Source organism: Actinacidiphila rubida, from assembly GCF_900110255.1.
GTDB classification, from domain to species: domain Bacteria; phylum Actinomycetota; class Actinomycetes; order Streptomycetales; family Streptomycetaceae; genus Actinacidiphila; species Actinacidiphila rubida.
In genome coordinates this window covers 1-57,494 of sequence record NZ_FODD01000008.1, presented here as the reverse complement: position 1 = coordinate 57,494, position 57,494 = coordinate 1, and the positions used below count along the sequence as shown (strand labels likewise).

50 protein-coding genes and 1 pseudogene (1 of these 51 running past the window's edge) are annotated in these 57,494 nt (G+C 73.1%); 36 read left to right on the top strand and 15 right to left on the bottom strand.

Going from position 1 to position 57,494, the window contains the following annotated elements; translation table 11 throughout:
- From BMW99_RS10055 to BMW99_RS10045, 3 genes are all read left to right on the top strand, one after another.
- A protein-coding gene (locus BMW99_RS10055) for a TerD family protein (RefSeq protein WP_075016653.1) crosses the window boundary here: on the top strand, positions 1–152 show its end. Its footprint begins 1,897 nt before the window's first position; the window shows 152 of its 2,049 coding nt (coding positions 1,898–2,049); its start codon lies off the left edge, out of view; its stop codon occupies positions 150–152.
- 95 nt (positions 153–247) lie between these two features.
- Positions 248–1,234, top strand: coding sequence for a TerC family protein (locus BMW99_RS10050; protein ID WP_075016652.1), 987 nt, complete (start codon positions 248–250; stop codon positions 1,232–1,234).
- 203 nt (positions 1,235–1,437) lie between these two features.
- Positions 1,438–2,508, top strand: a complete 1,071-nt coding sequence (locus BMW99_RS10045) for a cytochrome c oxidase assembly protein (protein ID WP_075016651.1) — start codon at positions 1,438–1,440, stop codon at positions 2,506–2,508.
- Positions 2,509–2,511: 3 nt separating this feature from the next.
- Here the strand turns inward: BMW99_RS10045 and BMW99_RS10040 are convergent, their stop codons facing one another.
- The gene (locus BMW99_RS10040) at positions 2,512–3,468 is read right to left on the bottom strand and encodes a helix-turn-helix transcriptional regulator (protein ID WP_075016650.1); all 957 of its coding nucleotides are present in this window, start codon (positions 3,466–3,468) and stop codon (positions 2,512–2,514) included.
- A gap of 39 nt (positions 3,469–3,507) precedes the next feature.
- Here BMW99_RS10040 and BMW99_RS10035 point away from each other — a divergent pair, with 39 nt between their 5' ends.
- Together BMW99_RS10035 and BMW99_RS10030 are read left to right on the top strand one after the other, a co-directional pair.
- Complete coding sequence (locus BMW99_RS10035) at positions 3,508–3,987, top strand: hypothetical protein (protein WP_069462200.1); 480 nt, start codon at positions 3,508–3,510, stop codon at positions 3,985–3,987.
- Positions 3,984–4,433, top strand: coding sequence for a hypothetical protein (locus BMW99_RS10030; RefSeq protein WP_069462199.1), 450 nt, complete (start codon positions 3,984–3,986; stop codon positions 4,431–4,433). Before BMW99_RS10035 ends, BMW99_RS10030 begins: the two co-directional genes overlap by 4 nt.
- 190 nt (positions 4,434–4,623) lie before the next feature.
- Here BMW99_RS10030 and BMW99_RS10025 read toward each other — a convergent pair whose 3' ends face one another.
- Positions 4,624–5,280 carry an MBL fold metallo-hydrolase gene (locus tag BMW99_RS10025; RefSeq protein ID WP_069462198.1) on the bottom strand — a complete coding sequence of 219 codons (657 nt, stop codon included), beginning with the start codon at positions 5,278–5,280 and terminating at the stop codon, positions 4,624–4,626.
- 4 nt (positions 5,281–5,284) lie between these two features.
- Positions 5,285–6,016 carry a maleylpyruvate isomerase family mycothiol-dependent enzyme gene (locus tag BMW99_RS10020; RefSeq protein WP_069462197.1) on the bottom strand — a complete coding sequence of 244 codons (732 nt, stop codon included), beginning with the start codon at positions 6,014–6,016 and terminating at the stop codon, positions 5,285–5,287.
- Positions 6,017–6,346: 330 nt separating this feature from the next.
- On the opposite strand from BMW99_RS10020, the gene uvrA reads away from it, so the two are divergent.
- The 11 genes from uvrA to BMW99_RS09965 all read left to right on the top strand — a co-directional run bounded on the left by uvrA (position 6,347) and on the right by BMW99_RS09965 (position 19,895).
- Entirely contained in the window at positions 6,347–9,340 is a 2,994-nt protein-coding gene (gene uvrA / locus BMW99_RS10015; protein WP_069462196.1) for an excinuclease ABC subunit UvrA, read from the top strand.
- A gap of 141 nt (positions 9,341–9,481) precedes the next feature.
- A complete protein-coding gene (locus BMW99_RS10010) occupies positions 9,482–9,934 on the top strand; it encodes a Rieske (2Fe-2S) protein (protein ID WP_069462195.1) in 453 nt (150 codons plus the stop codon).
- A gap of 129 nt (positions 9,935–10,063) precedes the next feature.
- The gene (gene uvrC / locus BMW99_RS10005) at positions 10,064–12,214 is read left to right on the top strand and encodes an excinuclease ABC subunit UvrC (protein WP_069462194.1); all 2,151 of its coding nucleotides are present in this window, start codon (positions 10,064–10,066) and stop codon (positions 12,212–12,214) included.
- Positions 12,215–12,507: 293 nt separating this feature from the next.
- Positions 12,508–13,374 (top strand): RNase adapter RapZ, encoded by an 867-nt coding sequence (gene rapZ / locus BMW99_RS10000; protein WP_069462203.1) that lies wholly within the window; start codon positions 12,508–12,510, stop codon positions 13,372–13,374.
- Positions 13,375–13,376: 2 nt separating this feature from the next.
- The gene (locus BMW99_RS09995) at positions 13,377–14,396 is read left to right on the top strand and encodes a gluconeogenesis factor YvcK family protein (protein ID WP_075016699.1); all 1,020 of its coding nucleotides are present in this window, start codon (positions 13,377–13,379) and stop codon (positions 14,394–14,396) included.
- Positions 14,387–15,364: a DNA-binding protein WhiA gene (gene whiA / locus BMW99_RS09990; RefSeq protein WP_069463016.1), complete on the top strand. Its 978-nt coding sequence runs from the start codon at positions 14,387–14,389 to the stop codon at positions 15,362–15,364. Before BMW99_RS09995 ends, whiA begins: the two co-directional genes overlap by 10 nt.
- 426 nt (positions 15,365–15,790) lie before the next feature.
- Positions 15,791–16,795 (top strand): type I glyceraldehyde-3-phosphate dehydrogenase, encoded by a 1,005-nt coding sequence (gene gap / locus BMW99_RS09985; protein WP_069463017.1) that lies wholly within the window; start codon positions 15,791–15,793, stop codon positions 16,793–16,795.
- 117 nt (positions 16,796–16,912) lie between these two features.
- Positions 16,913–18,127: a phosphoglycerate kinase gene (locus tag BMW99_RS09980; RefSeq protein WP_069463018.1), complete on the top strand. Its 1,215-nt coding sequence runs from the start codon at positions 16,913–16,915 to the stop codon at positions 18,125–18,127.
- A 125-nt stretch (positions 18,128–18,252) separates the two neighbouring features.
- A complete protein-coding gene (gene tpiA / locus BMW99_RS09975) occupies positions 18,253–19,008 on the top strand; it encodes a triose-phosphate isomerase (RefSeq protein ID WP_069463020.1) in 756 nt (251 codons plus the stop codon).
- Between the two features lie 115 nt (positions 19,009–19,123).
- Positions 19,124–19,360, top strand: coding sequence for a preprotein translocase subunit SecG (gene secG / locus BMW99_RS09970; protein ID WP_069463019.1), 237 nt, complete (start codon positions 19,124–19,126; stop codon positions 19,358–19,360).
- A 199-nt stretch (positions 19,361–19,559) separates the two neighbouring features.
- Positions 19,560–19,895, top strand: coding sequence for an RNA polymerase-binding protein RbpA (locus tag BMW99_RS09965; protein WP_073497103.1), 336 nt, complete (start codon positions 19,560–19,562; stop codon positions 19,893–19,895).
- Positions 19,896–19,923: 28 nt separating this feature from the next.
- Here the strand turns inward: BMW99_RS09965 and BMW99_RS09960 are convergent, their stop codons facing one another.
- Positions 19,924–20,820, bottom strand: a complete 897-nt coding sequence (locus tag BMW99_RS09960) for a MurR/RpiR family transcriptional regulator (RefSeq protein ID WP_075016648.1) — start codon at positions 20,818–20,820, stop codon at positions 19,924–19,926.
- A gap of 59 nt (positions 20,821–20,879) precedes the next feature.
- Here BMW99_RS09960 and BMW99_RS09955 point away from each other — a divergent pair, with 59 nt between their 5' ends.
- The 3 genes from BMW99_RS09955 (at position 20,880) to pgi (ending at position 24,616) form a co-directional block, all read left to right on the top strand.
- Entirely contained in the window at positions 20,880–21,911 is a 1,032-nt protein-coding gene (locus BMW99_RS09955; protein ID WP_075016647.1) for a BadF/BadG/BcrA/BcrD ATPase family protein, read from the top strand.
- A gap of 214 nt (positions 21,912–22,125) precedes the next feature.
- Complete coding sequence (locus tag BMW99_RS09950) at positions 22,126–22,890, top strand: sugar isomerase domain-containing protein (RefSeq protein ID WP_069463630.1); 765 nt, start codon at positions 22,126–22,128, stop codon at positions 22,888–22,890.
- Positions 22,891–22,963: 73 nt separating this feature from the next.
- The gene (gene pgi / locus BMW99_RS09945) at positions 22,964–24,616 is read left to right on the top strand and encodes a glucose-6-phosphate isomerase (RefSeq protein WP_069463629.1); all 1,653 of its coding nucleotides are present in this window, start codon (positions 22,964–22,966) and stop codon (positions 24,614–24,616) included.
- A 92-nt stretch (positions 24,617–24,708) separates the two neighbouring features.
- Here pgi and pgl read toward each other — a convergent pair whose 3' ends face one another.
- Genes pgl through tkt form a run of 5 tightly spaced genes read right to left on the bottom strand, consistent with a single transcriptional unit; the run spans position 24,709 to position 31,373 of the window.
- A complete protein-coding gene (gene pgl, locus BMW99_RS09940) occupies positions 24,709–25,491 on the bottom strand; it encodes a 6-phosphogluconolactonase (protein ID WP_075016646.1) in 783 nt (260 codons plus the stop codon).
- Positions 25,492–25,517: 26 nt separating this feature from the next.
- A complete protein-coding gene (opcA, locus tag BMW99_RS09935; protein ID WP_069465560.1) occupies positions 25,518–26,579 on the bottom strand; it encodes a glucose-6-phosphate dehydrogenase assembly protein OpcA in 1,062 nt (353 codons plus the stop codon).
- On the bottom strand, positions 26,576–28,210 hold the full coding sequence (gene zwf, locus BMW99_RS09930) for a glucose-6-phosphate dehydrogenase (protein ID WP_245791334.1): 1,635 nt from the start codon (positions 28,208–28,210) through the stop codon (positions 26,576–26,578). The genes opcA and zwf overlap by 4 nt, the downstream gene beginning before the upstream one ends.
- Complete coding sequence (gene tal / locus BMW99_RS09925; protein WP_069465562.1) at positions 28,119–29,237, bottom strand: transaldolase; 1,119 nt, start codon at positions 29,235–29,237, stop codon at positions 28,119–28,121. Before tal ends, zwf begins: the two co-directional genes overlap by 92 nt.
- 33 nt (positions 29,238–29,270) lie before the next feature.
- The gene (gene tkt / locus BMW99_RS09920) at positions 29,271–31,373 is read right to left on the bottom strand and encodes a transketolase (RefSeq protein WP_069465563.1); all 2,103 of its coding nucleotides are present in this window, start codon (positions 31,371–31,373) and stop codon (positions 29,271–29,273) included.
- Positions 31,374–31,692: 319 nt separating this feature from the next.
- On the opposite strand from tkt, the gene BMW99_RS09915 reads away from it, so the two are divergent.
- The 3 genes from BMW99_RS09915 to BMW99_RS09905 all read left to right on the top strand — a co-directional run bounded on the left by BMW99_RS09915 (position 31,693) and on the right by BMW99_RS09905 (position 34,416).
- Positions 31,693–32,637 (top strand): heme o synthase, encoded by a 945-nt coding sequence (locus BMW99_RS09915; protein WP_069465567.1) that lies wholly within the window; start codon positions 31,693–31,695, stop codon positions 32,635–32,637.
- Positions 32,638–32,772: 135 nt separating this feature from the next.
- Positions 32,773–33,111: a hypothetical protein gene (locus BMW99_RS09910; RefSeq protein ID WP_069465564.1), complete on the top strand. Its 339-nt coding sequence runs from the start codon at positions 32,773–32,775 to the stop codon at positions 33,109–33,111.
- A 57-nt stretch (positions 33,112–33,168) separates the two neighbouring features.
- The gene (locus BMW99_RS09905; protein ID WP_075016645.1) at positions 33,169–34,416 is read left to right on the top strand and encodes a hypothetical protein; all 1,248 of its coding nucleotides are present in this window, start codon (positions 33,169–33,171) and stop codon (positions 34,414–34,416) included.
- Here the strand turns inward: BMW99_RS09905 and BMW99_RS42010 are convergent.
- From BMW99_RS42010 to BMW99_RS09885, 4 genes and pseudogenes are all read right to left on the bottom strand, one after another.
- Positions 34,405–35,385, bottom strand: a pseudogene (locus tag BMW99_RS42010) (COX15/CtaA family protein); the annotation flags it as partial. The gene BMW99_RS09905 and the pseudogene BMW99_RS42010 sit on opposite strands and share 12 nt — an antisense overlap.
- A gap of 34 nt (positions 35,386–35,419) precedes the next feature.
- Positions 35,420–37,060, bottom strand: a complete 1,641-nt coding sequence (locus tag BMW99_RS09895) for an MFS transporter (RefSeq protein WP_075016643.1) — start codon at positions 37,058–37,060, stop codon at positions 35,420–35,422.
- Between the two features lie 175 nt (positions 37,061–37,235).
- Positions 37,236–38,030, bottom strand: a complete 795-nt coding sequence (locus tag BMW99_RS09890) for an ABC transporter permease (RefSeq protein WP_075016642.1) — start codon at positions 38,028–38,030, stop codon at positions 37,236–37,238.
- On the bottom strand, positions 38,027–38,953 hold the full coding sequence (locus tag BMW99_RS09885) for an ABC transporter ATP-binding protein (protein WP_069461907.1): 927 nt from the start codon (positions 38,951–38,953) through the stop codon (positions 38,027–38,029). Before BMW99_RS09885 ends, BMW99_RS09890 begins: the two co-directional genes overlap by 4 nt.
- Positions 38,954–39,087: 134 nt before the next feature.
- Here BMW99_RS09885 and BMW99_RS09880 point away from each other — a divergent pair, with 134 nt between their 5' ends.
- The 9 genes from BMW99_RS09880 to BMW99_RS09840 all read left to right on the top strand — a co-directional run bounded on the left by BMW99_RS09880 (position 39,088) and on the right by BMW99_RS09840 (position 47,841).
- Positions 39,088–39,972, top strand: a complete 885-nt coding sequence (locus BMW99_RS09880; protein WP_075016641.1) for a helix-turn-helix transcriptional regulator — start codon at positions 39,088–39,090, stop codon at positions 39,970–39,972.
- Complete coding sequence (sufB, locus tag BMW99_RS09875; protein ID WP_069461906.1) at positions 39,969–41,390, top strand: Fe-S cluster assembly protein SufB; 1,422 nt, start codon at positions 39,969–39,971, stop codon at positions 41,388–41,390. Before BMW99_RS09880 ends, sufB begins: the two co-directional genes overlap by 4 nt.
- A gap of 58 nt (positions 41,391–41,448) precedes the next feature.
- Positions 41,449–42,642 carry a Fe-S cluster assembly protein SufD gene (sufD, locus tag BMW99_RS09870; RefSeq protein ID WP_069461905.1) on the top strand — a complete coding sequence of 398 codons (1,194 nt, stop codon included), beginning with the start codon at positions 41,449–41,451 and terminating at the stop codon, positions 42,640–42,642.
- Entirely contained in the window at positions 42,639–42,983 is a 345-nt protein-coding gene (locus tag BMW99_RS09865; RefSeq protein WP_069461904.1) for a non-heme iron oxygenase ferredoxin subunit, read from the top strand. Before sufD ends, BMW99_RS09865 begins: the two co-directional genes overlap by 4 nt.
- A gap of 7 nt (positions 42,984–42,990) precedes the next feature.
- Positions 42,991–43,755, top strand: coding sequence for a Fe-S cluster assembly ATPase SufC (gene sufC / locus BMW99_RS09860; protein ID WP_075016640.1), 765 nt, complete (start codon positions 42,991–42,993; stop codon positions 43,753–43,755).
- A 20-nt stretch (positions 43,756–43,775) separates the two neighbouring features.
- Entirely contained in the window at positions 43,776–45,029 is a 1,254-nt protein-coding gene (locus BMW99_RS09855) for a cysteine desulfurase (protein ID WP_069465317.1), read from the top strand.
- Between the two features lie 13 nt (positions 45,030–45,042).
- A complete protein-coding gene (gene sufU / locus BMW99_RS09850) occupies positions 45,043–45,498 on the top strand; it encodes a Fe-S cluster assembly sulfur transfer protein SufU (RefSeq protein WP_069465316.1) in 456 nt (151 codons plus the stop codon).
- Positions 45,499–45,508: 10 nt separating this feature from the next.
- Complete coding sequence (locus BMW99_RS09845) at positions 45,509–45,847, top strand: metal-sulfur cluster assembly factor (protein ID WP_069465315.1); 339 nt, start codon at positions 45,509–45,511, stop codon at positions 45,845–45,847.
- A gap of 215 nt (positions 45,848–46,062) precedes the next feature.
- Positions 46,063–47,841, top strand: coding sequence for a DUF2264 domain-containing protein (locus tag BMW99_RS09840; RefSeq protein WP_075016639.1), 1,779 nt, complete (start codon positions 46,063–46,065; stop codon positions 47,839–47,841).
- A gap of 84 nt (positions 47,842–47,925) precedes the next feature.
- Here the strand turns inward: BMW99_RS09840 and BMW99_RS09835 are convergent, their stop codons facing one another.
- Complete coding sequence (locus BMW99_RS09835; protein WP_075016638.1) at positions 47,926–48,804, bottom strand: winged helix-turn-helix transcriptional regulator; 879 nt, start codon at positions 48,802–48,804, stop codon at positions 47,926–47,928.
- A 195-nt stretch (positions 48,805–48,999) separates the two neighbouring features.
- Between BMW99_RS09835 and BMW99_RS09830 the strand changes: the two genes are divergently transcribed.
- Positions 49,000–50,292 carry an MFS transporter gene (locus BMW99_RS09830; RefSeq protein WP_075016637.1) on the top strand — a complete coding sequence of 431 codons (1,293 nt, stop codon included), beginning with the start codon at positions 49,000–49,002 and terminating at the stop codon, positions 50,290–50,292.
- A gap of 116 nt (positions 50,293–50,408) precedes the next feature.
- A complete protein-coding gene (gene dapD, locus BMW99_RS09825; protein WP_075016636.1) occupies positions 50,409–51,389 on the top strand; it encodes a 2,3,4,5-tetrahydropyridine-2,6-dicarboxylate N-succinyltransferase in 981 nt (326 codons plus the stop codon).
- A gap of 28 nt (positions 51,390–51,417) precedes the next feature.
- Here dapD and BMW99_RS09820 read toward each other — a convergent pair whose 3' ends face one another.
- Positions 51,418–52,032, bottom strand: coding sequence for a pyridoxamine 5'-phosphate oxidase family protein (locus BMW99_RS09820; RefSeq protein ID WP_069465565.1), 615 nt, complete (start codon positions 52,030–52,032; stop codon positions 51,418–51,420).
- Between the two features lie 217 nt (positions 52,033–52,249).
- Here BMW99_RS09820 and BMW99_RS09815 point away from each other — a divergent pair, with 217 nt between their 5' ends.
- The 3 genes from BMW99_RS09815 (at position 52,250) to BMW99_RS09805 (ending at position 57,090) form a co-directional block, all read left to right on the top strand.
- Positions 52,250–53,509, top strand: a complete 1,260-nt coding sequence (locus BMW99_RS09815; protein WP_075016697.1) for a MalY/PatB family protein — start codon at positions 52,250–52,252, stop codon at positions 53,507–53,509.
- A 168-nt stretch (positions 53,510–53,677) separates the two neighbouring features.
- Positions 53,678–55,177: a carboxylesterase/lipase family protein gene (locus tag BMW99_RS09810; RefSeq protein ID WP_245791330.1), complete on the top strand. Its 1,500-nt coding sequence runs from the start codon at positions 53,678–53,680 to the stop codon at positions 55,175–55,177.
- 389 nt (positions 55,178–55,566) lie between these two features.
- Positions 55,567–57,090 (top strand): hypothetical protein, encoded by a 1,524-nt coding sequence (locus BMW99_RS09805; RefSeq protein ID WP_075016634.1) that lies wholly within the window; start codon positions 55,567–55,569, stop codon positions 57,088–57,090.
- Positions 57,091–57,494 lie beyond the last annotated feature (404 nt).

Sequence of the window (57,494 nt, the reverse complement as noted above, 5' to 3'; positions counted from 1 at the left end):
TGCGGCTCACCCCGCTGCCCAGCGACCATCTGGCCGACCCCTGGGTGGGCCACGCCTGGACGTACGAGCCGTCGCCGGTCCCACCGGGCAGCCGGGTGCTCACCCAGGTGCTGCGGCGCCTCGCCGCTGCCCGTCCGGCCTATGGACCCTGAGGCGCGGCGCTGACCTGCGCACTTGGGTTTACCTTTACCTTTCCTTGGTGATTCGTGTACCGTTCTTCAGACGTACTGAATCTGCCGGAGGATCTGTGGACGTCTCCCTCACCCTCTGGGCGCTCACCATCGCAGGACTGTGTGCCCTGATCGCCGCCGACTTCGTCATCGGCCGCACTCCGCACGACGTGTCCCTTCGCGAGGCCGGGATCTGGACGGGAGTCTGGGTCGCCCTCGCCGCACTGTTCGGCCTCGGGCTGTACCTCTTCGGAGGCGGGCAGCCGGCCGGCGAGTTCTTCGCCGGCTACATCACCGAGAAGTCGCTCAGTGTCGACAACCTCTTCGTCTTCGTCCTGATCATGGGGAAGTTCGCGGTGCCGTCGCGGTACCAGCAGCGGGTGCTGCTGGTCGGCGTGCTCATCGCTCTCGTGCTGCGCGCGGTGTTCATCGCCGCCGGAGCTACCGTCATCGCCAGCTTCAGCTGGGTGTTCTTCCTCTTCGGCGCCTTCCTCATCTGGACCGCGTGGAAGCTGGTCAAGGAGGCCCGGGCCGACGAGGAGGAGGCCGAGTTCGAGGAGAACCGGCTGCTCAAGGCCGTCGAGCGGCGCGTGCCGTCGACCGACCGCTACCACGGCACCGCGTTGTTCGTCCGGGAGAACGGCCGCCGGCTGATGACCCCGATGCTCGTGGTGATGCTGGCCATCGGCACCACCGACGTGCTGTTCGCGCTGGACTCGATCCCCGCGATCTTCGGCCTCACCCAGGACCCGTACATCGTCTTCACCGCGAACGCCTTCGCGCTGATGGGCCTGCGGCAGCTGTACTTCCTGATCGGCGGGCTGCTGAAGAAGCTGGTCCACCTGTCCTACGGTCTCTCGGTGATCCTCGGCTTCATCGGCGTGAAGCTGGTGCTGCACGCCCTGCACGAGGCCGGGGTGCACGTCCCCGAGATCTCCATCCCGGTCTCGCTGGGCGTCATCGGCAGCGTCCTGACGGTCACCACGGTCACCAGCCTGATGGCCTCCCGCCGCCAGGAGGCGGCCGCGGAGGAGGAGCGCCAACGGCAGACCGTCGACGTCTGAACCGCGCCGGGCGGCCCCGCGCCGCCCTGAGCCCGGCCCGGTCCCGCGCGGGCCGCGTGTGTGCGCCGTCCCCCGGACGGCGCGCGACGCGGCCCGCGCGCCGTGACGCGCGCCAGTGACCACCCCGCCCTGCGCGCGGGCCGCCGCCGCACGGGGGCTACCGTGGCCCCCGTAGCGGACGGTTCACGTGGAAAGGCGCGGCTGTGGCCAGCACCCAGGCTCTGCCCGAGCTGACCGGATCCCGGTTCTTCGACGCCTGGCAGCTCGACCTGCCCGCGCTCGCGGTGATCGTGCTGCTCGGCGCGGGCTACGCCTACGGCGTCCGGCGCCGGCGGCGGAACGGCGAGCCGTGGCCGCTGTGGCGGACCGCCGCGTTCCTCGTCCTGGGCCTGGGCACCCTGGCCGTCGCCACCATGTCCTCGCTCGCGGTCTACGACAAGGTGCTGTTCTGGCCGGCCGCCGTGCAGAACATCCTGCTCGACCTGTTCGCCCCGCTCGGCCTGGCGCTCGGCGACCCGCTCGCCCTCGCCGACCCCGACGGGCGGATGCGCCGCGCGTTCGGCTCCCGGGCGGTCCGCGCGCTGACCTACCCGCTGGTCAGCTCGGTGCTGGTGCTCGCGTCCGAGCTGAGCATCTACTTCACGCCCTACTTCGCGACCGCGCTGGGCAACGGGCTGGTGCTGCAGCTGATGCACCTCCAACTGCTGCTCACCGGCTGCCTGTTCGTGCTGCCCATGCTCAGCCGCCAGGAGCTGCTGCCGGCCTGGTGCAGCCATCCGGTGCGCGCCGCCCTGGTCTTCTTCGACGGGCTCTTCGACTCCGTGCCCGGCATCGTCGTCATGACCAGCGGCACCCTGGTCGCCGGGCACTGGTACGCCGCGCATCCCCGGACGTGGGGGCCGTCGGTGCGGCACGACCAGATGCTCGGCGGCGGCCTGATGCTCACCCTCGCCGAACTCGTGGCCCTGCCCTTCCTGCTGCTGGTCTTCCTGGAGTGGGCCCGCGCCGAGCGGGGCAGGACCGCGGAGCTGGACGCCCGGCTCGATCGCGAGGCGCTCGCGGCGCAGACCGTCCCCGCCCCCGCCGGCCCGGCCACCGCCACGGCCACCCCGGCCACCGCCACCCCCGCCACCGCGCCCGGGACCGCGGGGCCCGCCGCCGGCACCGGCGCCGACGCCCCTGCCGACGGGCCCGCCGTCGCGCCCGGGATGACCCGCCCCTGGTGGGAGACCGACCAGGGCGAGGTCGGCACGCGGATGCGCCGCCGCCGCTGAGCCTCATCCACCGCCGTACACGGCGGTGAGCGCCCGGGCCGTCGCCGCCAGCCGCTCCCTCAGCTCCGGCGGTTCCAGCACCTCGACGTCCGCGCCCATGGCCAGGAAGTGGCCGTGGGCCTGTTCCAGCGACTCGATGGGCAGCACGGCGCGCGTCCAGCCGTCGGGTCCGGGCCGCCCGGTCGCCGCCAGCGCCCGCGCCGCCGCCCCCGCCAGGCGCCCGGCCGCGGCCGGGGACAGCCGGACCACCGCTTCGCCGCGGTGCAGCCGCGCCAGGAAGTCCGCCTCGTAGCGCTCCCAGTGCTCGGCCAGCACGAAGTCCGCGGGCGGCTCGAACCGCTCGCCGGTGGCGGCCAGTTCGAGGATCTGGTCGACGCGGTAGGTGCGCGGTCCCGGGCCCGCCACCGCGTACCAGCGGCCGGCCTTGAGGACCAGCCCGTACGGTTCCAGCCGGCGGTCGACGTCGGTCGGCTCCTTCCACCGGCGGTAGCGCACCCGCAGGACCTTGCCGTGCCACACCGCGTCCGCGACCTGTTCGAGGAACGGCACCGGGTCGTCCTCGGCGTACCAGCCCGGCGCCTGGAGGTGGAAGCGGGAGCGGATGCGTTCGGCCTGGGCGCGCAGCGGCGCCGGCAGGGCCGCGGTCAGCTTCAGCTGCGCGGCCGCCAGCGCGGGCCCCAGGCCCAGTTCCGCGGCCGGCCCCGGCACGCCCGACAGGAACAGTGCCTCCGCCTCACCGCTGGTCAGCCCGGTCAGCCGGGTGCGGTAGCCGTCCAGCACCCGGTAGCCGCCGCTGTGCCCGGCGTCGCCGTACAGCGGCACCCCGGCGGCGTGCAGCGCCTCGATGTCCCGGTAGACCGTGCGGACCGACACCTCCAGCTCGCCCGCCAGGTCCTCGGCCGTCATCCGGCCGCGGGTCTGGAGCAGCAGCAGGATCGACAGCAGCCGGCTCGACTTCACTGACACAGGCTGTCAGTGAAGTCGCCGTAGCGTCCAGCCATGCCCTTCACGGAGAAGTTCCTGACGGCGCCGCCCCCGGTGGAGGTGGCGGGCCGCCACATCAAGCGCTACCACGTGACCGCCGACCCGGCCGGCATCGAGCCGGACGTCGAGAAGGCGGCCTACGCGATCCTGCCCCGGCTGCTGCCCGAGCCCGACGGCACGCCGCCGGCCGCGTTCGTCGTCCTCCACCGGGGAGGGGACGACGGCGCCTATCTCAACGCCTACACCTGGGCCTGGGACAACGCCCTCCACTTCCGCGGCGCCGCGGCCGGCCAGCCCGTCCTGGGCTGCCCCGACCGCGACCCGGCGCACTTCGTCGTCCTCGAGCCGCGGCTCATCGGCTGCGTCTGGGAACTGCCGCCGCTGCTGCACGAACGCGACGCCTGGGTGCGGCACATGCTCGCGCCCGAACGGCCCGACCTGCCCGCCTACCTCACCGACTCGCTTCCCGACGGCACCACAGGAGACCGCTCATGAACGACTTCGACTTCCTCGCCGGCACCTGGGACGTCGCCAACCGCTGGCGCACCGACTTCCTCGACGCGGCGAGCGGCTGGGAGGAGTTCCCCGGCGTCAGCCACGCCTCCCGCCACTTCGACGGCGGCGCCGGCTTCGACGAGATCGAGTTCCCGACCAAGGGGTTCTCCGGCCTGACGCTGCGGCTGTTCGACACCGAGCGCGAGGAGTGGTCGCTGTACTGGGCGAGCAAGCGCACCGGGACGCTCTTCCCGCCGGTCACCGGCCGGTTCACCGACGGCCGCGGCGAGTTCCACGGCGAGGACACGCACGCCGGCAAGCCGGTCACCGCGCGCTTCGTGTGGTCCGGCATCACCGAGACCACCGCCCGCTGGGAGCAGGCGTTCTCCCAGGACGGCGGCACCACCTGGGTCACCAACTGGATCATGGAGTTCACCCGGAGGTGACGGGCCGTCAGCAGGGCGCGGTGCGGCCCTGGTGGTCCAGGTACTCCAGCCCGGCCCCGCCCGGCTCCGTGCGGACCCGCCCGGGCGCCATGAGGACGTATCCTCCGGTCCGCGCCGAGGGCCCGTCGGCAGGGATGGCACGGAAGAGGCCCCCGGCGGGTGCCGGGGGCCTTCGCGGGTGCGCGGGTGGTCACCAGCCGCGCTCGCGCCACTCCTTGAGGTGCGGGCGCTCGGTGCCGAGGGTGGTGTCCTTGCCGTGGCCGGGGTAGACCCAGGTCTCGTCGGGGAGGACGTCGAAGAGGCGGGTGGTGACGCCGTCCAGGAGGGCGGTGAAGGCCGCCGCGTCGTCGTGGGTGTTGCCGACGCCGCCCGGGAAGAGGCAGTCGCCGGTGAAGACGTGCGGGTGGCCGTGCGGGTCGTCGTAGACCAGGGCGATGCTGCCGGGGGTGTGGCCGACCAGGTGCCGGGCGGTCAGCCGGATGCGGCCGAAGGAGATGGTGTCGCCGTCCTCCACCAGGACGTCGGTGGGCACCGGGATGCCGTCGGCGTCACGCCGCCCCGCGTAGGTGCGGGCGCCGGTCGCGTCCACGATCTCGGCCAGCGCCTGCCAGTGGTCGCCGTGCTGGTGGGTGGTGACCACGGCCTCCAGGCCGTCGGGTCCCACCACCTCCCTCAGGGTCGCCGGCTCGTTCGCCGCGTCGATCAGCAACTGCGCGTCGGTGGCCCGGCAACGCAGCACATACGCGTTGTTGTCCATCGGGCCGACCGCGACCTTGGTGATGATGAGGTCGCCCAGCTCGTGGACGTCGGGTGTGCCGCCGACCGTGACCTCTCCCGTGTACGCCATGGCCTCAGCCTAGCGGCGGCAGCACCGGCAGCGGGCGCTGCGGGCTCGCCGACAGGCCGTCGCCCGTGCCGCGGCCCGCGACCCACGCCAGCAGCGCCGCCGTGTCGCCGCTCACCGTGAGATCGGGCTCGGTGGCGGCGCCGATCGTCCACTTCAGCCCGGCGGCCGTGTCGTGCAGCCGTACCGCGGCGATGCCCTCGTGCCCGGAGAGCCGGTCGATCAGCCACTCCAGCTCGCGGGCCGCGAAGTCCGCGGGCAGGTCCCCGCAGGTGGTGCCGATGCCCAGGTCCACGTGGTGCAGCCGCAGCTCGACCAGCCGCCGCCAGGGGATCTCGGCGGCCGCGAAGACCAGGCCGGTGCGTCCGGTGACCTGCACCGCCCATCCCGCGGGGGGCACCTCGGCGGCGGTCCGCGCGAAGCGGTCGGCGGACTCCCGCAGGTCGGCGAGGTGGTCGGCGAGCGGTCGGTCCGCGCCCTCGCCGATCGCGCGGTCCCGGGCGTCGCCCGCGCCGTACATGGGTGTCTCGACACCGGTGATGGCCCAGGTCAGCAGGTTGACCAGCGCGTCCGCGTTGCGCGCCACGTGGGCCAGCACATGGCCGCGGGTCCAGCCGGGCAGCAGCGACGGTTCGGCGAGCGCGTCCGGGGACAGCGCCGACACCGCCTCCAGCAGTTCCGTCGTGGCTTTCGTCACGGCGACGGTGTCGCGTTCGGGGTCGGGTCGTTGAACGGTCACGGGGCCTCCCTGGGTGCGTCCTTGCACGGCGGGCCTGCACGTCGACGCCGTCGCGCCGTCCCCCGACGCTAGCGCGCCGCACACGATCGGGTGAACCCGGCGGCGCGGGCGCGTAAATCGAATGCGCGTGCTATACGCTCGGACATGCCATCCCGGACGGCGTTGCAGGGCCCGGGAGGGCACGCAGGTACCGCAACAGGAAGAAATGCCGAGGGCACCCCGTTTACGCTGACTGGGGGGTGCCGGCTCCAGGCTTCCGGATCACCACGGAATCCCGAGGGTCCCTCACACAGACCACCCCCTGCTTCTCTATGAAAGGTGCGCACTGGCGTGGCCGATCGACTCACCGTCCGTGGCGCTCGCGAGCACAACCTGAAGAACGTGTCGCTCGACCTGCCCCGGGACTCGCTCATCGTGTTCACCGGGCTCTCCGGGTCCGGCAAGTCCTCGCTGGCGTTCGACACGATCTTCGCCGAGGGACAGCGCCGCTACGTGGAGTCGCTCTCCTCCTACGCCCGGCAGTTCCTCGGCCAGATGGACAAGCCGGACGTGGACTTCATCGAGGGCCTGTCGCCGGCCGTCTCGATCGACCAGAAGTCCACCTCGCGCAACCCGCGCTCCACCGTCGGCACCATCACCGAGGTCTACGACTACCTCCGGCTGCTCTTCGCCCGGATCGGCAAGCCGCACTGCCCCGTCTGCGGGCGCCCCATCTCCCGGCAGTCGCCGCAGGCGATCGTGGACCGGGTGCTGGAGCTGGAGGAGGGCAGCCGCTTCCAGGTGCTGTCGCCGCTGGTGCGCGAGCGCAAGGGCGAGTTCGTCGACCTCTTCGCGGACCTGCAGACCAAGGGGTACAGCCGGGCCCGGGTGGACGGCGCGACCGTCCAGCTCACCGACCCGCCGAAGCTGAAGAAGCAGGAGAAGCACACCATCGAGGTGGTCGTCGACCGCCTCACCGTCAAGGACTCCGCCAAGCGCCGCCTCACCGACTCGGTGGAGACCGCGCTCGGACTGTCCGGCGGCATGGTCATCCTGGACTTCGTCGACCTGCCCGAGGACGACCCGCAGCGTGAGCGGATGTTCTCCGAGCACCTGTACTGCCCGTACGACGACCTGTCCTTCGAGGAGCTGGAGCCGCGCTCCTTCTCCTTCAACTCGCCCTTCGGCGCCTGCCCGGACTGCACCGGCATCGGCTCGCGGATGGAGGTCGACCCCGAGCTGGTCGTGCCGGACGAGGAGAAGTCGCTGGAGGAGGGCGCCATCGCGCCGTGGACCGGCGGCATGTCCAAGGGCTACTTCGACCGCCTGGTCGACGGCCTGGCGCAGGAGCTCGGCTTCCGCACCGACATCCCGTTCGCCGGCCTGCCCGCGCGGGCGAAGAAGGCCCTGCTGTACGGCCACAAGTCCGAGGTCCGCGTCGCCTACAAGAACCGCTACGGACGCGAGCGGGTCTACAACGCGCAGTTCGAGGGCGCGATCCCGTTCGTGAAGCGGCGCCACCAGGACTCCGAGAGCGACTCCAGCCGGGAGCGCTTCGAGGGCTACATGCGCGAGGTGCCGTGCCCGACCTGCCACGGCGCGCGGCTCAAGCCCGTGGTGCTCGCGGTCACCGTCGAGGGCCGGTCCATCGCCGAGGTCTCGGCGATGTCCATCAGCGACTGCGCGGAGTTCCTCGGCGCGATGAAGCTGGACGCCCGCGACCGCAAGATCGCCGAGCGGGTGCTCAAGGAGGTCAACGAGCGGCTGCGCTTCCTGGTCGACGTCGGCCTGGACTACCTGTCGCTGAACCGCGCCGCGGGCACCCTGTCCGGCGGCGAGGCGCAGCGCATCCGGCTGGCCACGCAGATCGGCTCCGGCCTGGTCGGCGTGCTCTACGTGCTGGACGAGCCGTCCATCGGCCTGCACCAGCGCGACAACCACCGGCTGATCGAGACGCTGGTGCGGCTGCGGGACCTGGGCAACACCCTGATCGTCGTCGAGCACGACGAGGACACCATCAAGACCGCCGACTGGGTCGTCGACATCGGCCCGGGCGCCGGCGAGCACGGCGGCAAGGTCGTGCACTCCGGCTCCCTGAAGGAGCTGCTGCGCAACGACGAGTCGCTGACCGGCCAGTACCTGTCCGGCAAGCGGGCGATCCCCACGCCGGAGATCCGGCGGCCGATCGACCGCAAGCGGCGGCTGACCGTGCACGGCGCCCGCGAGCACAACCTCCAGGACATCGACGTGTCCTTCCCGCTCGGCGTGCTCACCGCCGTGACCGGCGTCTCCGGCTCCGGCAAGTCGACCCTGGTCAACGACATCCTCTACACGCACCTGGCCCGCGAGCTGAACGGCGCCAGGAGCGTCCCCGGACGCCACACCCGGGTGGACGGCGACGACCTGGTCGACAAGGTCGTGCACGTCGACCAGTCGCCGATCGGCCGCACCCCGCGGTCCAACCCGGCGACGTACACCGGTGTCTTCGACAACGTCCGCAAACTGTTCGCGGAGACGATGGAGGCGAAGGTCCGCGGGTACCTGCCGGGGCGCTTCTCGTTCAACGTCAAGGGCGGCCGCTGCGAGAACTGCTCCGGCGACGGCACGATCAAGATCGAGATGAACTTCCTGCCGGACGTCTACGTCCCGTGCGAGGTCTGCCACGGCGCCCGGTACAACCGGGAGACGCTGGAAGTGCACTACAAGGGCAAGTCCATCGCCGAGGTGCTGGACATGCCGATCGAGGAGGCGCTGGACTTCTTCGAGGCGGTGCCGACGATCGCCCGCCACCTGCGCACCCTCAACGAGGTCGGGCTGGGCTACGTGCGGCTCGGCCAGTCCGCGCCGACGCTGTCCGGTGGTGAGGCGCAGCGCGTCAAGCTCGCCTCCGAGCTGCAGAAGCGCTCGACCGGCCGCACGGTCTACGTGCTGGACGAGCCGACCACCGGGCTGCACTTCGAGGACATCAGCAAGCTGATCAAGGTGCTGTCCGGCCTGGTCGACAAGGGCAACTCGGTGATCGTCATCGAGCACAACCTGGACGTCGTCAAGACCGCCGACTGGGTCATCGACATGGGCCCCGAGGGCGGCAGCGGCGGCGGCCTGGTGGTCGCCGAGGGCACCCCGGAGCAGATCGCCGGCGTTCCGACGAGCCACACCGGGAAGTTCCTGCGGGACATCCTCAGCCCCGAGGCGGTCAGTGACGCGGCGGTGCCCGCGCCCAGGAAGCGGGCCGCCTCCGGCGGCTCCGCCAAGACCGCGGCGGCCAAGTCCGGCACCGGCGCCAAGACGGGCGCGGCGGCGAAGAAGTCCGCGCCGCGCAAGCGCGCGGCCGGCCGGGCCTGACGGGCGGGGGCTCAGAGGGGATCGACAGCCGCGGCCCGTAGAGTCGGTTCGCGAGATCGTCGCGGGCGCCACGCCGGCGCCGGCGCGTCCCGGGTGGACGGGCCGGCGCCGCGGTGCGCCCGCCCCACCCCGGGAGAGCCCATGTCCAGCGAGCCGACGGACCCCACGACGGACCCCACCGCGCGACGCCGTACCGTCCTGCGGGGCGCGGCGCTGGCCGGGGCCGCCGCGGCCGCCGGAGCGGGCCTGACCGCCTGCGGCGCCAAGAAGGGCTCGTCCGCCGGCCCGACGGCCGCCGCCGACCTCGGGGCGGCCTCGGAGGTTCCGGTGGGCGGCGCCAAGCTCTACCGGGACGACAAGGTGCTGGTGTCGCAGCCCTCCCAGGGCGCCTTCAAGGCGTTCAGCGCGGTCTGCACGCACCAGGGCTGCGTGCTGGACACGGTGGACGGCACCACGGCCTCCTGCCCCTGCCACGGCAGCAAGTTCGACGCCCTCACCGGTGCCGTCGTACAGGGGCCCGCGACCCGGGCGCTGCCCGCCGTGCCGGTCACCGAGGCGGGCGGGAAGCTCACCGCGGGACCCGCCTCGTCCTGACCCCGGACCACCCCCGGACCACCCTCGGGACGGCGGGCCACGGGCGGCCGCCGGGCACTCGTCTCCGGGCCAGCCTCCCGTACCGCGCCGGAGGCAGGATTGTCACTTCCCGCCAGTAGGGTGGGAGGCATGGCAGACCCCAGAAGCTACCGACCGAAGCCGGGCCAGATTCCCGACTCTCCCGGGGTCTACAAGTTCCGGGACGAGCACGGCCGGGTCATCTACGTGGGCAAGGCGAAGAGCCTGCGGTCGCGCCTGTCGTCGTACTTCCAGGACATCACCAACCTCCACCAGCGCACCGCGACCATGGTCACCACCGCGGCCTCCGTGGAGTGGACGGTCGTCACCACCGAGGTCGAGGCGCTCCAGCTGGAGTACTCCTGGATCAAGGAGTTCGACCCGCGGTTCAACGTCAAGTACCGGGACGACAAGAGCTATCCCTCGCTCGCCGTCACCATGAACGAGGAGTTCCCGCGGGTCCAGGTGATGCGCGGTCCCAAGCGCAGGGGCGTGCGCTACTTCGGCCCCTACGCGCACGCGTGGGCGATCCGCGAGACCGTCGACCTGCTGCTGCGCGTCTTCCCCGTCCGCACCTGCTCCGCCGGGGTGTTCAAGCGTTCCGCGCAGATCGGCCGGCCCTGCCTGCTCGGCTACATCGGCAAGTGCTCGGCGCCCTGCGTCGGCCGGATCAGCGCCGAGGACCATCGCGAACTCGCCGAGGAGTTCAGCGACTTCATGGCCGGCCACACCGGCACCTATCTGCGCCGCCTCGAACAGCGCATGAAGGACGCGGCCGCGGACATGGAGTACGAGCAGGCGGCCCGGCTGCGGGACGACCTGGAGGCGCTGCGCCGCGCCATGGAGAAGAACGCGGTGGTGCTCGCGGACGCCACCGACGCCGACCTGATCGCGGTCGCCGAGGACGAACTCGAGGCCGCCGTGCAGATCTTCCACGTCCGCGGCGGCCGGGTGCGCGGCCAGCGCGGCTGGGTCACGGACAAGGTCGAGGCGGTCGACACCGCGGGACTGGTCGAGCACGCCCTGCAGCAGCTGTACGGCGACGAGAGCGGCGACGCCGAGCAGTCCGGCGGCAGCGGCGGCGTGCCCAAGGAGGTGCTGGTGCCCGCGCTGCCGGAGCCGGCCGAACCGCTCGCCGAGTGGCTGTCGGAGCGCCGCGGCTCCCAGGTGAGCCTGCGGGTGCCGCAACGCGGCGACAAGAAGGACCTGCTGGCCACCGTGCAGCGTAACGCGCAGCAGGCGCTGGCCCTGCACAAGACCAAGCGCGCCTCGGACCTGACGACCCGGTCCCGCGCGCTGGAGGAGATCGCGACCGCCCTCGACCTGGACACCGCGCCGTTGCGCATCGAGTGCTACGACATCAGCCACCTGCAGGGCGACGACGTGGTCGCGTCCATGGTGGTCTTCGAGGACGGCCTGGCCCGCAAGAGCGAGTACCGGCGCTTCCAGATCAAGTCGTTCGCCGGCCAGGACGACGTGCGCTCCATGCACGAGGTGATCTCCCGCCGCTTCCGCCGCTACCTGCAGGAGAAGCAGCGGACCGGCGAGTGGGACGGCGACGTCCCGGAGGACGGGCTGCCCGGCGACGGGCTGCCCGAGGGCGCGGGCCCGGACGGCGGGCCGCCCGGCGGCGGCCCCGCGCGGGGCCCGGGGGAGCGGGACACCCCGGAGGTGGCCGGCGGACCCATCGATCCCGAGACCGGGCGCCCGCGCAAGTTCGCCTACCCGCCGCAGCTCGTGGTGGTCGACGGCGGCCAGCCGCAGGTGGCCGCGGCGAGCAGGGCGCTGCGGGAGCTGGGCATAGACGACGTCGCCGTGTGCGGCCTCGCCAAGCGGCTGGAGGAGGTGTGGCTGCCCGGCGACGACGACCCGGTGATCCTGCCCCGCACCAGCGAGGGCCTGTACCTGCTGCAGCGGGTGCGTGACGAGGCGCACCGCTTCGCCATCGCCTACCAGCGCAGCAAGCGCTCCAAGTCCATGAAGGCCGGCGCCCTGGACACCGTCCCCGGCCTCGGCGAGACGCGCCGGCAGGCGCTGCTGAAGCACTTCGGCTCGCTGAAGCGGCTGCGCGCGGCGACCATCGAGGAGATCTGCCAGGTCCCCGGCATCGGCCGCCGTACGGCGGAGACGGTCGCCGCGGCCCTGGCGTCCGCGGCCCCGGCCGCACCCGCGGTCAACACCGCGACCGGCGAGATCATCGAGGACAGCGACGCGGCGCCGCTGACTGCGGTCCCGTCCGACCATCGGGGGAACAGCACATGAGCGAGCAGGACGCGACCAGCATGGAACAGTCGGCACAGCGACGGACACAGGCGCAGGAACCGGAACCGGAAAGGGCGGAGGCAGCCGCCCAGCCACGGAACCCCGGCGATCCGGGGCAGGATCCCGCCGGCCCCGCCCAGCAGTTCGGCCAGGACCCGGGCCAGGACCCGGGCCAGGACCCCGGGGACGGGCCCGGGACGGAGCCCGGGGAGGAGCACGGCCACGCGCACGGGGGTGACACCGGCCACCGGGCCGGCGGCAGCCACCTCACGGCGACGGGAGCGGGCGAGCCGATGGCCGCCATCCCCGAACTGGTGATCATCTCGGGCATGTCCGGGGCCGGCCGCAGCACCGCCGCCAAGTGCCTGGAGGACCTCGGCTGGTTCGTCGTGGACAACCTGCCGCCGGCGCTCATCCCGACCATGGTCGACCTCGGCGCCCGCTCCCAGGGCAACGTGGCCAGGATCGCCGTCGTCGTGGACGTCCGCGGCCGGCAGTTCTTCGACAACCTGCGCGAGTCGCTCGCCGACCTCGCCACCCGCAGCGTCAAGCGCCGGGTGATCTTCCTGGAGGCGTCCGACGACGCGCTGGTGCGCCGCTTCGAGTCCGTCCGCCGCCCGCACCCGCTGCAGGGCTCGGGCCGTATCGTCGACGGCATCGCCGCCGAGCGCGACCTGCTGCGCGAGCTGCGCGGCGACGCCGACCTCGTGATCGACACCTCCAGCCTCAACGTGCACGAACTGCGGGCCAAGCTGGACGCGCAGTTCGCCGGCGAGGAGGAGCCGGAACTCCGGGCCACCGTCATGTCGTTCGGATTCAAGTACGGGCTGCCCGTCGACGCCGACCTGGTGGTGGACTGCCGCTTCCTGCCGAACCCGCACTGGGTTCCGGAGCTGCGCCCCTTCACCGGGCTCAACGACGAGGTGGCCACGTACGTGTTCAACCAGCCCGGCGCCAAGGAGTTCCTCGACCGGTACGCCGAGCTGCTGCACATCATCGCGGCGGGCTACCGGCGCGAGGGCAAGAGGTACGTGACGATCGCGGTGGGCTGCACCGGTGGCAAGCACCGGAGCGTGGCCATGTCGGAGCGGTTGGCGCAGCGCCTCGCGGCGGACGGAGTGGAGACGGTGACGGTGCACAGGGACATGGGGCGCGAGTGATCATGACGGGTCGGCGGCTGCGTCGTTCCAGCCGCCCGGCGGCGCGCGGCCGCCGCGGCGGGGTGCCGCCGAAGGTGGTCGCCCTCGGCGGCGGCCACGGACTGTCCGCCTCCCTGTCGGCGCTGCGCCGCATCACCGGGGACCTGACCGCCGTGGTCACGGTCGCCGACGACGGCGGCTCCAGCGGACGGCTGCGCAGCGAGATGGGCGTCCTGCCGCCCGGCGACCTCAGGAAGGCCCTCGCGGCGCTGTGCGGCGACGACGAGTGGGGCAGGACCTGGGCGAAGGTCGTCCAGCACCGCTTCGTCAGCGGCGGCGACCTGCACGGCCACGCCGTCGGCAACCTGCTGATCGTCGCGCTGTGGGAGCAGCTCGACGACGAGGTGGCCGCGCTGGAGTGGGTCGGCCGGTTGCTCGGCGCGCACGGCAGGGTGCTGCCGATGTCCGCGGTGCCGCTGGATCTGCACGCCATCGTCCGGGGCCACGACCCGGATCGGCCGGACGAGATCTCGACGGTCCGCGGCCAGGCCACGGTGGCGCTGACGCCCGGCGAGGTCCAGGAGGTCCAGCTGGTGCCGGCCGACCCGCCGGCGGTGCCCGAGGCCGTCCAGGCCGTGCTGGACGCCGACTGGGTGGTGCTGGGTCCCGGCTCGTGGTTCTCCTCGGTGATGCCGCATCTTCTGGTGCCCGAACTGGCCGAAGCCCTGATGACGACGAGGGCCCGCCGGGTGCTCACCCTCAACCTCGCGCCGCAGCCCGGAGAAACCGAAGGATTTTCTCCGCAGCGTCACTTGGAGGTTTTGGGCCGACACGCCCCTAAACTCACCATCGACGTGGTGCTTGCCGACGAGGCCGCCGTGCCCGACCGGGACAGCCTCGACGAGGCCGCCGAGAAGTTGGGCGGCACGGTGGAGCTGGCCAAGGTCGCGGCCCCTGACGGGCCCCGGCACGACCCGGAGTTGTTGGCCGCCGCGTATGACAGGATTTTTCGTATGCGTGGAAGGATCGGCCCATGGCGATGACGGCAGCGGTGAAGGACGAGATCTCCCGGCTTCCCGTCACCCGGACCTGCTGCCGCAAGGCGGAGGTCTCGTCGATCCTGCGCTTCGCGGGCGGCCTGCACCTGGTCAGCGGGCGCATCGTGATCGAGGCGGAGCTGGACACCGGGATCGCGGCGCGACGGCTGCGCAAGGACATCCTGGAGATCTTCGGCCACGCCTCCGACCTGGTCGTCATGGCGCCGGGCGGGCTGCGCCGCGGCAGCCGGTACGTGGTCCGCGTGGTCGCCGGCGGCGACCAGCTGGCCCGGCAGACCGGCCTGGTCGACGGCCGCGGGCGGCCCATCCGCGGCCTGCCCCCGCAGGTCGTGTCCGGTGCCACCTGCGACGCGGAGGCCGCCTGGCGCGGCGCGTTCCTGGCGCACGGCTCGCTGACGGAGCCCGGCCGGTCGTCCTCCCTGGAGGTCACCTGCCCGGGTCCCGAGGCGGCCCTGGCGCTGGTCGGCGCCGCCCGCAGGCTGCAGATCCCGGCCAAGGCCCGCGAGGTCCGCAACGTGGACCGCGTGGTCGTGCGGGACGGCGACGCGATCGGCGCGCTGCTGACCCGGCTCGGCGCGCACGACTCGGTGCTGGCCTGGGAGGAGCGCCGCATGCGGCGCGAGGTGCGGGCCACCGCGAACCGGCTGGCGAACTTCGACGACGCGAACCTGCGCAGGTCCGCCCGGGCCGCGGTGGCCGCGGGCGCGCGCGTGTCGCGGGCGCTGGAGATCCTCGGGGAGGACGTCCCCGAGCACCTCGCGGCCGCAGGCCGGCTGCGGATGGACCACAAGCAGGCGTCCCTGGAGGAGCTGGGCTCGCTCGCCGAGCCGCCGCTGACGAAGGACGCGGTGGCCGGGCGGATCCGCCGGCTGCTGGCCATGGCCGACAAGCGCGCGTCCGATCTCGGGATGCCGGGGACCGAGTCGAACCTCACCGACGAGATGGTCGGCTGATACCTCAGCCGCTCTCCCCGCACAGTCAACAGCCTGCCCTCCGCGGGCGGCGTTCCGTCCGGCGCGGACGGTTCGCCCTCCGCGGGCGGTGTGCCGCGGTCCCGGGGGTGCGGGGGCTCCCGGCGTGTTGGGCCGGGAGGCGTCGGGACGCGCTCGGCGCGGCGCCGCGGGGTGGTGGGCGACGGGTCGCGCGCCGACGGCCGCCGCGCTGGTCAGGGCGCCTCCCGGACGGAGTCCGGGCGAGCCCGTGCACCCGTGGGCGGCCCCCGCCCGGGAGCGGCGAACGTGACGGAGGGGCACGCCGCACGGCGGCAGAGCCCCGTGACGCGACCGCGCCGTGGGGCGGGTAGGCTCAGCAGTGGTCGGGGACATCCCATATTTCGCAGCCGGAGAGGGACTCCGGCAACTGAGCGAGGAGATCGGTTCGTGACGATCCGGGTAGGCATCAACGGCTTTGGCCGTATCGGTCGTAACTTCTTCCGCGCCATCCTGGAGCAGGGTGCGGACATCGAGATCGTGGCGGTCAACGACCTGGGTGACACCGCGACCACGGCGCACCTGCTGAAGTACGACACCATCCTGGGCCGCCTCAAGGCCGAGGTGACCCACACCGCCGACACCATCACCGTGGACGGCCACACCATCAAGGTGCTCGCCGAGCGCGACCCGGCCGCCATCAAGTGGGGCGAGCTGGGCGTCGACATCGTGATCGAGTCGACCGGCATCTTCACCAAGGCCGCGGACGCGGGCAAGCACCTCGCGGGCGGTGCCAAGAAGGTCATCATCTCGGCGCCCGCCACCAACGAGGACATCACCATCGTCATGGGCGTCAACCAGGACGCCTACGACCCCGCCAAGCACAACATCATCTCCAACGCCTCGTGCACCACCAACTGCGTGGCGCCGATGGCGAAGGTGCTGCTGGAGAACTTCGGCATCGTCAAGGGCCTGATGACGACGGTCCACGCGTACACCAACGACCAGCGCATCCTGGACTTCCCGCACAAGGACCTGCGCCGCGCCCGCGCAGCCGCGGAGAACATCATCCCGACCACCACGGGTGCCGCGAAGGCCACCGCGCTGGTCATCCCGGAGCTCAAGGGCAAGCTGGACGGCCTGGCCATGCGCGTGCCGGTCCCGACCGGCTCGGTCACCGACCTGGTCGTGGACCTGGAGCGCGAGGTCACCAAGGACGAGGTCAACGCCGCGTTCCAGAAGGCGGCCGAGGGTCAGCTCAAGGGCCTGCTGGAGTACACCGAGGACCCGATCGTCTCCTCGGACATCGTCAACACCCCGGCGTCCTGCACCTTCGACTCGTCGCTGACGATGGTCCAGGGCAAGACCGTCAAGGTCATCGGCTGGTACGACAACGAGTGGGGCTACTCCAACCGCCTCGTGGACCTCACGGTCTTCGTCGGCGACAAGCTCTGACCGCGCTGCCGCAGCGCACCGCGATGTGAGGGACAGGGCCCGGAGGGGTGCGACGACGCACCTCCCGGGCCCTGTCCGCATGCCGACGTCCAGCTCACCACAGGAGACCCGCCTTTCATGAAGACGATCGACGACCTTCTCGCCGAGGGGCAGGTGGCCGGCAAGCGGGTGTTCGTCCGCGCCGACCTCAACGTGCCGCTCTCGGACGGCACGATCACCGACGACGGCCGGATCCGCGCCGCCGTACCGACCATCACCCGGCTCGCCGACGCCGGCGCCAAGGTGATCGTCGCCTCGCACCTGGGCCGCCCCAAGGGCGCGCCCGACCCGCAGTTCTCGCTCGCGCCCGTCGCCGCCCGCCTCGGTGAACTGCTGGGCACGGACGTGGCGTTCGCGTCCGACACGGTCGGCGACAGCGCCGCCGCCACGGTGGCCGGGCTGGCTGACGGCCAGGTCGCGCTGCTGGAGAACCTCCGCTTCAACCCGGGCGAGACCGTCAAGGACGACGCCGAGCGCGGCGCGTTCGCCGACCAGCTCGCCGCCCTCGCCGACTCCTACGTCGGCGACGGCTTCGGCGCGGTGCACCGCAAGCACGCCTCCGTGTACGACCTGCCGGCCCGGCTCCCGCACGCCGCGGGCGGCCTGATCGCCACCGAGGTCGGGGTGCTGAAGAAGCTCACCGAGGACGTGAAGCGCCCCTACGCGGTGGTGCTCGGCGGCTCCAAGGTGTCCGACAAGCTCGGCGTGATCGACCACCTGCTGGAGAAGGCCGACCGCATCCTGGTCGGCGGCGGCATGGTCTTCACCTTCCTCAAGGCCCAGGGCCACGAGGTCGGCAAGAGCCTGCTGCAGGAGGACCAGCTGCCGGTCGTCACCGAGTACCTGGCGCGGGCCGAGGCCAAGGGCGTCGAGTTCGTGCTGCCGGTCGACGTGGTCGGCGCCACCGAGTTCCCCGACCTGAAGACCAAGGCGCCGTCCTCCCCGGCCACCGCGCCGGTGGACTCCATCCCGGCCGACATGATCGGCCTGGACATCGGCCCCGAGTCGCGGAAGCTGTTCGCCGCCAAGCTGGCCGACGCCGCGACGGTCTTCTGGAACGGCCCGATGGGCGTCTTCGAGCACCCCGACTACGCCGACGGCACCCGCGCGGTCGCCCAGGCCCTGATCGACTCCCCGGCCTTCACCGTGGTCGGCGGCGGCGACTCGGCGGCCGCGGTCCGCATCCTGGGCTTCGACGAGAACGCGTTCGGCCACATCTCCACCGGTGGCGGCGCCAGTCTCGAATACCTTGAGGGCAAGACCCTGCCGGGTCTCGCCGCGCTTGAGGGCTGACGCCCGAACTCCCCGGAGCCGCCGGCCGAGGAACCCGGCCGGCCGGTCCGGGAGCGAGCAGGAAGCCCGACCCCGAGCATGGAGAACCGAACACCATGACCGAGCAGAACACCCGCAAGCCGCTGATGGCCGGCAACTGGAAGATGAACCTCAACCACCTCGAGGCCATCGCGCACGTCCAGAAGCTCGCCTTCGCCCTGAACGACAAGGACCACGACGCGGTCGAGGTCGCGGTCCTGACGCCGTTCACCGACCTGCGGTCGGTGCAGACCCTGGTCGACGGCGACAAGCTGAAGATCCGCTACGGCGCCCAGGACATCTCGGCACACGACTCCGGCGCCTACACCGGCGAGATCTCCGGGCCGATGCTGTCCAAGCTGAAGTGCGCCTACGTCGCGGTCGGCCACTCCGAGCGCCGGCAGTACCACGGTGAGGACGACGCGATCGTCAACGCCAAGGTCAAGGCCGCGTACAAGCACGGCCTCACGCCGATCATGTGCGTCGGCGAGGAGCTGGCGGTCCGCGAGGCCGGCAACCACGTCGAGCACACGCTCGCGCAGGTCGAGGGCGGTCTCAAGGGCCTGCCGGCCGAGCAGGCCGCGACGATCGTGATCGCCTACGAGCCCGTGTGGGCCATCGGCACCGGCAAGGTCTGCGGCGCCGACGACGCCCAGGAGGTCTGCACGGCGATCCGTGCCAAGGTCGCCGAGCTGTACACGCAGGAGGTCGCCGACCAGGTCCGCATCCAGTACGGCGGCTCGGTCAAGGCCGGCAACGTCGCGGAGATCATGGCGAAGCCGGACATCGACGGCGCGCTCGTCGGGGGCGCCTCGCTGGACGCCGACGAGTTCACGAAGATCGTCCGCTTCCGGGACCAGTGAACTCCCGACCCGTGTGAAGTACCCTGTCGGGGCCGGTGCGGTGCGCAGACGCCGCCACCGGCCCCGCACCGTAGTCCCTCAGTGCCGTCGTGTAGTCGAGAGAGTTGGTCCAGCCGTGGTCATCGGGTTCTCCATCGCCCTCATCATCTTCAGCCTGCTGCTTCTGCTGCTCGTGCTGATGCACAAGGGGAAGGGCGGCGGCCTGTCGGACATGTTCGGCGGTGGCATGCAGTCCTCCGTCGGCGGTTCCTCGGTGGCCGAGCGCAACCTCGACCGCATCACCGTGGTCGTCGGCCTGCTCTGGTTCGCCTGCATCATCGTGCTCGGCCTGGTGATGAAGTTCCAGAAGTAGCGGCCGCCGCCACTGCTCCGGCCTGCGTCGAGTCCCGTCCGTTCGCGCCGAACTGACGCCTCGTCGGCGACGCGGCTCATCCACGACTTATCATGGAGCCGCGTCTTGGGATACCGTGCCCTTTCCCGCCACGCGCGGGGGCGAACCGGTCTCCGGCAATGGGCGACCTCGCAGCACCATCACGCAGGGAGTTACGACCGTGGCAAGTGGCAACGCGATCCGTGGCAGTCGGGTCGGAGCGGGGCCGATGGGAGAGGCGGAGCGCGGCGAGTCCGCGCCCAGGCTGCGCATCTCCTTCTGGTGCTCCAACGGGCACGAGACCCAGCCGAGCTTCGCCAGCGACGCGCAGATCCCGGAGACCTGGGACTGCCCCCGCTGCGGCTTCCCGGCGGGGCAGGACGAGGAGAACCCGCCGGCACCGCCGCGGACCGAGCCCTACAAGACGCACCTGGCCTACGTCAGGGAGCGCCGCTCGGCCGCCGACGGCGAGGCGATCCTCGCCGAGGCGCTCGCGAAGCTCCGCGGCGAGATCTGACGACTGCGCCCCCGGTTCCGGGGCAGGCTCAGCCCGCTGAGCCCGCCCGGCGGCCGGGGGCTCGTCTCGTGCTGTGGCCCTGCGCGATGTGGGACGTCAACGCGATGGACGCGGTGGCCCGTTCGTAGGTCAGCTGGGCCACGCGCGCGTAGAGGCAGTCCACGATCAGCAGGACGGAGTGGCGGGTGCCGAAGTTGCCCCGCCGGAAGCTGGTCTCGCCCGAGAACGACGTCAGGCGGACGTCCGCGGCCTGGGCGACGGGTGAGCGCGGGTCGCCGGTGACCGCCACCGTGGCCGCGCCGCGCTCGGCGGCCAGCCGCAGCGGCTCCAGGACCTCCCGGGTGGTGCCCGAGTGGGAGACCGCCACCACGGCGTCCGAGGGCGTCAGGAGCGCCGCCGAGGTCTCCGCCGCGTGCACCTCGGTCCAGGCGTGGGCCGCGCACCCGATGCCGAACAGGCGGGCCTGCGTCTCGTGCGCGACGATGCCCGAGCCCCCGACGCCGTAGACGTCGATCCTGCGGGCCCGTGCGAGGGCCTGTGCGGCCCGTTCCAGGGCCTCCCGGTCCAGGAGCTCGGCGGTGTGGCGCAGCGCCTCCAGATCGGCCTCGGCGACCACGCCGATGACGTGCTCCAGGTCGTCGTCGGGCCCGATCTGCGGGCCGAGGGCGGCACCGCGCTGGGCCCGCTGGTCCGCCCCCGCCCGGCCCTGCTCCTGTGCCAGCTCGATCAGCAGCTGCTGGTAGGACTCCAGGCCCAGTGCCCGGCAGAAGCGCGTGACGGTGGCCTGCGAGGTGCCGGTCCTGCGTCCCAGCTCGGCGGCCGAGCCGTGGGTGGCGGCCGCCGGATCGGCCAGGACCAGCTCGCCGACCTTGCGCAGGGAACCGGACATCCGCGGAAGTTCGGAGCGGATCAGTGCGGTGATCATGAACGCGCGTCCCGTCGGGTCTTGTGCCGGAGTGAATCCATCAACCACCATGCGGGTTGATGAGTGAAATCTACAGCCAGCCGCTGGTGATCGGTATCGATGCGGGCGGCACGCGCAGCCGGGCCTGCCTGGCCCTCGCCGACCCGCCCCCGGTGACCGGTTCCGACGGTCCCGCGAGTCCCGCCGATCCCGCCGCCGCGGTCCTGGGACGCGGCAGCGGAGGCCCCGGCAACGCGCTGAGCGTCGGCCGGGCCGACCTGACCCGGCACCTGACCGACGCCATCGCGCAGGCCGTGCCGCCCGCCGCCCGGGGGCGGGTGGTCGCGGCCTTCGGCGGGTTCGCGGGCGCGGCGGAGGGCCTGGGGGACGAGCGCGGCAAGGGCCTCGCGCTGTCGTGCGTGCGGGACGCGCTGGCCGCGAACGGGATCTCCGGCGCGGCGGTCGACGTCGGCGGCGACACGGAGGTGGCGCTCGCCGCCGCACCCGGGGCGCCGACCAGCGGGCTGGTGCTCATCGCCGGAACCGGCGCGATCGCCACCCGGCTGGCCGGCCGCCGGCGGTCCGCGGTGATCGACGGCCACGGGTGGCTGCTCGGCGACGAGGGCAGCGGCTACTGGCTGGGCGGCCGCGCCGTGCGGGCGGCCCTGGAGGCGCTGGACGGCCGCGGGCCGTGGACATCCCTGGTCGCCTCGGTCGCCGCCCACTACCTGGGCGAGGAGGCGGGCCGAGCGGCCGCGGGGCAGCTCCGGCCGGAGGAGCGCTGGCAGTTGAGCGAGGCCGTCGTCACCAGCGCCTACGGGCAGCCTCCGCCGCAGCTCGCGCTGCTCAGCCCGGCCGCGGTGGCCGCGGCCGCCGGGGGCGACGCGGTCGCGCTGCGGCTGCTCGACGAGGCGGCGTCACTGCTGACCGCCACGGTGGGCGCGCTGCACCCGCGGCCGGGGGAGCCGCTGGTGCTCACCGGCGGCCTGCTCGGGCCCGGCGGGCCGCTGCTGTCGCGCGTCGAGGCACGGCTGTCCGGTCTCGGGCTGCACCTCTACCCCACGGCCGACGGCGCCCCCGGCGCGGCGGCGCTGGCCCGCACGCTGCTCTGACCCGCCGGGCGCCCCTCGGCCCGCGCGCCGATGCGCGGGGCCCGGCGCGCACCCGCTGTTCATCTGAGCGGCCCCGCTGAACGCCGGGGGAGCCTTGACGCCGCTCCTCGGTTCGTTGTTTCATCATCGTGCCGACAGTGTGGTTGGCTCAACCAAAGATCATCTTCATCTCCGTGGTCACCCGCGACCACGGGTCTGCGAAGGAGCCCCGGCCATGGCCGCAGGACAGATCAGCGCCGCAGCGTTCGCCGACGAGGGCCGCGCGGCCGTGGAGCGCGCGATCGAGGCGAACAAGGACTCCGTCGCGGCCGCCGGCCGCCTGTTCGCCGACTGCGTGGCCGCCGACGGCGTCATCCACGGCTTCGGCACCGGCCACTCGCAGGCCACCGTGCTGGAGATCGTCGGCCGCGCCGGAGGCCTCATCCCCACCAACCGGATCGGGCTGTCCGACCTGGTGCTGCGCGGCGGCGAGGACCGCTCGGTGCTCACCGACCCGCTGCTGGAGCGCTCCCCGGGCCTGGCCCGGCGCCTCTACGAGCTGGCCGCGCCGCGCCCCCAGGACCTGTTCGTGATCGTCTCCAACTCCGGCGTCAACAACTCGATCGTCGACATGGCGCTCCAGGTGAAGGAGGCCGGCCACCCGCTGATCGCGCTCACCTCGCTCACCCACACCCGCGCGGTGCCGGCGCTGCACCCCAGCGGCAAGCGGCTGGCCGACGTCGCGGACGCGGTGCTCGACAACTGCGCCCCCACCGGCGACGCGATCCTGCCGCTGGCGGACGGCGGCGCGCTGTGCGGGGTGTCCACCATCACCTCCGCGCTGCTGGTGCAGATGGTGCTCGCCGAGGCCGTCGGCCTGCTGCAGGCCGAGGGCCGTGAGGCGCCGGTGTACGTGTCGGCGAACCTGCCCGGCGGCCACGAGCGCAACGTCGTCCTGGAGGAGCGCTACGCCGGGCGGCTGCACCGCGGCGGCTTCTGAAGTCCCCTCAGCTCGTCTCGCTGCGCCATCAACTAGCGTTGGTGTCGCAGCGAGGACGAGGAGAAGTGGACTGATGTCCGGAACCAACACGCAGACCAGGCTGGACCAGCGCCCGGAGTGGCACGCGCTCGCCAAGCACCGCGACGAGCTGGCCGGCGTCCACCTGAGGGACCTGTTCGACCGCGACCCCGAGCGGGGCAGCCGCTACACCCTCCAGGTCGGTGACCTCCACCTGGACTACTCCAAGCAGCTCGTCACCGACGAGACGCTGGAGCTCCTGCGTGAACTGGCCGTCGCCACCGGGGTGTTCCCCCTGCGGGACGCGATGTTCCGGGGTGAGCGGATCAACGTCACGGAGAACCGCGCGGTCCTCCACACGGCACTGCGCGCCCCGCAGTCCGCGACGATCGAGCTCGACGGGCAGAACGTCGTCCCCGGCGTGCACGCCGTGCTCTACAAGATGACGCAGTTCGCCGACCGCATCCGCTCGGGCGAGTGGACCGGCCACACCGGCAAGCGGATCCGGAACATCGTCAACATCGGCATCGGCGGCTCCGACCTCGGACCCGCGATGGCCTACGAGGTGCTGCGTTCCTTCACCGACCGCGACATGACGGTGCGGTTCGTCTCCAACGTGGACGGTGCGGACCTGCACGAGGCGGTGCGCGACCTCGACGCGGCCGAGACGCTGTTCATCGTCGCCTCCAAGACCTTCACCACCATCGAGACCATCACCAACGCCACCTCGGCCCGCCAGTGGCTGCTGGACCGGCTGGGCGCGGGTGACGACGCGGTGGCCAAGCACTTCGTGGCGCTGTCCACCAACGCCGAGAAGGTCTCCGACTTCGGCATCGACCCGCAGAACATGTTCGAGTTCTGGGACTGGGTCGGCGGCCGCTACTCCTTCGACTCGGCCATCGGCCTGTCGCTGATGCTGGCCATCGGCCCGATCGCGTTCCGCGAGATGCTCGCCGGATTCCACCTGGTGGACGAGCACTTCAGGACCGCCCCGCCGGAGAGCAACGTCCCGCTGCTGCTCGGCCTGCTCGGCGTCTGGTACGGCGGCTTCCACGACGCGCAGTCCCACGCGGTCCTGCCGTACAGCCACTACCTCAGCAAGTTCACCGCGTACCTGCAGCAGCTCGACATGGAGTCCAACGGCAAGTCCGTGGACCGCGAGGGCAACCCGGTCGCCTGGCAGACCGGGCCGGTCGTGTGGGGCACCCCCGGCACCAACGGGCAGCACGCGTACTACCAGCTGCTGCACCAGGGCACCAAGCTGATCACCGCGGACTTCATCGGCTTCGCCCGCCCGATCGCGGAACTGGGGCCGCTGGCCGGCCAGCACGACCTGCTGATGGCGAACTTCTTCGCCCAGACGCAGGCGTTGGCCTTCGGCAAGACGCCGGAGGAGGTGCGCGCCGAGGGCGTGTCCGAGGAGCTGGTGCCGCACAAGACCTTCCGCGGCAACCACCCCACCACCACGATCCTGGCGACCGAGCTGACCCCGTCCGTGCTGGGCCAGCTCATCGCCCTCTACGAGCACAAGGTGTTCGTCCAGGGCGCCGTCTGGAACATCGACTCCTTCGACCAGTGGGGCGTCGAGCTGGGCAAGGTGCTCGCCAAGCGCGTCGAGCCGGCCCTGACCGAGGGCGCCGACGTGCCGGGCCTGGACGCGTCCACCACCGCGCTGGTCGCCAAGTACCGCGAGCTGCGCGGCCGCTGAGCGGACCGAAGGGGCGCGGGCAACGGCCACTGGTGCCGTTCCCCGCGCCCCTTCGTGTGCGCCGGCCGCGGGAGTGCCGCGGCGCCGTCCTCCTACGAGGAGGCCGGCGGGTAGAGCTGCGGCGGGAGCTTGGCCGCGGCCGCCCGGTCCAGGAGCCACAGGGTGCGCGAGCGCCCGTACGCGCCCGACGCCGGAGCCTGGAGCTCCCCCGGCGCGGACAGCGCGACCGCGACCGCGCCCGCCTTGTCCTCACCCGCCGCCAGCAGCCACACCTCGCGTGCCGCCCGGATCGCCGGGAGGGTCAGCGAGACGCGGGTCGGCGGCGGCTTGGGCGAGCCGTGCACGCCCACCACCGTGCGGGACCGCTCCCGCACCCCGGGATGCTCCGGGAAGAGCGAGGCCACATGCGTGTCCGGCCCCACCCCGAGCATCAGCACGTCGAACGACGGCACCCGCACGTGGTCCTCGGCGCCCGCCGCGGCCGCCAGCTCCGCGGCGTACGCCTCGGCGGCCGCGTCCGCGTCCGAGCCGTACCGGCCGCCCGAGGCGGGCATGGCGTGCACCCGCTCGGGCGTGACCGGCACCGAGTCCAGCAGCGCCTCCCGGGCCTGCGTGACGTTGCGCTCCGGGTCCCCCTCGGGGAGGAACCGCTCGTCGCCCCACCACAGGTCCAGGCGGGCCCAGTCCACGGCGTCACGCGCCGGGGACCGGGCCAGCGCCGCCAGCAGCGCGTTGCCGTTGCGGCCGCCGGTGAGCACCACCGAGGCGGACCCGCGCGCGGCCTGCGCGTCCACCACCTTCGTGATCAGCCGGGCCGCCGCGGCCTGCGCCATCAGCTCCTTGTCCCGGTGGACCACGACCTGGGGTGTGCTCACGTCGACCTCACTCCGCTCCTCCGCCCTCACTTCGAGGACGGCTTGCCCGAACCCGAACCCGCCCTGGGGGCCGCCTTCTTCGCCGGGGCCTTGGCCGGCTCCGGGGACGCCTTCTGCGCCGCGGGAGTCGGCTCCCCGTCCGTGTGGGCGCTGCCGGAACTCGCCGGCACCAGGTGCTTCACCCCGAACTGCACGGTCGCCCGGTAGATGTCGTCCGGGTCCAGCCGCCGCAGCTCCTCGGCGATCAGCTCGGACGTCTCCCGCCGCTTCAGCGCGACGTGCCGGTCCGGCTGGCCCGGCATGGCCAGCTCCGCCAGGGCGCCGTCCGGGCGGTCCAGGCAGATGTCGCCGTCCTCGCTGTTCAGGTGGACGCCGGTGATCCCCGGACCGCCGGAGACCTTGCGCTCCACCGGCACCCCGAGCCGGTCCGCCAGCCACAGGGCCAGCAGCTCGGTGCTCGGGTTGTACGCCTCGCCCTCCACTATGGCCGCGGAGATCTTGGCGTGCTTCTGGTCCAGGGCCGCCGCCAGCATCGAGCGCCAGGGGGTGATCCGGGTCCAGGCCAGGTCCGTGTCGCCCGGCGCGTACGTCGCGGCCCGCAGGCCGAGCGCGCCGACCGGGTCCTCGGCGGAGGCCGCGTCGGAGATCCGGCGCTGCCCGAGCCTGCCCAGCGGGTCGTCCGCCAGGTTGTCCGGACCGGACTCCGGCCACCAGACGACCACGGGGGCGTCCGGCAGCAGCAGCGGCAGCACCACGGACTCGGCGTGGTGGGACAGCTCGCCGTGCAGGCGCAGCACCACCGTCTCGCCGGTGCCCGCCTCCGAGCCGACCATCACCTCCGCGTCGAGCCGGGTCAGCGCCCGGTCCCGCGGCGAGCGGCCGGGCCGCTTGACGACGACCAGGATCCGCGACGGGTGCTCCTTGGACGCCTCGGTGGCGGCCTTCAGCGCGTCGTACGCGCTGCCCTCGTCGGTGACGATGACCAGGGTCAGCACCATGCCGACGGCCGGTGTGCCGATGGCCCTCCGGGCCTGGATCAGCCCCGCGTTGATGCGGGCCGACGTGGTGTCCGTCAGATCGATCTTCATGGCCGGCGCCAGCTCCTGCCGTCTCGTGCGAGCATCTCGTCCGCCTCGGCCGGGCCCCAGGTGCCCGACGCGTACTGCGCGGGCTTGCCGTGCTTGTCCCAGTGCTGCTCGATCGGGTCGAGGATCGTCCAGGACAGCTCGACCTCCTGGTGGCGCGGGAAGAGGTTCGCGTCGCCGAGCAGCACATCCAGGATGAGCCGCTCGTACGCCTCCGGGCTGGACTCGGTGAACGACTCGCCGTAGGCGAAGTCCATCGACACGTCCCGCACCTCGGTGGAGGTGCCCGGAACCTTCGAGCCGAACCTGACCGTGACGCCCTCGTCCGGCTGCACCCGGATGACCAGGGCGTTCTGCCCCAGCTCCTCGGTGGCGCCGGACTCGAACGGCAGGTACGGGGCCCGCTTGAAGACCACCGCGATCTCGGTCACGCGCCGGCCCAGCCGCTTGCCGGTGCGCAGGTAGAACGGCACGCCCGCCCAGCGGCGGTTGTTGATCTCCACCTTGATCGCGGCGTAGGTGTCGGTCTTGGACTTGGGGTCGATGCCGTCCTCCTCCAGGTACCCGAGCACCTCCTCCCCGCCCTGCCACGCGTGCGCGTACTGGCCGCGCACCGTGTACTTGCCGAGGTCCTCGGGCAGCACGACCGCGCCCAGCACCTTCAGCTTCTCCGCCGTCAGCGCCTTGGGGTGGAAGGAGCCGGGCTCCTCCATCGCGGTCAGCGCCAGCAGCTGCAGCAGGTGGTTCTGGATGACGTCGCGTGCCGCGCCGATCCCGTCGTAGTACCCGGCGCGGCCGCCGATGCCGATGTCCTCGGCCATGGTGATCTGCACGTGGTCCACGTAGGACCGGTTCCAGATCGGCTCGTACATCGTGTTGGCGAACCGCAGCGCCAGGATGTTCTGGACGGTCTCCTTGCCCAGGTAGTGGTCGATCCTGAAGACCTCGTTGGGCGGGAAGACGTCGTGCACGGTCTTGTTGAGCTCCTGCGCGCTCTGCAGATCGTGGCCGAACGGCTTCTCGATCACCGCGCGCCGCCAGGAGCTGCCGGTGCCCTGCGACAGGCCGTGCTTCTTCAGCTGCTGCACGACGTTCGCGAAGAACTTCGGCGGGACGGACAGGTAGAACGCGAAGTTCCCGCCCGTGCCGCGCGCCTTGTCCAGGTCCTCGATCGTCGACTTGAGCGTCTCGAACGCCGAGTCGTCGTCGAACTCGCCGGGCACGAACCGCATGCCCTCGGCGAGCTGCTGCCAGACCTCCTCGCGGAAGGGCGTGCGCGCGTGCTCCTTGACCGCGTCGTGCACGACCTGCGCGAAGTCCTCGTCCGCCCAGTCGCGGCGGGCGAAGCCCACCAGGGCGAAGCCCGGCGGCAGCAGACCGCGGTTGGCCAGGTCGTACACCGCGGGCATCAGCTTCTTGCGGGACAGGTCACCCGTCACGCCGAAGATGACCAGCCCCGAGGGACCCGCGATGCGCGGCAGCCGCCGGTCGAGCGGGTCCCGCAGGGGATTGCCGGCGTAAGCCGGAGATTCGGTGGCCACGTCACGCCTCCGAAGGAGCGAGCCGCTCGAGTTCCGCCTTCGTCGAGTCCAGCAGCTCGTTCCAGGCCGCCTCGAACTTCTCGACGCCCTCATCCTCGAGCACCTGGACCACGTCGTCGTACGAGACGCCGAGCGCCTCGATGGCGTCGAGCTCGGCGCGGGCCTGCTCGTAGGTGCCGTGCACCTGGTCGCCGTCGATCCGGTCCTGCTCCGCGACGGCGTCCATGGTCGCCTCGGGCATGGTGTTGACGGTGTTCGGCGCGACCAGCTCGTAGACGTAGAGGTCGGCCGGGTAGGCCGGGTCCTTCACGCCCGTCGAGGCCCACAGCGGGCGCTGCTTGTTCGCGCCGGCCTTCTCCAGGGCCAGCCAGCGGTCGGAGGAGAAGACCTCCTCGTACGCCTGGTACGCCAGCCGCGCGTTGGCGACGGCGGCCTTGCCCTTGAGCGCCTTGGCCTCGTCGGAGCCGATCTTCTCCAGGCGCTTGTCGATCTCGGTGTCCACCCGGGACACGAAGAACGACGCCACCGAGTGGATCTCGGCCAGGTCCAGGCCCGCGGCCTTCGCCTTCTCCAGACCCGTCAGGTACGCGTCCATCACCTCGCGGTAGCGGTCCAGCGAGAAGATCAGCGTGATGTTGACGCTGATGCCGCGGCCCGTGACGTCCGCGATGGCCGGCAGGCCCGCCTTCGTGGCCGGGATCTTGATCAGCGTGTTCGGCCGGTCCACCAGCCACGCCAGCTGCTTGGCCTCGGCGATGGTGGCCTTGGTGTCGTGCGCGAGCCGCGGGTCCACCTCGATGGAGACCCGGCCGTCCTGGTGCTCGCTCGCGTCGTACACCGGGCGCATGATGTCGGCGGCGTCGCGGACGTCCGCGGTGGTGATCATCCGCAGCGCCTCCTCGACGGTCAGCCGGCGCGCGGCCAGGTCCTCGAGCTGGCTGTCGTAGCCGTCGCCCTGGGAGATCGCCTTCTGGAAGATCGACGGGTTGGTGGTCACGCCCACCACGTGCTGCTGGTCGATGAGTTCGGCCAGGTTGCCGGACGTGATGCGCTTGCGGGACAGGTCGTCCAGCCAGATCGCCACGCCCGCGTCGGAGAGGCGCTTGAGTGCGTCTGTCATCGGAATTGCATCTCCTACTAGTCGTTACCCGGATCAGCGATCTGCGGCGGCGAGAGATTCCCGTGCCGCGGCGGCCACCGCGTCCGCCGTGAATCCGAACTCGCGGAAGAGCACCTTGCCGTCGGCGCTGGCGCCGAAGTGCTCCAGGCTGATGATCCGGCCCGCGTCTCCGACGAACCGGTACCAGGTCAGGCCGACGCCGGCCTCGACCGCGACGCGCGCCTTCACCGACGGCGGCAGCACGCTGTCCTTGTACTCCTGGCTCTGCTCCTCGAACCACTCCACGCACGGCATCGACACCACACGGGTCGGGATGCCGGCGGCCTGCAGGTCCTCGCGGGCGGCGACCGCCAGCTGCACCTCGGAGCCGGTGCCGATGAGCACGACCTTCGGCTCGGCCGGCGCGCCGTCGGCGCCCTGGGCGTCGAAGAGCGTGTAACCGCCGCGCGCGGCCTCGTCGTTGCGCTCGTACGTCGGCACACCCTGGCGGGTCAGCACCAGACCGTGCGGGGCGCCCTTGCCGTAGACCTTGGTCCACCGGCGCTGGATCTCGCGCCAGGCGACGACCGTCTCGTTGGCGTCCGCCGGGCGCACCACGTTCAGGCCCGGGATCGCGCGCAGCGCCGCCACGTGCTCCACCGGCTGGTGCGTCGGGCCGTCCTCGCCGAGGCCGATCGAGTCGTGCGTCCACACGTACGTCACCGGCAGGTGCATCAGCGCGGACAGCCGCACCGCGTTGCGCATGTAGTCGGAGAACACGAGGAACGTGCCGCCGTACGCACGGGTGTTGCCGTGCAGCGTGATGCCGTTGAGCTCCGCGGCCATCGCGTGCTCGCGGATGCCGAAGTGGATCGTGCGGCCGTACGGGTCGGCACCCGGCAGCGGGTTGCCGGACGGCAGGAACGACGACGTCTTGTCGAACGTGGTGTTGTTCGAGCCGGCCAGGTCGGCGGAACCGCCCCACAGTTCGGGGATCACCGGGCCGAGCGCCTCCAGGACCTTGCCCGAAGCGGCGCGCGTGGCAAGGGACTTGCCGGTCTCGAAGGTCGGCAGGTGGTCCTCCCAGCCCTGCGGCAGCTCGCCCGCGGCGACGCGGTCGAACAGCTCGGCGCGCTCGGGGCTGGCGGTGCGCCACGCGGCGAACGACTTCTCCCACTCCGCCTTCGCGTCCCGGCCGCGGTCGCCGACCGCGCGGGTGTGGGCGATCACGTCGTCGGCCACCGCGAAGTGCTGGTCGGGGTCGAAGCCGAGCACCTCCTTGGTGGCGCGCACCTCGTCCTCGCCCAGCGCCGAGCCGTGCGCGGCCTCGGTGTTCTGCGCGTGCGGCGCCGGCCAGCCGATGATCGAGCGGACCGCGATGAACGACGGCCGCTCGGTCTCGGCCTTGGCGGCCTTCAGCGCCTCGTACAGCGCGGGGACGTCCAGCGCGCCGTTCTCCAGCATGCCGACGCGCTGCACGTGCCAGCCGTACGCCTCGTACCGCTTGCAGGTGTCCTCCGAGACCGCGGTCTCGGTGTCGCCCTCGATGGAGATGTGGTTGTCGTCCCACATCAGGACGAGGTTGCCGAGCTTCTGGTGGCCGGCCAGCGAGGACGCCTCGGAGGAGATGCCCTCCTGCAGGCAGCCGTCACCGGCGATCGCCCAGACCATGTGGTCGAACGGGGAGGTGCCGGGCGCCGCGTCCGGGTCGAACAGGCCGCGCTCGTAGCGGGCGGCCATGGCCATGCCGACGGCGTTGGCCACGCCCTGGCCGAGCGGCCCGGTGGTGGTCTCGACGCCGGTGGTGTGGCCGTACTCGGGGTGGCCCGGGGTCTTCGAGCCCCACGTCCTGAACGACTCCAGGTCGCTCAGCTCCAGGCCGTAGCCCGCGTAGTAGAGCTGCGTGTAGAGGGTCAGGCTGGAGTGGCCCGCGGAGAGCACGAAGCGGTCCCTGCCGGTCCAGTTCGGGTCCGCGGGGTCGTGGCGCATGACCTTCTGGAAAAGGAGGTAGGCCGCGGGGGCCAGCGTCATCGCCGTGCCTGGATGGCCGTTGCCGACCTTCTGCACGGAATCCATGGCGAGGACTCGGGCGGTGTCCACCGCGCGCTCGTCCAGTTCGCTCCACTCAAGGTCTGTGGTGGTCGGCTGCTTGCTCACCCTGGGTCAGGGCTCCTCTCCACAATGTCGAAAGCGCCGGTGACATGGTGCCTACCCGACGCGTCGAGCCTACCGCCGCAGGGCGCTCACCTTTTCGATCCTGCCCCCGTACCGGCCGCTTCGCTCGCTGAACCCGTGAACACGGGGTGAACCCCGGTCCCCGGCCCGGGCGACCGCGCCACGGCGGACACGTTCCACCCCCGGGCGAAAGCCGGGTATTCCCTACCTCTAGAGTGGCGTGGTACGCGCAAGCGTCCCTGGGCCCCGCTGAAACCCGCCGGTGGCCCGTGCTTGCTGACTCGTCTCTCTTGGGGTGTTCGTGACGGCCGTCGAAACCCGACCCGCAGGGGTCATCGGGACGGGCTCAGCGCACCGGCCGCTTCGGGCCCGTGTCATGGGGTTCGTGGCTCTCACCAAGCCGCGCATCATCGAGCTTCTGCTGATCACCACCGTCCCGGTGATGTTCCTGGCGGCCGGGGGGGTGCCGTCGCTGTGGCGGGTCGTGGCCACCGTGGTCGGCGGCTACCTGTCGGCGGGCGGCGCGAACGCACTCAACATGTACATCGACCGGGACATCGACGCGCTGATGCACCGGACCGAGCAGCGGCCGCTGGTCACCGGCCTGGTGTCGCCCAGGGAGGGCCTGGTCTTCGGGATCACGCTCTCGGTGGTCTCCACCGCCTGGTTCGCACTGCTGGTCAACCCGCTGTCCGCGGCGCTGTCCCTCACCGCGATCCTCTACTACGTCTTCGTCTACACGCTGTGGCTCAAGCGCCGCACCTCCCAGAACATCGTGTGGGGCGGGGTGGCCGGCTGCCTGCAGGTGTTCATCGGCTGGTCCGCGGTGCGCGACGAGCTGGCGTGGGCGCCGTTCGTGCTCTTCCTGGTGCTGTTCTTCTGGACCCCGCCGCACTACTGGCCGCTGTCCATGAAGGTCAAGGACGACTACGAGCGGGTCGGCGTGCCGATGCTGCCGGTGGTGGCCGGCAACCAGGTCGTGGCGCGGCAGATCGTGCTCTACAGCTGGGTGATGGTGCTGACGTCGCTCACGCTGTGGTGGCCGCTGGGGCAGACGTCGTGGTTCTACCCGGTGGTGGCCACGGCGCTCGGCGGGTTCTGGCTCAAGGAGGCGCACGGGCTGCACGCCCGCGCCAAGGCCGGGGTGACGGGCGCGAAGCTCAAGGAGATGCGGCTGTTCCACTGGTCGATCACCTACGCGACGCTTCTTTTCGTCGCCGTCGCGGTGGACCCCTTCCTCCACTGACCCGCCTTCGCGGGTCCGCCTCACCGTCCCCGCGCGCGCCCGCACCCCGCCACCGGCCCCGCCAGTGGCCGCCCGGTGCCGGGGCGTGCCCGGGAGGGCCTTGGAGTGGGGGTTACTCGCGGGTAGGGTGGAGTCATGGCTGAGAGCACTCCGCAGGAGAAGGCCCGGGCGGAACGACGGGCGAACCGGCTGGCGCGGCAGATCAGGACCTTCGCCGCCACCCACGGCGGCTCCGCCGACGCCGTCGTCGAGTACATCGGCGCCCGCGGCTCCCGCATCGTGCTGGTCGGCGAGAACGGGGAGTGGGGCGACCTGGTCGCACCGAGCCCGGCCGTCGCCGCCGAGGCCGTCGCGCGCGCCGGCGTCACCCTCCACGACGAGTTCGGCGGCGAGATCGCCCACCGCATCCGCACCGGCCCGTACGAGTGGACCCGGATGGCCGGGTTCCAGATGGGCGGTCCCGCCAACACCTGACGGCACCTCCGGCCGTTATGACCGTGGCAGGGTCGTGACGCAGGAGGAGGGGAGCCGATGGACGGGGCGCAGGGACACCTCGTGGACGCGCAGTGCCACGGGGTGCTCCAGGGAGAACTGGGCCTCGGTTCGTTCGAGGCCCGGCTGCCGGGGACGGCGGCCCCCCACACCACTCTCTTCGACAGCCCCACCGGCTTCGCCGTGCGCCGCTGGTGCCCGCCGCTGCTGGGTCTTGAGCCGCACTGCCCGCCGGCCCGCTACCTGGCGCGCCGCCGCGAGCTGGGCGCGTACGAGTCCGCCCGGCGCCTGCTGCGCAGCACCGGCGTCACCGCCTACCTCGTGGACACCGGCGAGCCCGGCGACCTGGGCGCGCCCAAGGACCTCGCGGTGGCCGGCGGCGGCGTCGCGTTCGAGATCGTGCGCCTGGAACCGCTGGCCCAGCAGGTGGCCGACACCTCCGGCACGGTCGACGGCTTCCTGGCCAACCTCGCCGAGGCGGTGCACGCCGCCGCGCAGGAGGCCGCGGGCTTCTCCTACGGCACCGGCACCGCGGCGAGCCACGAGCCCGGCGGCCGCCACGCCAGGACCGGGCCGCCGCGCGTCCCCCCGCCCTGGCCCGAGCCGGCCGGCGGCTCCGCGGGCCGCGGACGGCACGCGCGGCCGTGGGACGAGCACGGCGACGGGCACGCCGACGAGCCGGGCCCCGCCGGGGGTCCCCGCCCACCGGGCCCGCACGACGTCCGCACGGCCGCCGCCCGCTGGCTCGCCGAACGCACCGTCGGCGGCCGGCTCACCGACGAGGTGCTGCGCCGGCACCTGGTGTGGCACGCGGTCGCCACCGGGCTGCCGCTGTCGCTGAGGTACGGCCCGGACGGTCCCGGCCCGCGGGCCGCGGCGGAGTTCCTGCACGCGACGGCCGGGCTCGGCACCGACGTCGTGCTCACCCCCGGGACGCGCCACCAGGCGGCCGCCGCGGAACTGGCCGCCGTGCTGCCGCACGTCTACGTGGCGCTGGGCGGCGACCCGTCGGCGGTGCTCGCCCGCACCCCGTTCGGCAAGGTGCTGTACGCGAGCGGCGCGGCGGGACTGCCCGAGCTGTACGTCACCGGCGCGCGGGCGTTCCGGGCCGGGCTCGCCCACCTGATCGACGGGCGGGTGGCGGCGGGGGAGTGGTCAGCGGCGGACGGAGAGCGGGTCGCCGCCCTGGTCGGCGAGGGGAACGCGCGCCGCGTCTACCGGCTGCCGGCCAGCGCCGCCGGCCGCGTCCCGCACCCCCGCCTCCCGCACGCCGACACCCTCCGCTGAAGCGGCGGCGGGCACCCGGCCCGGCTCGGCCGACGGCCGCTCGCGGAACGACAGCAGCACGCGCAGGGTCGCGATCCACACCAGGCAGGCGCCGAACATGTGCAGGTCGACCAGCGCGGCCGGCAGGTGCGTGAAGTACTGGACGTAGCCGATGACGCCCTGGCCCATCAGCACCAGGAACAGTTCGGTGGACCGGCGCTGCGGCCCGGCGGGTGCGTCGACCGCGCGCAGCACGAACCACAGGGCGACGGACAGGCCCACCACCACCCAGGCGAAGTCCGCGTGCAGCTGGGCGATCGTCCGCCAGTCGACGTGGATGCGCTGCACCTTGTGCGCGGCGCTGGAGTCGCCCGGGTGCGGCCCGGCGCCGGTGACGAGGGTGCCGACGACGATCAGCACCACCGTCGCCGCGCCCATGACCTGGCCCAGCTGCCGCACCGCCTTGCCGACCAGCGGCCGCGGCGACGCGTCGCCCTCGCCCACCCGCTGCCAGGTGAGCACCGCGACCGTGATGAGCGCGGCGGAGAGCAGGAAGTGCAGCGAGACCACGTACGGGTTGAGCTTGGTGAGCACGGTCAGGCCGCCCCACACCGCGTTGCCCACGACCACCCAGAACTGCGCCCAGGCCAGCCGGTACAGGCCGGTGCGGCGCGGCTCCATGGCGCGGATCGCGATGATCGCCCAGCCGACGGCCGCGCACAGCACGTACGTGAGCATGCGGTTGCTGATCTCGATCGCGTGGTGGATGCCCATCTCGCGGGTGCCGAGCAGGCTGTCGCCACTGCACGTCGGCCAGGTCGGGCAGCCCAGACCTGACGCGGTCAGGCGGACCGCGCCGCCGGTGATCACGATGACCACGGACATCGCCAGGGCGGCCAGCGCCGCACGGCGGACCGTCACGGGGTTCGGGGTCCACCTGGCGGCGATGAAGGCGAGCGGGTTTCGCGCGATTTCGGGCAGCTTCGGCACGGGGACATCGTAGGCGCCCGCCTTGTGCACGCTTTCACGAGGGTGTCCCGCGTCCCCCGGAAGGCGTGACGAGGTGGTGGACGACGGGTTCGGTGGTGGACAGCGCGCGGGCCCGGTCGGCGAGGGAGGCGTCGTAGGCGGTGAGCCGCGACTGGTGCTGGCGCAGGTGCTCCTCCCAGCTCGGGACGTCGAACACCTCGACCCAGTGGGTGGGTTCCCCGGCGTCCTGGTAGAGCGACCAGTGGGACGCGCCGGTGCGCCGCCGGGAGACGGACAGGGCCGTCATCGCGTCGCGGAACGCGCCGGTGCGGCCGGCCGGGACGGTGTAGGCGATCTGGACCATGACCGGCCCGCCGGCGGAGTCGATGTCGGTGCCGAGGGCGATCATCGGCTCCGGCCAGGGCGCCACGATCTCGCGGTCGAAGGTGCCGGTGCGCGTGTACATCGGCCAGCGTGTGAGGGAGAGCGCGGTGAGCGGCAGCAGGCCCGCGGCGGCCAGCAGCACCGGGCGGGTGCCGGCGGCCTGGGCCAGCAGGCCCCACACCAGGGATCCGATGCCCTGGCCGCCGAGGAAGACCATGAGATAGACCGCGAGCCCGCGGGCCCGCACCCAGGCGGGCAGGGCGAGTTGGAGGGTGGTGTTGAGGGTGGACAGCGCGTACAGCCAGCCCACGCCGGTCACCACCAGGACGAGCGCCACCACCACGGGCACGGTCACCACCGCCGCGACCGCGCTGCCGGCCGCGAACGCGACGCTGCTCAGCGCGAGCAGCAGGTTGCGCCCCACCGTGTTCCGCACCCGCTTGATCGTGACGGCCCCGGCGATCGCGCCGACGCCCAGCGCTCCCAGCAGCAGGCCGTAGCCGCCCGCGCCGAGCCCGAGCCGCCGCGAGGACACCACCGGCAGCAGGCTCCACAGGGCCGAGGCCGGCAGCACGAACAGCGCGGCGCGCAGCATCACCCGGCGCACTCCGGGGGCGTTGCGCACGTAGCGGGTGCCGGCCGACAGCGCGGCGCGCATCCGCTCCGGGGAGCTCCCAGCGGGGGGCGCGGCGCGGCGCCAGGCGAACAGGGCGGCGACGACGCCGAGGAACGACACCGCGTTGATGCCGAACACCACTCCCGGCCCGGTCACCGCGACCAGCACGCCGGCCAGCGCGGGCCCGACGGCGCGCGCGAGGTTGACGTTGAGGCTGCCCAGCGACGCGGCGGCGGGGATCTGCTCGCGCGGCACCAGCTCGGGCTGGATCGCCTGCCAGCCGGGGCCGGTCAGTGCGCTGCCGCAGCCCATCAGGAAGACCAGGGCGATGAGGACCGCGGGCGTGGTCAGGCCGGCCGCGGTGAGGATCGCCAGAGCCGCGCTGACGGCCGTCATCGCCACCGACAGGGCGATCAGCAGCCGCCGCCGGTCGAGCACGTCGGCGAGGACACCGGCCGGCAGCGACAGGAACAGCACCGGCAGCAGGGACGCCGCCTGCACCAGGGACGTCAGCGTCGGCGCGTTCGGCTGGTGCACCAGCATCCACTGCGCGCCCACCGTCTGCATCCAGGTGCCGACGTTGGAACCGAGCTGGGCCAGCCACAGCCCGCGGAACGTCCGCAGCCGCAGCGGTGCCAACGAAGACGGTCCCGAGGCCTCCGGCCGTTCCGCCCCGGCCTCCTGCCGCACGGTCATGCCCGCCCCCTTCCCGGCCCGACGGCCGGCGGTGTGCCCTGGCCCGCGCCCCCCGCGGATGCCGGGACCGTATCCCGGCCGGTCCCTCGCCGCATCTGATGCCCTCGCCGTATCGCACCGGACCGCCGGCGCCCGGGTCAGCGGCGCGGGCCGAGGCTCGACGGTGGGGCGGCGGCTACTCCCAGCGGAAGAAGCGCCCTGCCGCGGCCAGCCCGAGGACCGCCCACACCGCGAGGATGCCGAGGTCGCCCCACGGCATGCCCGCGCCGTGCTGGAGCACGTCCCGCAGGCCGCCGGAGAGCGCGGAGATCGGCAGCAGGTCGAGCACCGCGCGGACGGGCCCGGAGAACTTGTCCATCGGCACGATCACGCCGCCGCCCACCAGGAGCAGCAGGAAGACGAGGTTGGCGGCGGCCAGCGTCGCCTCGGCCTTGAGCGTGCCCGCCATCAGCAGCCCCAGGCCGGAGAACGCGGCGGTGCCCAGCAGGAGCAGCAGCACCACCGCCAGCGGGTCGCCGTGCGGCGACCAGCCCAGCGCCAGCGCGATCAAGGTGAGCAGCACCACCTGAAGCGCCTCGGTGACCAGCACCGAGCAGGTCTTCGCGGCCATCAGCGCCCAGCGCGGCAGCGGCGACGCGCCCAGCCGCTTCAGTACGCCGTAGCGCCGCTCGAAGCCCGTCGCGATGGCCTGGCCGGTGAACGCGGTGGACAGCACGGCGAGCGCCAGGATGCCGGGGGCGAGGAAGTCCACCGACCTGCCCTTGCCGGTGTCCACGATGTCGACCGCGCTGAACAGCACCAGCAGCAGCGCCGGGATCACCACGGTCAGCAGCAGCTGCTCGCCGTTGCGCAGCAGCATCCGGGTCTCCAGCAGCGCCTGCGCCCGGATCATCCGCGGCAGCGGCGCCGCGCCCGGCCGCGGGGTGAACGCGCCCCGGGCGAAGGCCCGGTCCGTGGTCGCAGTGCTCATGCCCGCAGCTCCTTGCCGGTCAGTTCGAGGAAGACGTCCTCCAGGGTCCGGCGCTCCACCGCGAGGTGGTCCGGCATGACGCCGTGCTGGGCGCACCAGGAGGTGACGGTGGCCAGCAGCTGCGGGTCGATCCTGCCCTCGACGCGGTAGTTGCCGGGGGTCAGCTCGGCGGCCAGCGAGTCCTGGGGCAGCGCGTTGAGCAGGGACCCGACGTCCAGGCCGGGGCGGCCGGAGAAGCGCAGCGTGTTCTCGGCACCGCCGCGGCACAGCTCCTCCGGCGTGCCGGCGGCTATCGCCCGCCCGCCGTCGATGATCACCACGTCGTCGGCGAGCTGCTCGGCCTCGTCCATGAAGTGGGTGGTCAGCACGACGGTGACGCCGTCGCCGCGCAGCTCGCGCACCAGGTCCCAGGTGGCGTGCCGGGCCTGCGGGTCGAGGCCGGCGGTGGGTTCGTCGAGGAAGACCAGTTCCGGGCGGCCGACCACGGCCATGGCCAGCGCGAGGCGCTGCTGCTGGCCGCCGGACAGCCGGCGGTAGGGGGTGCGGCCGCACGCCTGCAGGCCGAGCCGTTCGATGAGCAGGCCCGGATCCACCGGGTCGGCGTACATCGTGGCGGTGTGCCGCAGCATCTCGGCGGCGTGCGCGCCCGGGTAGACGCCGCCGGACTGCAGCATCACGCCGATCCTGGGCCGCAGCTCGCCGCCCTGGGCCACCGGATCGAGGCCCAGCACGCGGACGGTGCCGCCGTCGGCGCGCCGGTAGCCCTCGCAGATTTCGACCGTGGTGGTCTTGCCCGCGCCGTTCGGGCCGAGCACCGCGGTGACCGAGCCGCGCGGCACCGCGAGGTCCAGGCCGTCGACCGCGGTCCTGGCGCCGTACCGCTTGACCAGTCCGGTCACCTGGACCGCGGGCTCGTATCGCATGCGGACGAGTCTAGGGAGCCGTCGCGGCCCGCTGGGCGGCAGGGCGGAATTAGGTGACCCTAAGTGATGCAGCACACCGTGTCGGCGAGTGGAGCCGCTTGCCCGCGTCTGGCGAATTACGCAACAATGGGCTTGTGAAAAACGTCGGTGGTGCCGCTCAGGGGGCGGCGGAGGAGCAGACGACCGGGGAGCGGCGCACCCGCAACCGGGTCGCCCGGTCCATCCTGGACCACGGGCCCTCCACGGCCGCCGACCTCGCCGAGCGCCTCGGCCTCACCCAGGCGGCGGTACGCCGTCACCTGGACGCCCTCGCCGCGGAGAACGTGGTGGAGGCCCGCGAGCAGCGCGTGTACGGCCACCGCGGCCGCGGCCGCCCGGCCAAGGTGTTCGCGCTGACCGACTGCGGCCGCGACTCCTTCGACCAGTCCTACGACCAGCTCGCGGCGGACGCGCTCCGCTGGATCGCCGAGTCGGCGGGCGGCGGCGAGGACGGGGAGGCCGCGGTCACCGCGTTCGCCCGCGCCCGCGTCGCCGCGCAGGCCGAGCGGTACCGCGCGATCGTGGACTCCGCCGCCCCCGAGGACCGTGCCAAGGCGCTGGCCCGCGCCCTGTCCGGGGACGGGTACGCTGCTACCGCGCGCAGCGCGAGTACCCCCGGCCCGGCCGGGGAGCAGCTCTGCCAGCACCACTGCCCGGTGGCGCACACCGCCGAGCAGTTCCCGCAGCTGTGCGAGGCGGAGGCCGAGGTCTTCTCCCGCCTGCTCGGGACGCACGTCCAGCGGCTGGCCACCATCGCCCACGGCGACGGGGTGTGCACCACGTTCATCCCCAGGACCGGCCCCGAGACCGCGACCAGAGCCGGCCCCACGGCCGGCACCGAATCCGGGACCGGTTCCGGACCGGGCACCGGCCGGGTCCCACGGCCCGGCGCGGCCGCCCCCGCGGCCGACCCTGAACCAGCAGCAGCACCAGCACCAGAACCTGAAACCGCCAGCACGTCCGGGAGGAACCCCGCATGACTGCTCCCACGGAGACCACTCACCCGGAGCTCGAGGGCATCGGCACCTACGAGTACGGCTGGGCCGACTCCGACGTCGCCGGGTCCGCCGCCAAGCGCGGTCTCTCCGAGGACGTCGTCCGCGACATCTCCGCGAAGAAGTCGGAACCGGACTGGATGCTGAAGCTGCGGCTCAAGGGCCTGCGGCTGTTCGGCAAGAAGCCGATGCCGACCTGGGGGTCCGACCTCACCGGCATCGACTTCGACAACATCAAGTACTTCGTCCGGTCCACCGAGAAGCAGGCCGAGTCCTGGGAGGACCTGCCGGAGGACATCAGGAACACCTACGACAAGCTCGGCATCCCCGAGGCGGAGAAGCAGCGCCTGGTCGCCGGTGTCGCCGCGCAGTACGAGTCCGAGGTCGTCTACCACCAGATCCGCGAGGACCTGGAGGAGCAGGGCGTCATCTTCCTGGACACCGACACCGCGCTCAAGGAGCACCCCGAGCTGTTCCAGGAGTACTTCGGCACCGTCATCCCGGCCGGCGACAACAAGTTCGCGTCGCTGAACACGGCGGTGTGGTCCGGCGGCTCCTTCATCTACGTGCCGAAGGGTGTGCACGTCGAGATCCCGCTGCAGGCCTACTTCCGGATCAACACCGAGAACATGGGCCAGTTCGAGCGGACGCTGATCATCGTCGACGAGGACGCCTACGTCCACTACGTCGAGGGCTGCACCGCGCCGATCTACAAGTCGGACTCGCTGCACTCCGCGGTCGTGGAGATCATCGTGAAGAAGGGCGGCCGCTGCCGCTACACGACGATCCAGAACTGGTCGAACAACGTCTACAACCTGGTCACCAAGCGCGCCGTGGCGTACGAGGGCGCGACCATGGAGTGGGTCGACGGCAACATCGGTTCCAAGGTCACCATGAAGTACCCGGCCGTGTACCTGATGGGCGAGCACGCCAAGGGCGAGACGCTGTCCATCGCGTTCGCCGGCGAGGGCCAGCACCAGGACGCCGGCGCCAAGATGGTGCACATGGCGCCCAACACGTCGTCGAACATCGTCTCCAAGTCGGTGGCGCGCGGCGGCGGCCGGACCTCCTACCGCGGCCTGATCGAGATCGGCGAGGGCGCGGCCGGATCGAAGTCCAACGTGCTGTGCGACGCGCTGCTGGTGGACACCATCTCGCGCTCGGACACCTACCCCTACGTGGACGTCCGCGAGGACGACGTGTCCATGGGCCACGAGGCGACCGTCTCCAAGGTCTCCGACGACCAGCTCTTCTACCTGATGAGCCGCGGCATGACCGAGTTCGAGGCCATGGCGATGATCGTGCGCGGCTTCGTCGAGCCGATCGCCAAGGAGCTCCCGATGGAGTACGCCCTGGAGCTCAACCGCCTGATCGAGCTGCAGATGGAAGGCGCGGTCGGCTAGCCGGCACCCGCCCCCTCACCTTCGACGTACACCCGGAAAGAGAGCAGTACGACACGCCATGGCTGAGAACACCCCTGCGGCGGGCAGCACCACCGACGGTGCCATCACGGTGGGGCGGCCGGCCGAGACGCCGGCCCAGCCCACCGATGCCCGGGTCAGCGCGGCCCCGTCCTACGACGTCGCCGACTTCCCCGTGCCGCACGGCCGCGAGGAGGAGTGGCGGTTCACGCCGCTGGAGCGGCTGCGCGGCCTGCACGACGGCACCGCCGAGGCCACCGGCGGCCTGCGCGTCGAGGTCACCGCGCCCGACGGCGTCACCGTCGAGACCGTGGACCGCACCGACCCGCGCATCGGCAAGGCCGGCAAGCCCGTCGACCGGGTCGTCGCCCAGGCGTTCAGCGCCTTCGAGAAGGCGTCGGTGATCACCGTTCCCAAGGACGCGGTGCTCACCGAGCCGGTGCGGATCGCCGTGCACGGCGAGGGCGGCGTCGTCTTCGGCCACCAGGTCGTGGAGCTGGGCGCGTTCGCCGAGGCCGTGGTCGTCATCGACCACACCGGCGACGCCACGCTCGCGGCCAACGTGGAGTTCCTCGTCGGCGACGGCGCCAAGCTCACCGTGGTCTCCGTGCAGGACTGGGACGACACCGCGGTGCACGTCGCCCAGCACACCGCGCTGATCGGCCGCGACGCCACGTTCAAGTCCGTGGTCGTCACCTTCGGCGGCGACGTGGTCCGGCTGCACCCGCGGGTGATCTACGGCGCGCCCGGCGGTGAGGCCGAGCTGTTCGGCCTGTACTTCACCGACCAGGGCCAGCACCAGGAGCACCGGCTCTTCATCGACCACGACACCCCGCACTGCCGGTCCAACGTCGCCTACAAGGGCGCGCTGCAGGGCCAGGACGCGCACGCGGTGTGGATCGGCGACGTGCTCATCCGGGCCGCCGCCGAGGGCACCGACACCTACGAGCTGAACCGCAACCTCGTGCTCACCGACGGGGCGCGGGTCGACTCGGTGCCGAACCTGGAGATCGAGACCGGCGAGATCGTCGGCGCCGGCCACGCCTCCGCGACCGGCCGCTTCGACGACGAGCAGCTGTTCTACCTGATGTCCCGCGGCATCGGTGCCGAAGAGGCCCGCCGCCTGGTGGTCCGCGGCTTCTTCGGCGAGCTCGTCCAGCAGATCGGCCTGGCCGACCTGGAGGAGCGCCTGATGGCGAGCATCGACGCCGAACTGGAGGCGTCGGTCGGATGACCAGCACGGAGCAGGGCGCACCGGTCGGCTTCGCCCGGGTCTGCGCGCTCAGCCAGCTCGAGGACGACACACCGCACCGGGTGGAGGTCGACGGCGTGCCCGTCTCCGTCGTCCGCACCGAGGGCGAGGTGTTCGCGATCAACGACATCTGCTCGCACGCCAACGTGTCGCTGTCCGAGGGCGAGGTGGAGGACTGCCAGATCGAGTGCTGGCTGCACGGCTCCAGCTTCGACCTGCGCACCGGCAAGCCGTCCGGGCTGCCCGCCACGCGGCCGGTCCCCGTTTACCCCGTCAAGATCATTGGGGACGACGTGCTCGTCTCCGTCACCCAGGAGTCCTGAGTCACCCATGGCCACGCTTGAAATTCGCGACCTGCACGTCACCGTCGAGGCCGACAACGCCACGAAGGAGATCCTCAAGGGCGTCGACCTGACCGTGAAGCAGGGCGAGACGCACGCCATCATGGGCCCGAACGGCTCAGGCAAGTCCACTCTCGCCTACTCGCTCGCCGGTCACCCCAAGTACACCGTCACCAGCGGCACCGTCACCCTCGACGGCGAGGACGTCCTCGCCATGACCGTCGACGAGCGTGCCCGGGCCGGCGTCTTCCTCGCCATGCAGTACCCGGTCGAGGTCCCCGGCGTCTCCGTCTCCAACTTCCTGCGCACCTCGGCCACCGCCATCCGCGGCGAGGCCCCCAAGCTGCGCACGTGGGTCAAGGAGGTCAAGGAGACGATGGAGCGGCTCCACATGGACCCCTCCTTCGCCGAGCGCAACGTCAACGAGGGCTTCTCCGGCGGTGAGAAGAAGCGCCACGAGATCCTCCAGCTCGAACTGCTCAAGCCGCAGGTCGCGATCCTCGACGAGACCGACTCCGGCCTCGACGTCGACGCCCTGCGCATCGTCTCCGAGGGCGTCAACCGGGTGCGCGAGACCGGCGAGACCGGCACCCTGCTGATCACCCACTACACGCGCATCCTGCGCTACATCAAGCCCGACTTCGTGCACGTCTTCGTGGGCGGCCGGGTCGCCGAGTCCGGCGGCGCCGAGCTGGCCGACAAGCTCGAGGAAGAGGGCTACGAGTCCTACGTGAAGGGTGGCGCTTCCGCGTGACAACCACCTCGTCCGCCGGCCTGGCGCTGCCCGGCCTCCTCGACACCGAGGCGATCCGCAAGGACTTCCCGGTGCTGGACCGCCTGGTCCACGGCGACCGCAAGCTCGTGTACCTGGACAACGCGGCGACCTCGCAGAAGCCGCGCCAGGTGCTCGACGTGCTCAGCGCGTACTACGAACGGCACAACGCCAACGTCCACCGTGGCGTGCACGTGCTCGCCGAGGAGGCCACCGCGCTCTACGAGGGCGCCCGCGACAAGGTCGCGGCGTTCATCAACGCGCCCAGCCGCGACGAGGTCATCTTCACCAAGAACGCCTCCGAGTCGCTGAACCTCGTGGCGAACATGCTCGGCTGGGCCGACGAGCCCTACCGGGTGGACCGCGACACCGAGATCGTCATCACGGAGATGGAGCACCACTCCAACATCGTGCCGTGGCAGCTGCTGTCGCAGCGCACCGGCGCGAAGCTGAAGTGGTTCGGCCTGACCGACGACGGCCGCCTCGACCTGTCGGACATCGAGCAGGTCATCACGGAGAAGACCAAGATCGTCTCCTTCGTGCTGGTCTCCAACATCCTGGGCACCGTCAACCCGGTCGAGGCGATCGTGCGCCGCGCCCAGGACGTCGGCGCGCTGGTGCTCATCGACGCCTCGCAGGCCGCCCCGCACATGGTGCTGGACGTGCAGGCGCTCGGCGCCGACTTCGTGGCCTTCACCGGCCACAAGATGCTCGGCCCGACGGGCATCGGCGTGCTGTGGGGCCGCCAGGAGCTGCTGGAGGACCTGCCGCCCTTCCTCGGCGGCGGCGAGATGATCGAGACCGTGTCGATGCACTCCTCCACCTACGCGCCCGCGCCGCACAAGTTCGAGGCCGGCACCCCGCCGATCGCGCAGGCCGTGGGCCTGGGCGCGGCCGTGGACTACCTGACCGCGATCGGCATGGAGAACATCGCCGCGCACGAGCACGCGATCACCGAGTACGCGGTGCGCCGGCTGCTGGAGGTGCCGACGCTGCAGATCGTCGGCCCCGCCACCGGCGAGGACCGCGGCGCGGCGATCTCCTTCACGCTCGGCGACATCCACCCGCACGACGTGGGCCAGGTGCTGGACGAGCAGGGCATCGCGGTGCGGGTCGGCCACCACTGCGCCCGCCCGGTGTGCCTGCGCTACGGAATTCCTGCGACCACGCGGGCGTCGTTCTATCTGTACTCCACCCCGGGCGAGGTCGACGCCCTGGTCGACGGGCTGGAGCAGGTCCGGAACTTCTTCGGTTGATGGCGGTGCTGCTGTGAAGCTCGACTCGATGTACCAGGACGTCATCCTGGACCACTACAAGCACCCGCACGGCCGCGGCCTGCGCGACGGCCAGGCCGAGGTGCACCACGTCAATCCGACCTGCGGCGACGAGATCACGCTGCGCGTGCGGATGGACGGCACCGTGATCGGCGACGTGTCGTACGAGGGCCAGGGCTGCTCCATCAGCCAGGCCAGCGCGTCGGTGCTGAACGAACTGCTGGTCGGCAAGGACGTGGGCGAAGCGCAGAAGATCCAGGAGACCTTCCTGGAGCTGATGCAGTCCAAGGGGCAGATCGAGCCGGACGACGCGATGGAGGAGGTGCTGGAGGACGCGGTGGCGTTCGCCGGCGTCTCCAAGTACCCGGCGCGCGTGAAGTGCGCGCTGCTGAGCTGGATGGCGTGGAAGGACGCGACCGCGCAGGCGCTGTCCGGCACGGCGGGAAAGTAAAGGAGACCGCATGAGCGAGAACACCGAGGTCGCCCTCAAGCCGGCCTCCGAGGAAGAGATCCGCGAGGCGCTGTACGACGTCGTCGACCCCGAGCTGGGCATCGACGTCGTCAACCTGGGCCTGATCTACGGGATCCACGTCGACGACGGCAACGTCGCCACCCTGGACATGACCCTGACCTCCGCCGCGTGCCCCCTCACGGACGTGATCGAGGAGCAGGCGAAGACCGCCACCGAGGGCATCGTCAACGACCTGAAGATCAACTGGGTCTGGATGCCGCCGTGGGGTCCCGACAAGATCACCGACGACGGCCGCGAGCAGCTGCGCGCCCTGGGCTTCAACGTCTGAGGCGTCCCTTCCGGCGCGGTGCCCCCGGGCGCCCGCCCGTCCGTTCTCCGAAGGCCGGTGGCCACCGCAGCACGCGGTGGCCACCGGCCTTTCGCGTGCGCGGCCGCCGGGGGCGCCGGGCGGCCGGAGGCTCCCGGGGCGCGGGCGTTGACGGCGGGCGCGAGACGTTGCGAAAGTTGTCGCAACTTCTGATTCCGACGAGAGAGGCGGCCGGAATGGCCCAGGGCGCGGACGGACGGCCGGCGGCGGCACGCGAGGACCTGCAGGACTACGTGCGCGAACTCGCCGAGCCCCTCGTGCCGTTCGCGGGGGAGAGCGGCGCCCGGATCCGCCTCGGCGTGAACATCGCCCACCACGACGACGCTGCCGCCGACCTGGAGGGCTACGCGCGCCCGCTGTGGGGGCTGGCGCCGCTCGGCGCGGGCGGCGGCGACTTCGCCCACTGGGACGTGTGGGCGCAGGGCCTGGCCGCCGGCACCGACCCCGCCCACCCGGACCACTGGGGCCGCCCCGGCCACCTCGACCAGCGCCTGGTCGAGACCGCCGCGATCGGCTTCGCCCTCGCGCTGGTCCCCGAGCGGCTGTGGGACCCGCTGAGCGGCGCGGAGCGCGACCGCGTCGCCGCATGGCTCACCGCCGCCCTCGACCGGACCCACGCCCCGAACAACTGGGACTTCTTCCCCGTCATGGTCAGCCTGGGCCTGGACCGGGTGGGCGTCGCCCACGACCGGGAGGCCCGGCACGCCCGCCTGGACCGGCTGGAGACCTACGCGCTCGCCGACGGCTGGTACTCCGACGGCGCCACCGAGCAGCGCGACTACTACATCCCCTGGGCCATGCACTTCTACGGCCTCGTCTACGCGGCGCTCGCCGGCGCCGAGGACCCGGCCCGCGCCGCCCGGTTCCGCGAGCGCGCCGCCGCGTTCGCCCTCGGCTTCCGGCACTGGTTCGCCGACGACGGTGCCGCCGTGCCGTTCGGCCGCAGCCTCACCTACCGCTTCGCGCAGGGCGCGTTCTGGGGCGGGCTGCCCTACGCGGGCGTCGGCGTCCTGCCGGCCGGCGAGGTCAAGGGCCAGCTGCTGCGGCACCTGAGGTGGTGGCGGGAGCGCACCGCGCAGACCTCGCCGCACGGCGTACTGACCATCGGCTACGGCTACCCGCAGCCCGGCGTCGCCGAGCAGTACAACGGGCCCGGGTCGCCGTACTGGGCGATGAAGGCGTTCCTGCCGCTGGCGCTGCCCGCCGGCGACCCGTTCTGGACCGCCGAGGAGCAGCCGCCGGCCGAGCTGCCCGCCACGCTCGTGCAGCCGCCCGCCGGCGCGGTGCTGATGCGCTCCGGCGGCGACGTCACGCTGCTCGGCGGCCGCCAGTCCAACGCCTGGGTGCGCGGCGGGTCCGCGAAGTACGCCAAGTTCGCCTACTCCACCCGCTTCGGCTTCAGCCTGCCCGCGGACGAACTCGGCCTGGTCCACGGCGCGTACGACTCGATGCTCGCGGTCAGCGACGACGAGGGCGAGCCGGTGCACTTCCGGGTGCGTGAACGCTGCGAGGACGCGGTGACCGAGGCCGACGGCACGGTGTGCGCCACCTGGCACCCCTGGCCGGACGTGGAGATCACCAGCTGGATCAGCGCGTCCGCGCCCTGGCACCTGCGCACCCACCGCATCCGCACCGGCCGGGCGCTGTACACCGCCGAGGGCGGCTTCGCCGTCGACCGCGACGGCGGCCCGGGGCCGCGCACCGAGGCCGAGGGCGCGGCGGTCGCGGTGTCGGCGGCCGGCGACCTGAGCGGGCTGCGCGACCTCGACGGCGGGCGCACCGGCACGGTGATCGAGTGCCTGCCCGGCACCAACGTCCTCGCCCGGCGCACCGTCCTGCCGACGCTCACCGGTTCCCTGCCGCCCGGCGAGCACTGGTTGCGCTGCGCGGTGCTCGGCGCCGGGCCCGCTCAGGCGGCCGCGTGGGAGCAGGAGCCGCCGGCGGCGCGCCACTGAGGGGGACAGGAGGAGAGCCCTGCGCGGTGAGAGCCCTGCGCGGGGGGGAGCCCGCGGCCGGACGCGCGGCGCGGGTGCGGCGGGTCAGGACGCCGCGTCCCGCACGGCCGTCAGGGCGGCCCCGACGCTCGCCGCGATGTCCGTGACCGGGTAGAGCGCGGCCCGGACCGTGCGGTCCGCGTCCAGGACGAGCGTCAGCCGCTTGAGGCGGACCGCGCCCCCGGTGCGGAAGACCGGCAGCCGCAGGGCCGCGCTCAGCGCCGCCCCGTCGTCGGAGAGCAGCGGGAAGCCGAGCCGTTCCTTGGCGGCGAACTCCGCCTGCTCGTCCGGGCGTTGTGTGCTCACGCCGACCACGGCGGCGCTCGCGGCGGTGAACTCGGCGAGCCGGTCGCGGAACGTGCAGGACTCCAGCGTGCAGCCCGGCGCCCCCGGGATGGCGGACCAGCCGGGCGGGTAGGACTCCGGTCGCGCGTAGGCGCCGGGGAAGCAGTACAGGACGGTGAACGGCTGCCGGTCGCTCACCGGGTCCACCAGGCCCGCGGCGCCGGGCAGCCGCAGCCCTGGCAGCCGCGTCCCCGTCAACTCCCGCACCCGCGCGGCCTCCTCGGAGCCGGGGCCGGCGGTCGCGGTGGTGGTGCCGTCGCCCAGCACCCAGCCGTCGCCCCAGTCCTGCAGGCCGACCAGCACCGGCAGCAGCGCGCGGCCGCGCGGGGTCAGCAGGTACTCGTGACGGACGGGGCGCTCCTGGTACGGCTCGCGGGTCAGCACGCCATCGGCCACCAGCGCCTTCAGCCGCTCGGCCAGCACCTTGCGGGAGACGCCGAGTTCGGCCCGGAGACCGTCGAACCGCCGTACCCCGCGGGCGATGTCGCGCACGATCAGCAGCGTCCAGGTGTCGCCGACGACGTCGAGCGCCGCCGCGATCGCGCAGTGCGGGTCGGCCCGCCCGCTCCCGTGTGTCATCTCGCCCCTCCCTCCCCGCCGTGCGGTTGACGATAACCGCCGGCGCCTGGGATTGTCAGTTCCGAAAGGGAACTGACTCGGCGGGGGTGGCGGGACATGCGAGCGGCGGGGGGACGGCAGGCCGGAACGGCCCGAACCGGCAAGGGCGTCGGGGGCCCGCACGAGAGGGCACCCCGGGCCGCGGCCCTGCGTGCGGTGCCGAAGGTGGTGTGGCTGCTCGCGGCCGGCTCCTTCGCGAACATGGTCGTCGCCTACACGTTCGTCTACCTGGTGCTCTACCTGACCGGGCCGCGCGGACTGCCCGTCGCCCAGGCCGGCCTGATCGCCGGACTCGGCGGCGCCGGACTGGTCGCGGGCAACTTCACCGGCGGCTGGTTCGGCGACCGGTACGGGCACCGGCGCACCCTGGTGGCCGCCGCGGCCGTCAGCGGGACCGGGCTGATGTGCCTGCCGCTGCTGCCGGTCGCCGGGCTGCTGCTGGTGCTGCCCGCCGCCCAGTACGCGGCCGGCGCGGTGCGCGCGTCGAACTCGGCGCTGGTCGCCGTCTCGGTGCCGGCGGGCGCGCGGCGCCAGGGCTACGCCGTGATGCGGTTCGCGTCCAACGCCGGCTTCACCCTGGGGCCGCCGCTCGGCGCGCTGCTCGCCGCGCACTTCTCCTACGGCTGGCTGTTCGTCGCCGACGGGGCCGGCACCCTCGCCTTCGCGGCGTACGCGTCCCGCATCCTGCCCGCCCGGGGCACGCGCCGCGCCGAGCCCGCCGGCCGGGGCGCGGGGCCCGCGGGCGCGGCGTCCCGCGCGCCGGGCCGGCTGGCGGCCGAACTGCGGGCCAGGCCCGCCGTGGCCGCACTGCTCGCCGCGCTCGTCGTCACCGACACGGTCTACCGCCAGCAGTACAGCACCCTTCCCGTCTACCTCACCGACCACGGGTTCTCCACCGCCTTCTACGGCGGGCTGCTCGCCGTCAACGGCGGGGTCATCCTCTGCCTGGAGATCCCGGTGACGCTCGCCCTGCGCCGGGCGCCGGGCCTGCGGATCATCACGGCGGGCCTCGCGCTGGTCGGCCTCGGCTACGCCGCGCTGCTGCCCGGCGCCACGGTCGGCACCGCCCTCGCGCTGATGCTGCTGCTGACCGCGGGCGAGATCCTCTACAAGACTCCCGCCACGGCCTACGTCGCCGACCACAGCCCGCCCGGAATGGAGGGCCGCTTCCAGAGCCTGTACGCGGGCGCGTCGGTGTCCGGCACCGTCCTGGCCCCGCCGCTGGGCGCCGCCCTCTACTCCGCCGCGCCCTCCGCCCTCTGGCCGACCTGCGCCGCCCTCGCCGCCGCCGCGGCCCTCGGCCTCCTGGCCGTCCACGCCCGCGGTGGTGCCGCAGCGGTGCCGGACACCGCGGACACGCCCGCCGGGCCGGTGCCGGCCCCGAGCACGGGGCCGGTCGCGGACCCGCGCCCCGGGCCGGACCCGGCGTCGGAGCGGACCGTGACCTGAACCGGCCGGGCCGGGCGGCCGGATACGGCCGACCAGGGAGGGAGTGGGGGAGGGCGGGGGATTGCGCAGGGTGAGCCCGTTGGGTGGGGGCGCGCCGCAGGCGTTAGCGTGCTGCCATGACTGAGAACCGCGCCCCCGGCGCCATCGGCGTCGGCCTGGCCACCGTCGCCGACGACGGCACCGTACTCGACACCTGGTACCCCGCCCCCGGGCTCTCGGACGAGCCGGGCCCCGCCGGGACCACGCGGCTCACCGCGGACGAGGCCGCGGTGGCCCTGGGCACGGTGGCTCCCCAGGCCCTCGGCCCCGACCCGCGACGCGGCGTGGAGGTCATCGCCGTCCGCACCGTCATCGCCTCGACGGACGACAAGCCGCTCGACACGCACGACGTGTACCTGCGGCTGCACCTGCTGAGCCACCGCCTGGTCCGGCCCAACACCCAGAACCTGGAAGGCGTCTTCGGCCTGCTGGCCAACGTCGCCTGGACCTCCATCGGCCCGGTGCCGGTGGCACGGCTGGAGCAGGCCCGGCTGGCCGCCCGCGCCGAGGGACTGCACCTGTCGGTCAACGGCGTCGACAAGTTCCCCCGCATGACCGACTACGTCGCCCCCGCGGGCGTCCGCATCGCCGACGCCGACCGGGTCCGCCTCGGCGCCCACCTGGCCACCGGCACCACCGTGATGCACGAGGGCTTCTGCAACTTCAACGCCGGCACGCTCGGCACCTCCATGATCGAGGGCCGCATCTCCCAGGGCGTCGTCATCGGCGACGGCTCCGACGTCGGCGGCGGCGCGTCCATCATGGGCACCCTGTCCGGCGGCGGCACCCAGATCGTCTCGGTCGGCGAGCGCTGCCTGCTCGGCGCCGAGTCGGGCCTGGGCATCGCGCTCGGCGACGACTGCGTGGTGGAGGCCGGCCTCTACGTGACGGCCGGCACCCGCGTCACGCTGCCCGACGGCAACATCGTCAAGGCCGTCGAGCTGTCCGGCGCCGACAACCTGCTCTTCCGCCGCAACTCCACCACCGGCACCGTCGAGGTGCTGCAGCGCAGCGGCTCCTGGGGCGGCCTCAACGCCGTGCTCCACAGCCACAACTGAGCCGTCACGGCGGCCCCGGCCGCGCCCGTCAGCCGTAGAGCCGGCTGCCGTAGCCGGGGCCGTAGTAGACCTCCAGCTCTTCCACGGACTGGCCCTTGCGCTCCTGGCCCGCGGCCATGCGCGCACGCGACGGGGCCGCGTCCGGACGCCAGGTGTCCGGCTTCCACAGGGCGCTGCGCAGGAACGACTTGGAGCAGTGCGAGAACACCTCGTCGACCTCCACCAGCAGCGCCAGCTGCGGGCGGTGGCCCTTGACGGCCATCCGGTCGAAGAAGTCGGCGTCGCGCAGCAGCCGGGCCCGGCCGTTGACACGCAGGGTGTCGCCGCGGCCGGGGACGAGGAAGATCAGGCCCACGTGCGGGTTCGCGAGGATGTTGCGGAAGCCGTCCGCCCGCCGGTTGCCGGGCCGTTCCGGGATCGCCAGCGTCCGGTCGTCCAGTACCAGGGCGATCCCCGCGGGGTCCCCCTTCGGCGACACGTCGCACGCGCCCGCGCCGTCCGACGTGGCCACCAGGCAGAACGGCGCCGCCGCGAGCCACTCCCGGTCCAGCGCGTCCAGCGTGTGCCGGACCTTGCCCGCGTCGCGCGGATGGGGCTCGCCGATCAGCTCGCGGAGCTCCGCCTCGCTGGTGATCTCCTGCACCGCGGGTACCGCCCTTCGCGCCTGCGGGGCCGTCCCGAGTCGGTCCCCGACCGGAACCCACACACTACCGTGGGGGTTTCCGCCCGCGGCCGTCGAACTGCCGCCCGCGGAGCGACCGTCCGTGTCCTGCGCAGAAGGGGAGCATCGCGTGAGTGAACCCGTGAACCCGCCGGCGACCAGCGAGAACGCCGCGACCACCGGCACGACCGCGACCACCATCGAGAGCGCCGACGCCGCCGCCGACGCCGCCAGGACCGACCCGCTCGTCCGGCTCACCGTCGACCAGCTGCGGCAGCGCAGCAGCATGAAATGGCGGACCCACCCCGCCGACGTCCTCCCGCTGTGGGTGGCCGAGATGGACGTGCCGCTGGCGCCCGCCGTGGCGGAGACCCTGCACCGGGTCGCCGACCTCGGCGACACCGGCTACCCCCACGGCACCGCGTACGCCGAGGCGCTGGCCGCGTTCGCCGCCGAGCGCTGGGGGTGGGACGGTCTGCGCGTGGAGCACACCGCGATCGTGCCCGACGTGATGCTCGGCATCGTCGAGGTGCTGCGGCTGCTCACCGGCCCCGGCGACGCCGTCGTGGTCAGCCCGCCGGTCTACCCGCCGTTCTACGCGTTCGTCGCGCACAGCGGCCGCGAGGTCGTCGAGGCGCCGCTGGGCCCCGGCCTGCGCCTGGACCCCGCAGCGCTGGAGGACGCGTTCGCCCGGGCCCGGCGCGGCGGCCGCCGCGCCGCGTTCCTGATGAGCAACCCGCACAATCCGACGGGCGTCGTCCACACCCGGGCCGAGCTCGAAGCGGTCGCCGCCCTCGCCCGACGGCACGGCGTCCGGGTCGTCTCCGACGAGATCCACGCGCCCCTGGTCCTGACCGGCGCCCGCTTCACGCCGTTCCTCGGCGTCCCGGGCGCCGAGAACGCCTTCGCGCTCACCTCCGCGTCCAAAGCGTGGAACCTCGCCGGGCTCAAGGCGGCGCTCGCCCTCGCCGGCCCCGAGGCGGCCGACGACCTCGCCCGGATGCCGGAGGAGGTCGGCCACGGCCCCAGCCACGTCGGCATCCTCGCCCACACCGCGGCGCTCCGCGACGGCACGGACTGGCTCGACGACCTGCTGCGCGGCCTGGACGCCAACCGCGCGCTGCTCGGCGCGCTCGTCGAACGGCACCTTCCCGGTATCGGCTACGTCCCGCCGCAGGGCACCTACCTCGCCTGGCTGGACTGCACCGCGCTCGGCCTGCACGACGAGGACGACGGCAGCGCCGCTCCCGGGGAGCTGGGCGTCGTCAGCGACCTCGCGGGCCCGGCCGCGATGTTCCTCGACGAGGCGCGCGTCGCGCTCAGCTCGGGACACGTCTTCGGCACCGGCGGCGCCGACTGCGTCCGGCTCAACTTCGCGACGTCGCCCGGCATCCTGCGCGAGGCCCTGGCCCGGATGGGACGCGCCCTCGCCGGCCACCGCCCGCCGCGGGACCGCTGACGCGTGCGTCCGGGGAGCCGTGGGCCACCTGGCGCACAGCTCTCGCGGACGCCCGCCGCGGCGGGTTACCGTACGCGGGACCGCGAGCCGCGGCACCACGGGGCGCACACCGCAGGGAACCGGCTGGGCGCGGCAGGCCGCCGCCCACGAGGTGGGAGGAGCGGGGACGTGACAGCTCAGTCAGCCCGGTCAGCACGGCCGGCGGGGCCCGTGGCGGACACCCGGCACGGCCGGGTGCGCGGCACCGAAGGCCCGCACGGGACCGCGGTGTTCCGCGGAATCCCCTACGCCGCGCCGCCGTTCGGACCGCTGCGGTTCGCCGCTCCGCGGCCGCCCGCGCCGTGGGACGGGGTGCGCGAGGCCGTCGCGTTCGGGCCGACGGCGCCCAAGGGCGGCTACGCGCCGCCGTTCGACGCCCTGCTGCCCGACCCGGTGATCCCCGGCGAGGACTGCCTGAACCTCAACGTCTGGACGCCCGCCCTCGACGGCCGGGCGCCGGTGATGGTGTGGCTGCACGGCGGCGCGTTCCTCAACGGCTCCGGTGCCGTGCCGAGTTACGACGGCACCGCGTTCGCCCGCGACGGCGTCGTCTGCGTCAGCGTCAACTACCGCCTCGGCACCGATGGTTACCTCGCCCTGGACGGCGCCCCCGACAACCGCGGCGTGCTGGACCAGATCGCCGCGCTCGCGTGGGTACGCGACAACATCGCGGCCTTCGGCGGCGATCCGGACCGCGTCACCGTCTTCGGCGAGTCCGCGGGCGCGATGAGCATCGCCTTCCTGCTCGCCGCGCCCGCCGCCCGCGGCCTGTTCCACCGGGCGATCCTGCAGAGCGGCGCGCACGGCCTGACGGTGCGGCCCGGCACCGCGCGCCGGATCGCCGCCCACTTCGCCGCCGGCCTGGGGATCGAGCCGACGGCGGAGGCGTTCGCCGCGGTGCCGCTGGACCGCCTCGGGCCCGCGCAGACCGCGCTGCGCGCCGAAGCCGGAGCGCGCCCCGACCCCGCGTTGTGGGGCGAGGCGGCGCGGACCATGATCCCGTTCGCGCCCGTCGCGGACGACCCCGCCGCCCTGCAGGCCGCCACCGACCCCGGCGTCCCGCTGCTGGTCGGCAGCACCACCGAGGAGTACCGGCTGTTCACCGTGCCCACCGGCGCGATCGGCCTGGTCGGCGCGGACCGGCTGCGGCAGGCCGCCGCCGGCTACGGACTCGACCCGGACGCCGCCCTGAAGGTCTACGCCGCCGGGCGTCCCGACGCGACCCCCGGCGACCTGCTGTCGGCGATCCTCACCGACTGGTTCTTCCGCATCCCCGCGCTGCGCCTGGCCGAAGCGGCCCGGCAGGCCCACGTCTACGAGTTCGGCTGGAGCTCGTCCGCCTACGACGGCAGGCTGGGCGCCTGCCACGGCAGCGAGATCCCGTTCGTCTTCGACACGCTCGGCGACGGCGTCGGCGGACTGCTCGGCCCCGTCCCCGCGCCGCAGGCCCTCGCCGACGGCATGCACGCCGCGTGGGTCGCGTTCGCCACCACCGGCGACCCCGGCTGGCCCGCGTACACGCCGCGACAGCGCGCGGTCCAGCACTTCGGCGCCCCCGACCCGGCGGCCCCCCGTCTGCTCCAGGACCCGCGTGCGGCGGAGCGTGAGCTGTGGGACGGGGTCCGCTGATTCCCGGGTGACCGGGGGCGGCCCGCGTGCGGCGCGGTGCCGGTCGTCCCGCGTCCCGGCGCCCCGACCTGGCGGTCCCGCGCCTGCTCCAGGACCCGCGTCCGGCGGACCGCGGGCCGGGGGACGGGGTCCGCCGGACCGGGGCCGGGCGGGGCTGCCGGGTTCGCCGGGGCGTTGCGTGGGGGCCGCGCGGCCTGGTGACGACCGGAATACGGCGGCCGGCCGCGTTCCGTACGTGCGGACGCGACCGGCCGGACCCGTCAAGGCAATAGTCTGGGAATCACGCGTACGCCCCGCACCTCCCGCGGGCGCATACGCCGGCCCCGCCGGGCGCCCGCCCGCCGTCGCGCCCGCAGTCCCCAGAAGAACGCCGAATGGGAGCCCGTCCGATGTCCGCAAGTCCTCTCGTCCTGCCGCCCGTACGGCTGCTTCCCGCGGACGACCTGGCGCAACTGGCGCTGGCCGTGCCGCTGCTGGACCGGGCGCTGCGGCTGGCCCGGTGGGCCGCGCCGCACCGCGACGTCGACGCCATGGGGGAGCTGCTCGACGGCGACCTGGCGCTGGCCGCCGCCGAGTTGGGGCTGGCCGCGGAGGAGGGCACGGACGAGGCGGAGGAGGGGTTCGCCCACACCGCACAGGCCTGGGGCGTCGCCGTCGACACCGGCCTGGTGTCCCTGGAGATCGACGAGGAGGCCGCCGAGGCCACCGCGCCCGGTGAGACGGCGGGCCGTGCCGTCCCCGGCGAGGCGCTGGAGCGGATCGCCAAGGGCGACCCGCACGAGATCCTCGACCTCTGGCTGACCGCCGCCGAGTCGGCCCTCGCCGAGGCCGCCTCGCCGGACTACGAGGCGCTTCGCGAGGTCATGGACGACGGCGAGCAGCTCCTGCTCGACGAGCTCGACTGGGACCCCGAGGAGGAGGCGGAGTTCCTCGACACCGCGCTCGCCAACCTCTACGCGCTGATGGCGATGGACACCGCGGACAGCGGGCAGCCCGAGGGCGCCGCCGTGCCGCTGCCGGTGCTCGCCGCGTCCCTCGTCGTCCCCGACGAGATGGAGCAGCCCAGCGACGCGGTCCTCGAAGAGGTCACCGAGGTCATGATGCGGCTCGACGACCACTTCCGGCTGCTCGCCCCGACCGGACTGCTGGACTACCAGCCCGTCGACGAGGCGCTCATCGAGGACGACGGTGACGGCGACGCCGTCGGTGCCGCGGACGGCGCCGACGAGCTCGACGACGAGGAGATCTCCCGCTACGGCATGGTCCGCCTCACGCCGCTGGGCGTGCACGGCATGCGCGAGCGGCTCAGCGACTCCGGCGCGCTGGCGCCGGCCCTCGGCGACCTGACCGGGCGGCCCGCCGCCGAACTGCTCGCCGTGCTCGCCGGCTACCCCGACCACGCGGCCCGCGCGGAAGCGGAGCTGTGGCTCGCGGGCCGCGACGACGCGGACGCGGCGCGCGACCTGCTGGCCGCCGGGCGCGGAGACGACGAGGACGCGCCGCGGCGCCGCCTGATGGGCCAGCAGGCCCTGGCCCTGCTCGGCCCCGCGGCCGAGCCGGAGATCCGGGCCGTCCTGGACGACCGCGAGCTCGGCGGACTCGCCCGGGTCTGGCTCACCGAGCGCGGCGCCCCCGACGTGCCCGCGCCCGACGCGGACATGGTCTTCTGGCTGACCATCGACACGGTGGCGGCGCAGCTCGCCGCGGACGACGACGTCGAGCTCGTCCGTGAGCTGGTCCGCGATCTCGTGGCCCGCCACGAGGGGTTCTTCGACGCGGCGTGGCGCGTCGACCACCCCGCCACCGCGGAGGTCCTCGAAGCGATGGGGCGGCTCCACCCGGATCGCGGCGTCGCGAAGGACGCGCGGAAGTCCGCGTTCAAGGCCCGCTCGCGCGCGGGCCATCCTTCCTGACCCCCACTCACCTCGGGCCTTCCGCCCGCACCCTCCAACGGGCTGCCCCGCGCTGCGCGCTGCCGTCTGCCGGTCTCGTCGTGGCTTGTCGCGCCAACGGGGTGCCCCCGGGGCTTGCTCCGGCCTGTGCCGCGCCGTCGTGGTTGCTCGCGCAGTTCCCCGCGCCCCTGCGGCTTCCGGGGTGCCCCCGGGGCGCCGTGCCCGTCTGCTGCGCCGTCGTGGCTGGTCGCGCAGTTCCCCGCGCCCCTGGCGGTGCAGGTTCGTGGGTGGGGTCAGGGGCCACTCCGGGAGTGTCTCCTCGACCTTTGCATGGCGGCTTCTTCCAGATCCTTGCCCGGGGCCTTGCAAAGCTCTGCGGGGACACACCCGGATCGTCCCCCTCCGGCCCGTCCCCGTCTGCGGGA

Excerpts from the sequence above, each read along its gene's own strand:
- BMW99_RS10035 (WP_069462200.1), top strand. The coding sequence starts at position 3,508 with ATGCCCTTCACGGAGAAGTTCCTGACGGCGCCGCCCCCGGTGGAGGTG.
- BMW99_RS10030 (WP_069462199.1), top strand. The coding sequence starts at position 3,984 with ATGAACGACTTCGACTTCCTCGCCGGCACCTGGGACGTCGCCAACCGC.
- BMW99_RS10025 (WP_069462198.1), bottom strand. The coding sequence starts at position 5,280 with ATGGCGTACACGGGAGAGGTCACGGTCGGCGGCACACCCGACGTCCAC.
- BMW99_RS10010 (WP_069462195.1), top strand. The coding sequence starts at position 9,482 with ATGTCCAGCGAGCCGACGGACCCCACGACGGACCCCACCGCGCGACGC.
- uvrC (WP_069462194.1), top strand. The coding sequence starts at position 10,064 with ATGGCAGACCCCAGAAGCTACCGACCGAAGCCGGGCCAGATTCCCGAC.
- rapZ (WP_069462203.1), top strand. The coding sequence starts at position 12,508 with ATGGCCGCCATCCCCGAACTGGTGATCATCTCGGGCATGTCCGGGGCC.
- BMW99_RS09995 (WP_075016699.1), top strand. The coding sequence starts at position 13,377 with ATGACGGGTCGGCGGCTGCGTCGTTCCAGCCGCCCGGCGGCGCGCGGC.
- whiA (WP_069463016.1), top strand. The coding sequence starts at position 14,387 with ATGGCGATGACGGCAGCGGTGAAGGACGAGATCTCCCGGCTTCCCGTC.
- BMW99_RS09980 (WP_069463018.1), top strand. The coding sequence starts at position 16,913 with ATGAAGACGATCGACGACCTTCTCGCCGAGGGGCAGGTGGCCGGCAAG.
- tpiA (WP_069463020.1), top strand. The coding sequence starts at position 18,253 with ATGGCCGGCAACTGGAAGATGAACCTCAACCACCTCGAGGCCATCGCG.
- BMW99_RS09960 (WP_075016648.1), bottom strand. The coding sequence starts at position 20,820 with ATGATCACCGCACTGATCCGCTCCGAACTTCCGCGGATGTCCGGTTCC.
- BMW99_RS09955 (WP_075016647.1), top strand. The coding sequence starts at position 20,880 with ATGAGTGAAATCTACAGCCAGCCGCTGGTGATCGGTATCGATGCGGGC.
- BMW99_RS09950 (WP_069463630.1), top strand. The coding sequence starts at position 22,126 with ATGGCCGCAGGACAGATCAGCGCCGCAGCGTTCGCCGACGAGGGCCGC.
- pgi (WP_069463629.1), top strand. The coding sequence starts at position 22,964 with ATGTCCGGAACCAACACGCAGACCAGGCTGGACCAGCGCCCGGAGTGG.
- opcA (WP_069465560.1), bottom strand. The coding sequence starts at position 26,579 with ATGAAGATCGATCTGACGGACACCACGTCGGCCCGCATCAACGCGGGG.
- zwf (WP_245791334.1), bottom strand. The coding sequence starts at position 28,210 with ATGAGGGCGTCGAGAAGTTCGAGGCGGCCTGGAACGAGCTGCTGGACT.
- tal (WP_069465562.1), bottom strand. The coding sequence starts at position 29,237 with ATGACAGACGCACTCAAGCGCCTCTCCGACGCGGGCGTGGCGATCTGG.
- BMW99_RS09910 (WP_069465564.1), top strand. The coding sequence starts at position 32,773 with ATGGCTGAGAGCACTCCGCAGGAGAAGGCCCGGGCGGAACGACGGGCG.
- BMW99_RS09905 (WP_075016645.1), top strand. The coding sequence starts at position 33,169 with ATGGACGGGGCGCAGGGACACCTCGTGGACGCGCAGTGCCACGGGGTG.
- BMW99_RS09895 (WP_075016643.1), bottom strand. The coding sequence starts at position 37,060 with ATGACCGTGCGGCAGGAGGCCGGGGCGGAACGGCCGGAGGCCTCGGGA.
- BMW99_RS09890 (WP_075016642.1), bottom strand. The coding sequence starts at position 38,030 with ATGAGCACTGCGACCACGGACCGGGCCTTCGCCCGGGGCGCGTTCACC.
- BMW99_RS09885 (WP_069461907.1), bottom strand. The coding sequence starts at position 38,953 with ATGCGATACGAGCCCGCGGTCCAGGTGACCGGACTGGTCAAGCGGTAC.
- sufB (WP_069461906.1), top strand. The coding sequence starts at position 39,969 with ATGACTGCTCCCACGGAGACCACTCACCCGGAGCTCGAGGGCATCGGC.
- sufD (WP_069461905.1), top strand. The coding sequence starts at position 41,449 with ATGGCTGAGAACACCCCTGCGGCGGGCAGCACCACCGACGGTGCCATC.
- BMW99_RS09865 (WP_069461904.1), top strand. The coding sequence starts at position 42,639 with ATGACCAGCACGGAGCAGGGCGCACCGGTCGGCTTCGCCCGGGTCTGC.
- sufC (WP_075016640.1), top strand. The coding sequence starts at position 42,991 with ATGGCCACGCTTGAAATTCGCGACCTGCACGTCACCGTCGAGGCCGAC.
- BMW99_RS09845 (WP_069465315.1), top strand. The coding sequence starts at position 45,509 with ATGAGCGAGAACACCGAGGTCGCCCTCAAGCCGGCCTCCGAGGAAGAG.
- BMW99_RS09840 (WP_075016639.1), top strand. The coding sequence starts at position 46,063 with ATGGCCCAGGGCGCGGACGGACGGCCGGCGGCGGCACGCGAGGACCTG.
- BMW99_RS09835 (WP_075016638.1), bottom strand. The coding sequence starts at position 48,804 with ATGACACACGGGAGCGGGCGGGCCGACCCGCACTGCGCGATCGCGGCG.
- dapD (WP_075016636.1), top strand. The coding sequence starts at position 50,409 with ATGACTGAGAACCGCGCCCCCGGCGCCATCGGCGTCGGCCTGGCCACC.
- BMW99_RS09805 (WP_075016634.1), top strand. The coding sequence starts at position 55,567 with ATGTCCGCAAGTCCTCTCGTCCTGCCGCCCGTACGGCTGCTTCCCGCG.